Genomic DNA, 57,671 nt, shown 5'->3' with positions numbered 1-57,671 from the left:
GATACTTTTAAGTAATCCATTAATTGGTGATCGTCTTCAAATAAACCTTTTGTACTTACTGCAACAACATCTCCAACTTTTTTACCGATGAATTTATCTCCAGCAGCTTTATTGAAAGTAGATAATGAAATTGTAGTTGTATTGTTGATACCTTTTTCTTCGTTTGAGAAAGTTCCAGTTAAATCAGAATCTGCAGACACCACTTCTTGCGGGATTGCTTTTCCGAATTGTTTTTGGATACGCTCTACTTGACCGTCGATTAATTTATCATCAGCCGTTACGATATATTTTACGATATTATTTTTTGCTTCTAAATCAATTTCGAAGTTCGGAACTAATCCAATTTCATATTCGAAAGTTAGTTCTTCAGCATCCCAATCAAAGTTCTCGTTTTCTTTAGCAAGAGGAGTTCCTAAAAGATTTAATCTTTCAGATTGAACAAAACGCTCTAAAGCTAAATCAACTACTTTTTTAACTTCTTCTTGCTTGATTGCTTTTCCGTATTGTTTTTCAACAAGGTCTTTAGGAACTTGTCCTTTTCTAAAACCTTTCACGGTAGCCAATGGCATTTTTTCGTTTATTCTTTTTGCTACTTGACCTTTATAATCCATGTGAACAACGTTTAATACAATCGTTTCATTCACAGCGTCTATTGCTACTCTTTTAATATCCATCTTCTTCTTTAATTTACATAATAAAATTGGGTTGCAAAATTATAAAATTTTTGCAACCCAACCAAGTTTTTAATATATTGTATTTGAAGCGGTTTTTAAGTCACTTTAATACCTTTTATTTATCGTCTCCTACTATTTTATATGTAATAGATTGCAGAATAGATAATATAACACTAAACAATAAAGCTGTCCATAACGAATCAACTGCAAATCCTCCTACAATATTAGTGCACAACAAAATGATGACGGCATTAATAACCAATAAAAACAATCCCAATGTAACCACTGTTACCGGCAATGTCAAAATAACCAATATTGGTTTTATAAAAAGATTCAATAATCCTAAAACCACTGCAACGATAATTGCTGTAGTAAAACTGGCCACATGCACTCCTGTAAGAAAGTTAGCAATTAACAAAACCAAAGCAGCCGTAATAAGAAGTCTAAGTAATAATTTCATATCTTTTTCTTTTTAAATTTTAATAAAAGTAATAATTTTTTTATCAAAAAATTTACTCTTTTAAAAACGCTGTTGTCAATTCAAAAAACATTTTTGGATTTTCAGCATGAAGCCAATGCCCCGCATTTGGAATGGTTTCTAATTTTAAATTTGGAAAATGTTTTTGAATATCTTCAAGATCTGAATCTAAAATATAACCCGATGCTCCGCCGCGAATAAATAATGTCGGCTTATCAAAAACCAAATTATCTGCCAGCGGTTTTCCAATTGCATCCAAATTATTATTAAAAACAGCGAGATTAAATCTAAACGCTAATTGTCCAGGTGCTGCCCAATATAAATTTTTCAACAAGAACTGACGAGTTCCAAAGTCAGGCACATATTGCGCTACTATTTCCTCAACATCATTTCGGCTTGGTTTTACAGAAAAATCAACCGCATTTAACCCCGCCAAAATATCTTGATGGTGCTGTTTATAGAATTTAGGACCAATATCTGCAACAATTAATTTATCTACAATTTCAGGATGTGTTGCCGCAAAAAGCATAGCTGCTTTTCCTCCCATTGAATGCCCGAGAATATCAATTCTAGTCAAATTATTGGCCTGACAATATTCAAACACATCTTGAACCATTGCTTCATAACTCCATTCATCTGAATGAAAACTGCGCCCATGATTTCGTAAATCTAAAATATGAACCTGAAATCCTGCTTCTACATATTGTCCTGCAAGTGTTTTCCAATTGTCAGACATACCAAGAAATCCATGCATGATGATAAAGGGTTTTCCTTCGCCTTCTATTTTTGAGTATAACATTTATTTTTACATTAAATATTTATTTATCCTTTCTAAGAATGTTTTAGGAAACTTATTTCAATTTATTCAAATACATATTTACAACATTATCTAAACCAAGATAAAGTGCTTCTGAAATCAAAGCGTGGCCTATAGAAACCTCTAGTAACCCCGGAATGTTTTGTTTGAAAAACTGAACATTATCTAAACTCAAATCATGTCCGGCATTTATTCCTAAACCTAATTCATTTGCCAATTTTGCAGCTTCAACATAAGGATCTATTCCGTTTTTATTTCCCAAATCATATTGATGTGCAAAAGCCTCAGTGTACAATTCAATTCGATCTGTTCCTGTTTTTTTTGCTCCTTCAATAACCTCCAAAACCGGATCTACAAAAATAGAAGTCCTGATTCCGTTTCGTTGAAACTCTTGAATAACTTCTGTTAAATAAGATTGATTTGCTATTGTATCCCAACCTGCCGAAGAGGTTATCGCACCAATTGCATCTGGAACTAATGTAACTTGATCAGGCTTGCATTCAAGAACTAAATCAATAAAATTATGCTGCGGATTTCCTTCAATATTATATTCTGTAGTAACAATTGCTTTTAAATCACGCGCATCTTGATACCGAATATGTCGTTCGTCTGGACGTGGATGAATCGTGATCCCCTGTCCTCCAAAACGTTGTATATCGACAGCAACTTTTAATAAATCAGGAACATTTCCGCCGCGTGCATTTCTAAGCGTTGCGATTTTATTGATATTTACACTTAACTTTGTCATATAAATAGATAATTAATTCTAGTAACACTATATTTGTTACGACAAAAATACAAAGTAAAACGCAGCAGTTTTTGGTATTTTTTGATTATTTTGCATTAAATATCTCCAATTGATTTATGACAGAAATTACAAACTATATCACCAATGATTTCGGACCAATTGATGGTCAGGAAACTATAGCATCGGTTCAAGACTTTTTTGCCGAGGTAAATTTTTCTCATTTCCCTGTTTTGGAGGAAGGAATTTTCATTGGAAGTATTTCTTCTGATGATGTTGAAACTTTTGATTCAGATAAAAAAATAATTGATTACAAATATACTTTAGAACGTTTTTTTGCTAGAAAATCAATGATTTGGCTGGATGTTCTAGAAGTTTTTGCAAAAAACCACACCAATACAATTCCTGTTCTTGACGAGAACAACTCCTATGTAGGCTATTATGAAATAGAAGACATAATGAAGTTTTTTCAAGAAACTCCTTTTATAAAAGAGCAAGGCGGAATTATTATTGTTCAAAAAGGTCTTTTAGATTATTCGATGAGTGAGGTTACACAAATCGTTGAAAGCAATAACGGAAAAATACTAGGATGCTTTGTCTCTGAAGCTGATTTAGAAAATGTTCAAATTACCATAAAAATAGGATTAGGTGCAATGAATGAAATAATTCAAACTTACAGAAGATATGGTTACAAAATAATCTCAGAACATCAAGAAGACACTTATATCAACAGCTTAAAAGAACGCTCTGATTATTTAGACAAATATCTTAATATTTAAATTAGAAAATTGGTCAATGAGAAAATTAGAAAATGTTCTCATCTAAATAAATTATCAAATTAACACATTTCCTCATTATCTAATTAAGACGAATGAAAATAGCCATTTACGGACAATACTATCAAAACAGCACTGAACCAATTATAAAAGACATTTTCTTGTTTCTTACTTCAAACAATGTCGAAATTGTAATTGAAGAAAACTTCTTGGAAATGCTTTACGAAAAGCAGCTTGTCAAAAAAGAATATTCCACTTTTACATCAAGTACAATTTTAGATGATAGCTTTGAGATGTTGATTAGTATTGGAGGCGACGGAACAATGTTAAGAGCAGCGGCTTTAGTTCGCAATTCAGGTGTTCCGCTTTTAGGTATAAATGCAGGCAGATTAGGTTTTTTGGCGAAAGTTCAAAAAGAAAATATCGACAGCTTACTGCAGTATGTTATCGACCAAAACTACACCACATCTGAACGAACTTTACTTGGTTTAACGTGCGAACCTAAAAACGATGCCTTTGCAGAACTTAATTTCGCAATGAATGAAGTTACCGTAAGCCGAAAAGATACTACTTCGATGATTACTGTAGAAACTCACCTAAACAACGAATACTTAAGTTCGTATTGGGCAGACGGCTTAATCATTTCTACCCCTACCGGTTCTACAGGATATTCATTAAGCTGCGGCGGACCAATTTTAACGCCAGATGTAAAAAGTCTAGTCATTACTCCTATTGCACCGCATAACTTAACCGCAAGACCACTTGTTATACCAGACGACACAGAAATTACATTGCGCGTTTCAGGCAGAGAAGATCAATATTTGGTTTCATTAGACTCTAGAACTTCTTCTGTAAAAAACGAATCAATTTTAAAGATCAAAAAAACTGATTACAAAATAAAAATGGTCGAAATACCAGGCGAAACTTTCTTAAAAACATTAAGAAACAAACTGCTTTGGGGCGAAGACAAGAGAAACTAACCCTATTTCTTACTTAACACTATACGATAATAGAACATTTTCTCGTTCTGCCTGTAGTGAATCATCATTAAATGTCTCAAATTCATATTGTAAATTGAAAAAAAAGCACATTTATGTAAAGGAACGTTGATTCGTATCGATAATTATTATATTTGCACGCAATTCTGAATTAAATGAAGAAAATTTTTAATTTATTGTTATGTTTTTTTCCCTTTATTACACTAAATGCTCAAATCAATGAGATTGGTGTTTTTCTTGGTGGAAGCAACTTTGTAGGCGATGTAGGAAGCACAACTTACATAAATCCAGATAAGCTGGCTTTTGGCGTTTTGTATAAATGGAACAAAAGCCCTCGTCACTCTTATCGAATTTCTTACACGCAATCTACCATTACAGGAAATGATTTAGACTCCGATGAAACAGGAAGAAGCGGAAGAGGATATCGCTTTGAAAATAATGTAAAAGAAATCTCTGCAGGTTTGGAGTTTAATTTTTTTGATTTTAATTTGCATGATTATCACAGAAAAATTACACCTTATATATACTCTGGATTAAGTTTTTTTATTTATGATGGATTGTATCGCTATAAGACAACCCCAAATATTACACAAAGTACAAACTCAAATTCATTTGCAATACCAATGACACTGGGTATAAAATCAAACATAACATCTCGCTTTGTCTTAGCGGCCGAAGTTGGAGCACGATATACATTTACAGATAACATTGATGGCAGCAATCCAAACACCAGCAATGTAAACATTTTAAAATTTGGAAATTTAAACAACAATGATTGGTATGTTTTCTCAGGCTTAACACTAACGTATACCTTTGGACAAAAACCTTGCTATTGCGCACAATAATACAATGAATTTAATAGACTCTATAGATCAATCAAACTTACCAAAACATCTGGCCATTATTATGGACGGAAACGGACGCTGGGCCAAACAACAAGGCTTCCTAAGAGCATTTGGACATGAAAATGGCACAAAATCTGTAAAAAAAACAATTACAACTTGCGCTAAGCTTGGTATCGAGTACTTAACCTTATATGCTTTTTCTACAGAAAACTGGAACCGCCCTAAACTAGAAGTTGAAGCATTAATGAAAATTTTAATCAATTCATTAAAAAAAGAACTAGTTACACTTCAGGAAAACAACATTAGACTTAATGCAATTGGGAATCTTGAAAAATTACCAAAATCTGCACAAAGAGAACTGCTTGATGTAATTGATAAAACCAAAAACAACACTCGTCTTACTCTTACTCTTGCTTTAAGTTACGGATCGAGAGAAGAATTGGTAAATGCCGTTAGAATCATCAGTGATAAAGTTAAAAATAATATAATTTCAATAGACGCTATTGACGATTCAATTATAAATGAGCATCTTTACACGCAAAATTTACCTGATGTAGATTTGTTAATACGAACAAGTGGAGAACATAGAATAAGTAATTTTTTGCTATGGCAGATCGCTTATGCAGAATTGTATTTTACTAATGTCTTGTGGCCAGACTTTAAAGATCAAGATTTATATGAGGCTATTATTAGTTATCAAAAAAGAGAACGTAGATTTGGAAAAACCAGTGAACAAATTAAATAATTTTTTAGTGTTACAAAAAAGAATACAAATAGTCTTTACCCTTTTACTTTTGGGTAGTTTTTCACAAATTAAAGCACAAGAAAGAGTTCCTTTTGATCAAGGAAAAAAGTATATACTGGCCAAAGTTTCTGTAGTTGGTAAGATTAGCTTTAACGAACAAACTGTAGTAACGTTTTCTGGACTTCAAACAGGTCAAGAAATAACTGTACCGGGAGAAGAAATCACGGGCGCAATTAAAAAATTGGGTAAGCTTGGTCTTTTTGACGAAATCGCTTTTTACATTAATAGAGTTCAAAATGACAGTATTTATTTAGATTTAAATATTGTTGAGCTCCCAAAGCTTAATGAAGTTAAAATCACTGGTGTAAAGAAAAGCAAAATCGAAGCTTTAATTAAGGATAACAATTTAACCAAAAACAAAATTGTAAACGAAAACTTAATTACTACCACAAAAAACTACATCGAAAACAAATACAAAAAAGACGGTTTTTACAATACTAAAGTTACCATTACAACAACACCAGATACAATTGCCGGTAATCAGGTTAATATGTTAGTGCGTATAGATAAAGGTGACAAAGTAAAAATCAGCAATATTGATTTCACTGGAAATAAACAACTTACAGAAAGTCAGTTGAGAGCCGCGATGAAAGACACAAAACAGAAAAATGTTTTCCGTGTTTTAAAAGCTTCTAAATTTATTCCCGAAAAATATAAAACCGACTTAGAAAAAGTTATCTCGGCATACAAAGAAAAAGGATATCGTGATGCACGTATTATTTATGACTCTGTTAAATATAACAAAGAGAAAAATATGCTTGGCATTAAAATTAATGTTGAAGAAGGAAACAAATATTACTTTGGAAACATAAAATTCTTAGGAAATACCGTTTACTCAGATCAGCAGTTAAATCGTTATTTAGGAATCAAAAAAGGAGAAGTTTATAACGGTGTAATGCTTGAAAAAAGAATTGCCGATAATACAAAACCTGATGGTGAAGATATTACAAACTTGTACCAAAACAATGGTTATTTATTCTCAAAAATCAATGCTGTAGAGGTAAAAACTGTTAATGACACTATTGATTTTGAAATTAGAATTACCGAAGGTCCAATTGCATATTTCAACAAAATATACGTTACTGGTAACGACAAAACAAATGACCATGTAATTTATCGTGAGTTAAGAACAAAACCAGGAAACAAATACAGCAAAGAAGAACTAGTTAGAACAATTCGTGAAATTGGACAATTAGGATTCTTTGATCCGGAATCTATCAAACCTGAATTTAGAAATGTTGATCCCGGAGCAGGAACAGTTGATATCGAATACCAATTAGTAGAAAAAGGATCTAGCCAGGTTGAACTTCAAGGAGGTTACGGCGGCGGCGGTTTCATTGGAACCTTAGGTTTATCATTCAACAACTTTTCGGCACGTAAATTATTTGACAAAGATGCTTACAAACCGCTACCGATGGGAGACGGACAAAAAGTAGCATTACGTTTACAAGGAAGTACTTATTTCCAGACTTACAGTTTATCATTCTCTGAACCTTGGTTTGGAGGAAAAAAACCTGTACAATTTAGCTCATCTATCTCGTACAGTAAACAGTTTAATAATAATTATGTTACAAGAACTGTTGATAGAAGCCAAAGTTTTAATATTTTTACAGTACAAATTGGTTTAGCAAAACGTCTTACTGTGCCGGATGATTATTTCGTATTATCACAATCTGTAAGTTACCAGCATTATGATTTGAACAATTACTTTACTGGTTTGTTTACCTTTGGTAATGGAGCATCACGAAACTTAGCTTACACTATTGGAATTTCAAGAAGTAATAAAGGGGTTAACCCAATATTCCCAACTTATGGTTCTGAGTTCAGTATCTCGGCTAAAGTAACACCTCCATATTCTTTATTTAACGGAGTAGATTATGGAAATTTAGCTAATGAAAAAGAATACAAAACAAGATATACTGGTACAACAACTATGACAGGAGCTGACGGACAACCGATAAATCCTGGAGATTACACAAAAAGTGAATCTATAAATGGTAGTAATCAAACAGTAAGTGTGGGCTCTGATTATGCAAATGCAGATACAGATCAAGCAAAAGTGGATCAGAAAAAATACAATTGGTTAGAATATTATAAGGTTAAATTTAAAGCAGACTGGTATACTAAGGTATATGGAAAATTAGTTTTAAGAACATTAACAGAATTTGGTTTCTTAGGTGCTTATGATCAATCTAGAGGTGTTGTACCATTTGAACGTTTTTATTTAGGAGGAGACGGAATGGCACAGTATTCTATGGATGGTAGAGAGACTATACAGTTAAGAGGGTATCCAAACAACTCATTGACGCCAATTATTGAAGACAAAACAAGTTCTAGATACGGGCAGCAAATTGGAGCAACTATTTACAACAAATTCTCAATGGAGTTACGTTATCCAATAACACTAAAACCATCTGCATCGATCTATGCCTTGACGTTTCTAGAAGCAGGTTCTTCATATCCAACATTCAGGGATTACAACCCGTTCGATTTATATCGTTCTGCTGGAGCTGGTTTACGTGTATTCATGCCTGCATTTGGATTATTAGGTATCGATTTTGGTTATGGTTTCGATGCTCTGCCAGGATCTGTTACAAACAAAGCAAATGGCTGGGAAACTCACTTTATAATTGGACAACAATTTTAGAAATAATACGTTTGGTTAAAAATCATCGAATAAAGTAATGTTATGAGAAAACAATTTTTATTTATATTTTTAGCCTTGATTGTAGCTAATACAAGTCAGGCTCAAGGCAAGACAACTAGAATTGGTTACATTGATATGGAATATATCTTGGAAAATGTTTCTGATTATAAAGAAGCAAAATCACAATTAGAGTTGAAAGCTCAAAAGTGGAAACAAGAAATAGAAACAAAAAAAACAAACATCAATACGCTTAAGGAAAACCTTAAAGCAGAAAAAGCTTTGTTAACCAAAGAATTAATTGATGAAAAGGAAACTGAAATTAAGTTCTTAGAAAACGAAATGCTGGATTATCAGCAAAAACAATTTGGAGCTGACGGAAATTTAATTCGACAAAAAGCTGCTTTGGCAAAGCCAATTCAAGATCAAGTATTTACTGCCGTTCAAGATATTGCAGAAGCTAAAAATTACGATTTTGTTTTTGATAAATCATCAGATTTGACAATGCTTTTCAGCAACAAAAGATTTGATATCAGCGATCAGGTTATACGTATCTTGAACAGAACTGACAAAAGAGAACAATTGACGAAAAAACAATTGAAAGATCAGGAAGTACAAGAAAGTAAAGAAAATGCCATCGATGAAAATCCTGCAATGGCTGATCGACAAAAAGTTCTAGACGAAAGAAAAGCAGCTAGAGAAAAGCTTATTGAAGACAGAAGACTGGAACAAGAAGCTAAGAAAAAAGAGTATGATGACAGACGAAAAGCGATACTAGAAGAAAGAGAAGCTAAAAAAAATGGCACGGTTTCTGAACCAGCAAAATCAACTCAGGCAGCAAAAACAACCGAAGCAGTTAAAACTGATGGTACGACAGCAAAACCTGCAGCAGCAACTGAAACAACAACAGCTGCACCTGCAGTAGATAAAGCTGCCGAAAGACAAAAACTTTACGAACAGCGTAAAAAAGAATTAGAAGAAAGAAGAAAAAAAATATTAGAAGAAAGAGAAGCGGCGAAAAAAGCAAGAGAGGCCGAAACACAAAAAACTAATACGACCAATAATTAATTAATATTTTAAAAATGATGAAACAAATCAAAACTTTACTAATTGCTGCAATACTAATTTTAGGAGCAAGTAACACAATGAACGCACAGGCGAAGGTTGCCCATGTTGATGTAAGCGACATTATGTCGAAAATGCCTGCTATGCTTGATGCTCAAAATCAACTGCAAAAATTAAGTGGTACGTATGATGCTGAATACAAAAAAATGGTTGATGAATATCAAACTAAAATCAAAAAGTACGAAGCTGAAGCTGCAACTGTAACAGAAGCTGTTAATGGAGATCGTTCTAAAGAAGTTCAAGACATGCAAAAAAGAATTGTTGACTATAGAGACAATGCTCAAAAAGAATTGCAACAAAAAGAAACTGACATCGTAAAACCATTAATGGAAAAAGTAAGAGCTTCTATCCAAAAAATTGGAAAAGCTAAAGGTTTCCAATATGTTTTAGATGGTTCTACTCTTTTATTAGCTGATGGTCCAAACATTACTGCTGATGTAAAAAAAGATTTAGGATTCTAATAAAAATGAATTCTTTAATTAAAAACTGTTCAAATTTTTTAAAAATTTGAACAGTTTTTTTTTACATTTATTTAAAATAAAAAAGACGTATCATTCGCAAATTACAATTAATTTCAACTATCATTTTGTTTCAAAAAATACTAAATTTGCACTATGACAAACGATAATCCTATAGGTGTTTTTGACTCTGGAATTGGGGGAACTTCAATTTGGAGCGCTATTCATGACTTACTTCCAAATGAAAAAACAATTTATCTAGCCGATAGTAAAAATGCTCCGTATGGTCAAAAAACCAAAGAGCAGATTGTTGCCTTAAGTAAAAAAAATGTTGATTTTTTACTGGAAATGAAATGCAAATTAATTGTTGTAGCGTGCAATACGGCGACAACAAATGCTATTCGTGAACTCCGTAATGATTATGACATTCCATTTATTGGAATTGAACCTGCAATAAAACCTGCAGCCAATAACTCTAAAACACAAGTTATTGGTATCCTGGCTACAAAAGGAACATTAAACAGCGAGTTGTTTAATAAGACTGCAGAAATGTTTCAAAATACAACAATTATTGAACAGGTTGGTTATGGACTAGTTCAGTTAATTGAAGATGGAAATTTGTATTCTACTGAAATGACACAGCTTTTAGAATCATACTTACAGCCTATGATAGATGCAAACATTGACTATCTTGTTTTAGGATGCAGTCACTACCCCTATTTAATTCCGCAGATTAAAAAAATACTTCCAGAACATATTCAGATTATAGATTCTGGAGAAGCAGTAGCAAGACAAACTCAAAATATTTTACGCGAAAAAGTTGGTTTTACAACAGCTCAAAAAAGTGAACCTATATTTTACGTTAATTCAAATCCAGTTGTTTTAGACTCCATTTTAGAGCATAAATACAACGTAGTCCAAAAAGATTTTTAATTTTATTCTATTTTTCTCTTAACAAACCAAATACCATCTAAAGATAAGTTTACAGACAATTTATGATAATTTTCTTTAATTAAATTGTTTGAAATACTTCCTTTTTGTCCGTACGAATATGAAATATTTAAAGCGGAAAAAGTATTTTCGATAGGCAGATTAACCCCAACTGAAATTGAAGCATTGTTAATCCTTTTCCCGTCTATTTCGAGATATCCCGTATCAAAATTGACACCCGCAGAATATTTGACCTTGTCCCAATATTTTCTGTAATTTCGTTTTTCGTTGAAATAAGTAAAACCTAACGCAAATCTGTCTTGATTTACATAATCTCCATAGAAATCAGATTGTTTTGTATCATTCCATAGACTTTTTTCATAATCAAAAGTCATATTCAAGACTTTTTTGAATCGTTTACTAATACCAATTCCAATTTCTAAAGGCATATAATAATCGTCTACATCAGAAACTGTTTCAGGTTGAATATCACTCACCACATCATCATTTATCGACTCAACCGACTGTACTTTTGAACCTTTAATTTGTGCTGGTAATTTAACTGTTGCACCAATAGTAAACGTAGAATCAATTTTATACTGAGTACCCAACGTTGCACGAAGTCCATTATAATCTGTTTTTTTATGTATAGTAGTGATTGAATTGAGAATTGTAAAAACCCTGTTATCAACAGTGTTTCCAAACAACAAAGCTGCAGATGCTCCTACTGTAAGTTTTTTACCAAATCGATAGCCATAAGAAAAATCAAAATTATTTAATCCTCCTGAACCTGTTGCTGATAAACTATATGATTCCTGACTATCTGAGATTGGTAAGATAAGATTAGAAATTTTAAATGCCGAGCTAGAATACGGACGTAATGCAACACTAAAACCAGAATTTTTAGTAACTGGAAAAGCAAAAGCAATATGAGAAAATTGAAAATTGTTACGATTCTCCTTTTTTGAATTGTTTTGATAGGTTGTCGCAATAGCTTTTCCGCCAACATCAAACATAAAATGATTTAATGGAAGTGAACCTAATGAAGCTGGATTAAGATTATTAATAAAACTATCTGATGGCAGGGCAATTCCTGCTGATCCAATTGAAGGAAGCAATCCAAAATCAGCATCATACAAACTGCCTACTCCATACAATGAATATGGTGAGCTTGAAATACTTTGAGAAAATGATGCAAACGATATTAAAAGGGTGCAGTAAATAAAAACTATTCTATTTTTCATTTAATAAGAGATGTAATATATTTTTAGTTGAATTTTATTGTTTAAATGCTTTTGATCTCCTAAAACAATTCTATTTACGGTTTTAGAAATACCCGGAAGCGTAAGGATTAAAGAAGATTTAGAATCGGAAGCTCGAAGCATTTCCTTTTGTAAAAAATTACCCAACGGAATAGTATATCCGATGTTTTCATTAAACTCATCGCTTTTCTTATTTAAAATACCATAAACTTGCGCACCTGCAGAATTTAGTAACGAACTGCTTATTCTATTTAAATTGTCGCCTACATATATTTTTAAGGAATCAGCCAGCGGATATTTTTCAGAATAAGAATTATTGACCGGTTTCAAAATCAATTGTGCGTCGACAATCGCGCCATTATCTGAAATATATTTCAACTGTCTTAAGTTTGGAAAATCGATACGACAAGCCACTCCTGTTCCAGACTGAATAAATCCCTGTCCGTTAGTCGCTGTGCTCGAAAGTTTACTGCTCGATATAGGCAGATTTTGAATTAAAGTTCCTGTTTTATCTAATGAAATAGAATTAAACTGCTTCGTGGCATCTAAAATGGAAAAATCGATCACAAAAGGAACCTCATCAACGCCCGCTTGATATTTGGAGTAATACATACGCACTAAACTCTTAGAAGTATTAAATCCAATAACACTTGACGAATTAGATGATGATGGTACAATTACAAGCCCTTTTAGATACTCTGTAAAAGTGTCAAAATCTGTAATATCTCTTTTCTTTATTTTTTGAAAAAGAGCTTCTCCAAATGCATTACTCATTTTTATATTAATCGAATCTTTTCCAACTGGGCGCGGCTTGTATGAAAATGTTCCCAAACTTTCCTCATCATAACTCAAACTCGAATTATTATAAAAACTCCCAGAATCAGTATTTGGTTTTACTTTTTGCGTTAAGCGATGAATATTAAATGTTTGAATTTTCGTTGTATCACCATAAAAATAGTTATCATACTTTAACACCATAGAAATGGAATCAAAAACGTAATTAACATTCTCGGTATCGGAACCTTCATTATTTAAAGCATAATTACTTGATGACAACTGAAAATAACTACTCGATTTTACCTTCCCAAAAATAGGATCATCGTAATTTCCAACCAAGATTCGGCTTTGGTTTGAAGTCACCAGCGAATCAAAATTTATGGTAGACATTTCAACCGTTACCGTATCAATCATAACAACCTTATTGTTCAAAGCCAAATAATCTGATCCAACTACAAACTCTCCCGCATCAGTATCTGTTCCGCATGAAAACAATGTAAAAGCAATAAACAACACAAACAATAACTTACGCATAATCAATTTTTTGCACAAATATATAATGGTGGGGTTTAGACGGCATCATAACATATACAGTCGTACATTTTTATTCTATAAAAGGCAAAAAAGCATCTATAATAGATAAAGTACTGTCAATAACTCATTCGCCTTTAAAAAGCCTGATTTAGTCTATCAAAATGGGCAATACATATATCTTCTTTTTTTTAAATCCTTCTCCAACCTACTTTTGAGCCAATAAATAAATTTTAATACACTATGAATAATTTTAAAAAAGGAATATTATTCGCTTCATTACTTTCTAGTCTCTTCTTTATAAGCTGCAGCAATGACAACGAGGATGATGAATTAATGGGAAACTGGGTAAAGAAATCGGCTTTTGATGGGCCGGCAAGGTCTAGCGCCACAAGTTTTGTAATTGGTGATTATGCTTATGTTGCCGCTGGTTATACCGGTGATGTATACTTGAAAGATTTATGGGCTTACAACTCAAATGGAGACTATTGGGAGCAAAAAGCAGACTTTATTGGTGTAGGAAGAAGCTCTGCGTCTAGCTTTGCATTAAACAATAAAGGCTATATTGGACTTGGTTATGACGGAACTAATAAACTGAAGGATTTTTATCAATACGATCCTTCCAACAACAGCTGGAATCAAAAAACAGATTTTGCTGGAACAGCTCGTTATGCTGCTGTAGGTTTTCAGGCTGGAGGAAAAGCTTATTTTGGAACGGGTTATGATGGAAATTATCTAAAAGATTTCTATCAATATGATGATCAAGCAAACAGCTGGACACTTGTAAACGGTTTTAGCGGTAATAAAAGACGCAATGCAACTGTATTTGTAATTGCTGATAAAGCGTATCTGGCAACAGGGATTAATAATAGTGTTTATCAGGGAGATTTTTGGGAATTTGACCCTGCAACTGATACTTGGACAAGAAAAAGAGATATTGATAAAAATACCACTGATGATTATTCGTATAATGACGAATATGCAATTGTACGTGCCAATGCATCAAGTTTTAGCATGAATGGACTAGGATATGTAGTTGGAGGTGAAAACATAAAAACAATTTGGGAGTACAACCCAACTACTGATCTTTGGGTTGAAAGAACTCCGCTTGAAGGCGCAACAAGAACTGATGCTGTAGGTTTTGCTATAAATAATCGCGGTTTTTATATGCTAGGAAGAATTGGCTCTTCATACTTTGATGATGCTTGGGAATTTAAACCTTTGGAGGAACAAAATGACAATGATAATTAATACTAAACGATTCTTCTGGAGGAACATCCAGAAGAATTTATTGCTTTTGTGTCTTGTTTTACAAATAGTTTCTTGCGGGAAAAAAGAGATTTATAGAACAGAGACATTTCAAACAAAATCTGGCTGGGGATACTCGATTTTGTATAAAGATAAAATCATTATCAAACAATCGATTATACCAGTAATAAGTGACAACAAAAGTTTTTCGACTCAAGAAGATGCATTAAAAACTGCTTATTTAGTAGTTGAAAAACTCAGCCAAAACTTATCACCAACAGTAACTAAAAATGAATTAATTTTATTAAAAATAAAATTATAAATGAAAATCGGAGCCATCAAAAATACTAACTCAAACAAAATTCTATTTCATTGTATTATATGGGTTTTCTTCATTCTGACTTCTTTAATTCAGTTTTACGAAAGTCCGTTTAGGATCAATAATGATTTTTATGTTCAGTGGGCATCAGGAATAATGTTGTTTTACCTCAACTATTATTACATGGTTCCGTCTCTTCTTTTACAAAAAAAGTATTGGCAGTATTTTCTGTTTGCATTTATAATTATTGCAGTTTTTATGATCATCAGAATTAATTATTTTATTCCTGAATTCAGACATTTACCTCCCTCAAATATTGCTCGTCCTCATTTCATGCCAAATGAAACTATTCTTTATCGAAAAACTGACAACTTAAAAATCGAAATGAAACGTCCGCTTTTCTTTAAAATCGGCCCTTCGTTTTTCTATATTTTGATCCTCACTATAAGCGCTATTATTAGAACTTTGACAGAATTTTACAGTAACGAACAGAATAAACTAATTGCCGAAACCCATAGAACAAATACGGAACTGACTTACTTGCGCAAACAAACCAATCCGCATTTTTTGTTTAATTCTCTAAACAGTATTTATTCTCTAGCACATAAAAAATCTGATTTGGTCCCTGATGCCATCGTGACATTATCTGAGTTAATGCGTTACATGCTGTACGAAACAGATAATAAAACGGTGGCTTTAGAAAAGGAAATAAATTATATTCAGAATTACATTGAACTGCAAAAACTAAGACTTAATAACATTGAAGATATTGTAATTAATGTTCATGGCGACACTAAAAACAAGTTTATCGAACCTTTACTGCTGATATCGTTTGTTGAGAATGCCTTTAAGTACGGAACAGATTATAAAGGTGCAGCACATATCAAAATTAAAATTTTCATCTCAGAAAACAATCTTGATTTTTGGATTGAAAATACAATTGAAAATTATATAAAAGACCCTGAAAATTCAGGGATTGGACTAGTAAATATTCAAAACAGACTGGATTTACTTTACCCAAATGCTCATGAACTAACTATAAACCAAGACAGCCAATTTTACCGCGTGCATTTAAATCTAAAATTAGATGAAATTAAAACTACTGTAAATTAAACATTGAAATTATGGACAGAAAAAAATTCATCCGAAATGGTCTTTTGGGCATCACAGCTTTGGCTGGTGCTTCAAAAATATTAGAATCGTGCTCTAAAAGTGATAATGATGATTCTGGCACAGACTTATCTGGTGACGGAAGCTGCACAGTTTCACCATCTGAAACTAAAGGTCCTTTTCCTATCAAAACACCAAGTCAGTTAGTTTTAGAAAATATAAAATCGGACCGAGTTGGAGTTGCTTTATTAATCAATTTAATTATTGAAAATAAAAACAATAACTGCCTGCCTCTGTCGAATGTTTTAGTTGATGTATGGCATTGCGACAAAGATGGCAATTATTCTGAATACGGCGGAACTCAAATGCAGCAGACAGATTATACTTCTGTTCATTTTTTAAGAGGAAGACAAACAACAAATGCCAAAGGAGAAGTTTCTTTTATTTCTATTTATCCTGGCTGGTACCAAGGCAGAGCTCCGCATGTACATGTTGAAGTTTTGTCAAGCAGCGGATCTTCATTATTAGTTACTCAAATTGCTTTTCCTGAAAGCACTTCGAGTACTGTTTACTCAAGTACTAATTATGCCGCTCACGGACAAGCTGATACTTCTAATACTAGAGATAATGTTTTTGCAGATAGTCTTGCCAGCGAACTGGCAGTTTTAACAGGTAATTTGACTGATGGTTATACTTTGACCAAAACAATTACTGTAAACGGATAATTGACATCAAAATCAGTATTTTATGATAATTTTAAAACTTAATTTACTGGTTTAAAACTACTTTTGAACTCCAAACTGAATAAATTTAAACTCCCGCAGATGAAATGTGTAATTATAGATGACGAGCCATTAGCTGTTGAATTATTGGAAGATTTTGTACAAAAAGTCGATTCGCTTGAATTGATTAGTACTTTTAACAATGCTATTGATGCCGTTTCATTTATCAATCAAAATAATGTTGATTTAATTTTTTTAGACATTCAAATGCCGCATTTTTCTGGGATAGACTTTTTAAATACGATCGAGAAAAAACCACTTGTAATTTTTACAACTGCTTATTCTGATTATGCTGTCGAAGGATTTAATCTTGGTGCTGTCGATTATTTAGTAAAACCAATTCCTTTTCATCGTTTTCTAAAATCGGTAGTTCGCGCACAGCAAATTGTTAATCCTGCGGCAGCTGTTTCTTCAATTTCAGAAAACACTCTTACTCCAGAACTAGAACAGGATTTTATGTTTGTAAGAGCTGAATACGAAAATGTTAAAATGAATTTTGCCGATATCTTATTCATCGAAGGTTTAAAGGATTATGTAAAAATATATACGACCGATAATAAATATACACTAACATTAATCAGCTTAATAAAACTTGAAAACTTACTTTCAAGCAAAGGGTTCTCCAGAATTCACAGATCCTATATCATCAATATAAAACATGTGAAATCGATACAAAAAAATAAGGTTTTGATTAGCGATAAACGAATTCCTATAAGTGAAAGCTACAAAAATGCTTTCTTTGAGAAAATTAATTTATAAACTATTTAAATCCCAAAAAAAGAAAATTCCAAATTCCAAGGCTGGGCTCTTTTGGAATTTGGAATTTTCTTTTTTTAAACTTTATATACTACTCTTCGTTTTTAAACCATCCAGAATACATTACATAATTGTTTGAAATACGTTCGATTTCACCTGCAAAATCAGACTGATCAATATCTTTTACTTTCTTCGCAGGAACACCCGCAAAAATAGTTCCCGAAGGAACAACGGTATTTTGTGTTAAAACTGCTCCAGCGGCAACAATCGAGTTACTTTCTACAATGCAGTTATCCATTACAATTGCTCCCATGCCAATTAATACATTATCCTGTATGGTGCAGCCGTGAACAATAGCATTATGCCCTATAGAAACATTATTCCCAATAATTGTTGGATGTTTTTGATAGGTGCAGTGAATTATTGCACCATCTTGAATGTTTACTTTATTTCCAATTTTTATAAAATGAACATCTCCTCTAATAACGGCGTTGAACCAAACACTGCAAGAGTCACCAAATGTAACATCTCCAACAATTGTAGCATTTTCGGCAACATAGCAATCTTCTGGAATCAAAGGCGATTTCCCATTTACAGATTTAATAAGCATGATATTTTTTTAATTAATTGCAGGACAGTTACAATCGTAACGCTCCTTTTTACAAAATAAATTAATTCCTAAAGTTATTTGATGATATCCTCCAGTATCAAATTTTACATCACCCATAACTTGAGAATAGGTATAAGCAAACATAAAATTTTTATAGTTTACTCCAATAATAGGAGTGAAATATTGTAGTTTTTGAGATGAAACACCACCTCCAGAAGTAAATTGCGCACCATCAAAACTTCTTCTATAAGACAAAGCCGCCCATAGACTTCCAAAATCCATATTTTTGTAAGCTTTCATGTTTAAATCGATTGACTTTTCTTTCGTTTGATCAAACAATTGAAATAAAATTGAAGGCTCCCAAGTAATCTTTTCTCTTTTACCAAATACATATCCAGCACTTAAAAGAAACTTTCGCAAATTATTACTTTCGTAATCTGTATATAACTCTCGTCGTGTTTCAAGCAGCCCCTGAATTGTAGCGTGCGCATAAAAATCAAGAAAATTATACGAAGCACCTATGTCTACATTAAAATAAGAGTCTTTTTGAATTGAACCAAAAACAATAGGATCAAAAGTTCCTCCAAACTTAGTTTCATCTAACTGGCTTTGAATCAATCCACCGCTGATACCAAATGAAAGCTGATTTAAGTCGATTTCATCTCTCGAAAACATAAGGTGATGTGCATATGTAACTTTTACACCTTTTTGAGAATGATACCCGTTTTTATCATTAAAAACAATAATACCTGCTCCTGATCGCTCACCTACTCTGCCATTAAAACTTAAAGTTTGAAGCGAAGGCGCATCTTCTTGACCAAACCATTGTTTCCTAGCTGTCAATCTAATTTTTGCGCAATTTGCAGCTCCTGCCATTGATGGATGAATCAAGTAATAATTATCTGATAAATAATCTGAATAAACCGGAATTCCTTCTTGCGAATAAGAAAAAAAAGTGGTGATTAAAAAAACAAATAAAAACCTGATTCTTAACATCATAATAACCGATGAGTTTACAAATATTTTATACTCTTAATAATTAAGTACGAATTTCTTGAAAAGAGTCATAATTATTTTATTAAAAAATCAAATATAGGTATTAGTAGAAAATAACTTTAGTAAATTTGCAAAAAATTACTACCATGACAAAAATCACTATAAAAGAAACACAAAATCCTACTATATTAAAGTTCGAATTTGAAGACTTCATTACTCAAAATCAAAACTTTGAGTTCAAAAACATCGATGAAGCACAAGCTTCTCCTTTAGCACAGCAATTGTTTTATTTACCATTTGTAAAAACGGTTTATATCTCAGGAAATTTTATTGCTATCGAAAGATACAGTATTGTTGAATGGGATGACGTAAAAGATGCTGTTGCAGAACAAATCGCAGCATTTGTAGACAAAGGCGGTGTTATTATAACAATCGATGAAACTAAGACAAAAAAACAGCCTATTACGGTTTACGGAGAAACAACTCCAAATCCAGCAGCTTTAAAATTTGTGGTAAGCAGAATGCTGACTAGAAATGCAATTGAGTATAAAAACATCGATCAAACGGCTTCGTCTCCGTTAGCACAGGAACTATTTAAGTTTCCTTACGTAAAAGAAGTTTTTATTGATGAGAACTATATTTCTGTTACTAAATATGAAATCAACGACTGGGCAGAAATCACTTTGGAATTAAGAACTTTTATTAAACAATTTATTGAGAATGGCGGAACCGTTTTAGATGAAAGTTTGATCCAGACAGCTACCAAAAACGACGTTACTAAAGATGAGGCGTTTGACAAACTAGATGTTACTTCACAGCAGATTATTAATATTCTTGAAGAATACGTAAAACCTGCAGTTGCTGCAGATGGTGGAAATATCGCTTTTGATTCTTATAATGAAGATGATAAAACGGTAAAAGTGATTTTACAAGGAGCTTGCAGCGGATGCCCGTCATCTACTTTTACTTTAAAAAGTGGTATAGAAAATATGCTGAAAAGTATGCTTAATGATGAAGCCATTAAAGTTGAAGCAGTAAACGCATAACAATAGTTTTGCTTTAAATAAAGAAAAGCGTTCGATAATCTCGGACGCTTTTTTTATATCTCATTGTTTTTCAACAAATTATTAAGCAATCAGATTACTATTTCACGAAAAATTCGTTAATATTGTATTATAAACCAATCAATTAGAAAATTATGGGATTAAATTCATTCTTTAAAAATTTATTTGGCACGGCCAAAGAAACTGTGGTTGATCTGGCTGACCAAGCCGAAAATACTTTTGAACAAGCTAAAGAAGCCGCTGCTCCTTATATTGATAAGGCAGAAACCTTTGCCGATGAAACTATTTCTAAAGTCAAAGAAGCTTCTGAACCTATAATCGCAAATGCCTCTGATTATGCACATCAGGCAAAAGACATTGTAAGTGAGTATGCCGATAAAGCATCTGATGCTTTAGACAATGTGGTTGAGTCTGTAAAAGAAAAAACGAACGAGTTTACCAACAATACTAAAACAATTGCATCAGAAACCGTTGCCGATGCAAGCGAAGCCAGCGCTGCAGAAATAGACAAAATTTCTGATAAAACGGACAAAGATTAAGAATGCATCGCTTTTCTATAAAAAGAAATATTTTTATATTTGCACCACTAATACACCTTCTCTGAGAGAAGGTTTTTTTATTCAAAAAAAGATGAACATGAGTCCAGAACAACTGAGTAATTACGCAGCAAAATTTATTGACATTCTAATCGATTATTCTCCAAAGCTAATCTCAGCCTTTTTAATTTTATTTGTAGGTTTATATGCAATACGATTAATAAATAGAGTTATTCGAAAAATAATGGTTAAGAGAAATCTTGATCCTACTTTAACTAAATTTCTTGCCGACATTTTGTTGTGGGCACTTAGAATTTTATTATTTGTTACTTTTATTTCAAAACTAGGAATTGAAACTTCTTCATTTGTAGCTATTTTAGGAGCTATGGGTCTTGCTGTTGGTTTATCATTGCAAGGATCTCTTTCTAATTTTGCAGGCGGTATGCTGATTATTGTTTTCAAACCTTTTAAAGTAAGCGATACTATCGAAGCTCAAGGAGTTATTGCAACTGTTTTAGAAATTCAGATTTTTGTTACCAAAATGCTTACAGGAAATAACCAAACGGTTTTTGTTCCAAATGGGGCGCTATCAAACGGAACAATTATCAACTACTCAATGCAGGGAGAAAGAAGAGCCGATTTGACATTTTCAGTTTCGTATGATTCTGACATTAAAAAAACAAAAGATATCCTTTTAGATGTTTTAAACAAAAATCCAAATGTACTTAAAACGCCGGCTCCAGAAGTTTTTGTAAAAAATCTGTCAGCCAGCTCTGTTGATTTTGCAGTACGTCCATGGGCAAAAAATGCTAATTATGGTACTGTTTTTTCTGAAACATTAGAGAATTGCAAAACAGCTCTAGATGAAGCAGGAATTTCTATCCAGCCATATACAATTCAAAAATAAAATAAGTGTTATTTTTTTGATGGCAGTGTCATCATAAAATCTTTTAGATAATACGGTTCAAAATAAGCGACATCAACAATGTCGCTTTTTTGATATTTATCATAACTGATTTTACTCATTTCTCTAGCTGACGGATATTTAATTTCTTCTAAAAAGATAAAATTTTCTTTTGTTAAAACAGCTTTGCATTTATCAGCACAATCTCCAACAAAATAAATAGTATCTGTATATTCTGCAAAAGAATCCTCGTTTATAATCTCTGCTTGAATTGGTCTTTCTATTTCAATTTTGGCATTAAAAACAGCGCTGTAGACTTCCATTCTTCTGGCATCAAGCATTGGGATAATTTTTCCCTCAGAAATAGAAACCTGCGAAGCTAAAGTTTGCAAAGTATCAACAGCAATTAGCGGAATATTTAATGCAAAACACAATCCTTTTGCTGCCGAAACTCCAATTCTTAAGCCCGTATAAGATCCTGGCCCTTGACTTACTGCAACTGCATTTAAATCTTGAACTGAAACTCCAGATTCAGCAATAACCTCTTCAATGAAAACGTGCAGTTTTTCAGCGTGTGAGTATCCTTCTTCAGCGATCTCTTTACATAAAATAGTCTCCCCATTTTTTGCAATGGATACTGAACAATTTTTGGTTGCTGTTTCGATATTGAGAATAAAAGACAATGTGTATAATTTTATAATGTTATTAAAATTTTCTAATAAAATAGCTTGAAATTCCGCCAATTAAAAGCATAAAGACAAAAAACAAAAAGTATGCTACAATAAGATTAATAGTGATAAACCCCAAATAAAGAGCAATTTTTTTTAAAGATGAAAAATACACATATTCTTCATTATAGTATGCACTCTGATAGATTCTAAAGTGTATAATTATAAGAAACAAAACTGCAACAATAAATCCCCCTCCTAATCCATAAAGCATTTCTTCAGAAAAACCACCGTGCAGTGCAATCATCATCTCATAAATGCTTTACTTCTTTGGAGCATCCGCTTTTTTAAGCTTCACTTTATCTCCAGAATTTAAATCTTTAGAGACTGTTGTATAAGGACCTGTAATTACAACATCCCCTGTTTTTAAACCAGACATTACTTCGATATTGGTATCATCTTGAATTCCAGTTTTAATGATTCTGATTTTTGCTTTATCTCCTACTTTTACAAAAACACACTCAAACTTTTTATCGCTTTTTGGAGTTGCTTTTTTGTCTTCATTTGGATCTTCAACTTTAAAGTCTTTTACGGCAGTAGTATCTGATTTTACAACTACAGAACTAATTGGCACTGCTAAAACATTAGTTTTAGTTGTAGTAATAATATCAACTGTAGCAGTCATTCCAGGTCTAAAAGGAGAATATGTACTAGGTTTTCCTTCTAATAAATCTTGGTAAGATTCTTTTAAAATACGAACTTTAACTTTAAAATTCGTTACTTGATCTGATGTTAAAGTTGTACTCGCTGAGTTTGAAATACTGGTTACAGTACCTTTAAATTTCTTTTTTAAGTAAGCATCTACTTCAACATTAGCTTCGTCTCCAATTTTTACTTTTACAATATCATTTTCGTTTACATCAACTTCAACTTCCATATTGTTTAGGTTTGCCACCCTCAAAAGCTCTGTACCAGCCATTTGTTGTGTTCCTAAAACACGTTCTCCTAACTCAACATTTAAAACTGAAATTGTTCCGTCTGCGGGAGCGTAAATTGTTGTACGTCCCAAGTTATCACGTGCTTCTGTTACCGATGCTGATGCACTTTGAACATTATAATAAGCATTTTGCTTTGTCGCTTTTGCTACTTCATAGGTTGAAATGGCTTTGTCCCAATCTGATTTTGAAATTACACCTTTATCGTACAACGTTTTATTACGTTCGTAACTTGCTTTGGCTTCTTTAAAACTTGCTTCAGATTGCGTTAAACCTGCTTTTGTTCCAGATAAATTGGCAACTGAACGCTCTAAACCAGAAGTATACAAATCAGGATTTATCTTAACTAGTAAATCTCCTTTTTTTACAACTTGACCTTCTTTTACATTTAAAGCAATAATTTCACCTGAAACCATTGATGATAATTTTACTTCTATTTCAGGCTGAATTTTACCAGTTGCTGAAACTGTTTCAACAATTGTTGATGATGCTACTTTAGAAATTTCAACTTCTTTTCCTTCATCTTTACTTCCTATTACTCCTGCTTTGGAAAGACCAACTAATGCGAAGATAAGTACTACAGCTCCGCCGAGTAAGAAGTAAATTGTTTTTTTTGACATAATAAATTATTTTGAAATAATTGGAACAATTGGAATTCCGAAATAGAATTCGATTATTTTAATCTTAAACATATAATCATATTTCGATCTAATAACATTTGACTGTGCATTTGTCAACAAAGTTTGTGCTTGTGTAAAATCGAATGAATTCATTAAACCAACATCATACTTTTCTTTAGCATAATTATATGCCTGCTGTCTCGCTTCTAACGTTACTACTGTTGACTCATAAGTATTTAAAGCTCCTTTTGCATCTGTAAAAGCAGTATAAACGTTACGTTGCAAATCTAAACTTTTTTGCTCTAAATCTATTTTAGATTTCTCTAAAGTTACTTTGTTTCTTTCAACATTATTTCTAGTAGCGAAACCATTAAATATAGGAACATTCAATTGAAAACCAAAGTTATGTCCTTTATTCTTACTAAACTGATCAAAAATAGGATCAGGTCCAACTGTATAAGGTTTATCATTTGCATCTAGTTTAATCTGATCGCTGTAACTTGCTCTCGTATTAAACCCATAAAAGCCGGTAAGTGTAGGCTGATAAGCTCCTTTTGCAATTGCAACATTTTTCTCAGCAATTTCAAGATTAGTTTGAGCCAATTTTAACTCTGTTCTAGTCTCTTTTGCTTTATTGTAAATATCAATAGGATTTTGCGCCATGATGTTATTTTCATCTTTTGCATTCGTGTCATCAACAACATCAAAATCTGTAAATTCTTTAAGCTGCAAAAGCTGCGCTAAACTTAGTTTTGAGATCAGTAAATTATTCTCTGAAACGGTTATATTTTGCTGATCGGTAGCAACTGTAGCTTTTAAATCGTATAAATCGCCACGCGGAATTGTTCCTGCATTTACCATTTCTTCAGAACGTTTTAAACGCTTTTCATCAATAATAAGCTGCTCTTTTTTTATTTTCAAATCTTCTTTATTCGATAAAATTTGAAGAAAAGCATTTGCCACATTAAGTGAAATATCTTCCTGCATTTTTAACAATTGATATTTTGAAGCTACAATCGATAATTTAGCTTTTCGATATGCGTTTTGATTTTGCAGACCTTTGTAAATATCAACCCCAGCATTAAGTCCTACAGAAGAATATTGCGTAGTTTGATTACGCAAAAGTCCCGTTGTAACATCCTGATTCAAACCAATATTCCAAGAATGCGAAGCATTTCCGCTTACTGATGGTAAGTAGTTGCCAAATGCTCCTTTTTTGTCAATATCAGCTGTTTTAACATCTAGTTCTGTTTGCTTTATAGTTATATTATTATCTAATGCATATCGTACACATTCCTCTAGTGTCCATTGTTTTGTTTGAGCATGCCCTGATAATCCTAAACCGAACAACATGGCGAAAACAAGACTATTATATTTATTTATTTTCATATATTTTGAGTGAAAGTACAGCAGCCAAGCTGCACAAATTTAACATTTTTTAAAACCAAAAAACTTCTTACAATTTCAATCTATTTTTTCTCGCCTTCGTTGATTAAACCTTGGTTCCAGATTTTAATATTATCAGTGTTTTTAATACCACTTTTAACCTGAACATAAATTCCATCGCTTACTCCCAAAACTAAATCTCTTCTTTCGAATTTCTTAGGAGCTGTTTCGACTTCAACATATGGTTTTTGTGTTTTTTTGTCAAACTGAACCAATGACTCTTTTATAGCCATTACTTTATCTGCTTTTTCAAGAATAATAGAGGCATTTGCACTTAAACCAGCTCTAATGAAAGTACCATCATTATTTTCTAATTTGGCTTTAATTTCAAACTGAATTGCTCCATTTTCTGTTACACCTTTTGGCGCTATATCAGTAAGTACGGCTTCAAATTTTTTGTTTTCGATTGCTCCAACTGTAATTTCGATAGGCATTTTCTCTTTAATTTTACCTACTTCAGATTCATCAATTTTTCCAATAAAAATCATTCTTCCAACATCGGCAACGCTGGCAATAGTAGTACCTTCGTTAAAGTTATTACTTTCAATAACCTGATTTCCTACTTTTACCGGAACTGCTAAAACCATTCCGTTTACAGTTGAACGAATTAAGGTATTTGCATAGTTTCCTAATGATGTTGTTGTTCCTGTTTTAACAATATCTAAGCTTTGTTTTGCAGCTAAATAATTTTGCTTCGCTTGTTTGTAAGCTAATTGTGCTGCATCAAAATCATTAGCAGAAATTACATCTTTATCAAAAAGTGTTTTTTGTCTTTGATAAATTTTCTCTTGATTATCTAATGCAATTTTTGCTGTTTGCACTTGATTTTGAGTACTGCTTACATTAGATACATTGGCAACGACTCTAATTTTTGCAATCATGTCGCCTGCCTTGATTTTTTCTCCTGCTTTGATATAAACTTCTTCAATAATCCCTGAAATGTTTGGTTTGATTAAGACTTCTTCATCAGGTTGAATATTCCCAGTCGCAATTGTATTTTTTACAATTGTTTTAATTTCTGCTTTCTCAGTTTTAAATACTATAGGCGGCTCTTGATTCTTTGCGTACAAATAGTAAAGTGCGCCAAAAAAAACTACGGCAATTAAAATTAAAATGGTTACAGTAAATCCTTTTTTCATTTTGTTTTTGGTTTAATCGATTATTTTTGATTGATAATTTTATTCTGTTCGTAAAGCATCTACCGGCTTAACATTAATGGCAGTTTGTGCAGGAATAAAACCTGCCAGCAAACCAGATCCTACTAGTATAAGTAAGGCAACAAATACAACTCCTAAATCCACACTTGGATTTGCAAACATAGTATTACTGCCGGGAGGCATCGAGTCTAAAACCATATTTAAAATCGCAATAATTCCTGTTGCGACGGCTATTCCTAACATACCTGAAATAATAGTTAAAAATATAGATTCAGCTAAAATTTGTCCGCGAATAGCGGCAGGTGTTGCACCCAGCGCTCTTCTAATTCCAATTTCTTTGGTTCGTTCTTTAACCACGATAAGCATAATATTTGAAATTCCGATAACACCAGAAATCAAAACCAGAGTTCCAACAAAATAGGCAATGATTTTCAAAATGTTAAACAAACTTTGTACTTTATTAAATTGCTCATACAAATCAAAATTCCCCACTGCTCTGTCATCAGTTGGATTTACAGAATGAAGCGCTTTAATTAATTCTAGAATTTTTGGTTTTAATGACGTAATCGAAGTTTCATCTTTTGCAGTAATAGCCATCCAGCCCACTTTATCTCCAAAATTAAAAGCCTGCTGAAAAGTAGTAAAAGGAATAAAGATATTCTTTTGCTCCTGCTCTGCATTTCCTCCTTGCTGTTTAGAATTGTAAACGCCAACAACCATAAAGTTTATGCCGTTAATTTTTACATAGGTTCCAATGCATTCCTCTTCTTTGCCATAAAGTTCGCTGATAACTCCTTTACCAATTACCGCAACTTTTCTTCTTTCCTGAATATCCTGCTGATTTACAAATCTACCTTTTATAATATCCATCGGCTGCTGTTTAATCAGCTCTGGATAATCACCATATACAGTAAATGCCGACGTCTTAGTACCACGAACCACATTATTTGTTCCGTTAAAGTCTCCTAACTGATTTCTTGGCGAAACATATAATAAATCTGGCAATGCCGCTTTTAAGGCTGCAACATCACTATTTCTAAAGTCATAACGACGTATTTTCGGAAGTCCTTTATAGGCTTTTGAAGTCGTCTGACTCCACATAAACATGGTATTAGTGGCAATTCCGTCAAATCCTTTTTTAATTCCGTTTTCCAAGCCATTACCTGCAGCAAGTAGAATTACTAGAATAAAAATTCCCCAAAAAACACCAAAAGCCGTCAGAATCGTTCTGAAAGGATTCGCCGTTAAGGCCTGTAAAATCTCGTCCCAATTATCTTTCTTAAACATAATTATTCGTCTCTAAGTGCTACAATAGGTTTAATTTTAGCTGCTCTGTATGCTGGAAAAAATCCAGCAAGCGCTCCCGCAAATACAAGCAGAGCAAGTGTTGTTAATGCCACACTGAAATCTACCTCAGGATTCTGAAAATATTCACTCTGAACCATCGGTCCAACAAATTCTAACAATAACAAACTCGCAAGCAAACCTACAAAACCAGCAATTGTGGTAATAAATATTGACTCGTGAAGAATCATCGTAATAATAGAAAACGGAGATGCTCCTAAGGCTTTTCTAATTCCAATTTCTTTTGTTCTTTCTTTTACAATAATCAGCATAATATTACTAACACCAACAACTCCAGCAATAATAGTACAGATACCAACCCACCAAAAAAACAATCTAATGTATAAATTTAAATCATAAAACTGCTTTGCATCTTTAACCGAATTGTAAACTCCTACTCCACCATCATCATCTGGAGCAACTATATTTTTACTCTTCAATAAATCTTTAAGATCCTGAGTAAATTTTTCAGATTGCGCCAAAGCTTCATCATAATCATTTGTCTTTTTTAAAGTAAAAAACAAATTGCTGATTTTATCTCCGGCCCCAAAGGTTCTTTGTACAGTACTCAATGGCAGATATGCTCTCGTTTCTTCTCTTTCTCCTCCCGGATCACTAAAAATTCCAACTACTTTAAAATTAATTTTATTAATTGAAATTTCTTTCCCAAGAGCTTCTTTGTCTTTAAACAAATCCGTTTTTAATTTCATTCCGATGACAGCAACTTTTTCATTATTCTGTAAATCTTTAGCATTTACATATCGTCCCTGAACTATCGTAAGGTTTTCAACATCGCCATAATCTGGATCAACCCCTCTGTACTGATAATTCCCTGATTCCTTTCCGTATGCAAAAGGCGCTCCCCAATAATTCTGTGTTGAAGCTCTCAAATCTAGTTTATCTTCAAACTTTTGAACCGCTTGATTAAAATCACTGTTTCGATACTGAATTCGTCTTCCCGGATTAAGCCCTTTATACTCCTTTGTTGTTGTACCAGACCAAACCTCAATAAGACCAGCGGCATCACGTTCAAATTGTTTTTCAATACCATTTTGAAGACCTTTACCAGCTCCTAGTAAAATCACCAAAATAAAAATTCCCGAAGCAACTGAAACTCCAGTTAAGAAGGTTCGCAGTCGATTCTTAGAAATTGCCTCAAATATTTCTTGCCAACGCTCAATATTAAACATAAGATGAAGCTCTAACTTGTTCTACTAATTTATCATCGATAATTAATCCATCTTTCAGGACAACATTTCTTTTGCACATTGCGGCAATATCTGGTTCATGCGTAACGATCAAAATAGTCTTTCCTTCGTCGTTAATTCCCTGAATAAGTTCCATAACTTCGTATGAAGTCTTAGTATCCAATGCACCTGTTGGTTCGTCAGCCAATAAAACTTTAGGATTTGATGCCAATGCTCTCGCAATTGCAACACGTTGTTTTTGACCTCCTGAAAGCTCATTAGGCAAATGATGTGAATGTGAACCCAAACCTACTTTTTCAAGATACTTTAAAGCAATATCATAACGCTCTTTTCTTTTTATTCCTTGGTAGTATAAAGGCATTGCAACATTATCAAGAGCTGATTTGTAGTTTATCAAATTAAAGGATTGAAATACAAAACCCAAAAACTTATTTCGATATTTTGAAGCTAAAGTTTCATTTAACTTCTTAATTGGGGTTTTGTCTAAAATATAACTTCCCGAATCTGCCTCATCTAAAATTCCCAAAATATTAAGAAGCGTAGATTTACCAGATCCAGACGATCCCATAATCGCAACTAATTCTCCTTCGGCTATATTAAAATTTATTCCTTTTAACACATGTAACTCCGAACTCCCCATTTTATAGGATTTGTGTAAATCTTTGATCTCGATCATGGTATTGTTAAATTTTTAAACAATAATAATATTTTTTATAAGTAATTTATGATAACAAAACGTTAATAATTTCGTTTCCATATCTAAATAAGACGGCGATCTTAACCAATTGTTACACTTTTTTAAGATAATTTAATTGTTTTCTTAATTTTGTTGCACTTTAAAAATTTAATACAAATGAAATTTCTTTTAAGGTTATCACTATTTACAGTATTTACAGTAATTTCCAGCTGTTCAACAACTCAAAAACTTGAAACACTAAAGCCTGAGCCAGATGACGCAAGCCCGTTGGTTTATGATGCAAACCCGTCTTTTATAAATTTACCAATAACAGTGAAACTCACCGATATTGAAAGCCAGACAAACGCTTTATTAACGGGATTAATTTATGAGGATAATGATATCGAAGATGACGACATTCAAATGAAAATTTGGAAACAGGCTCCTATAAAAATTCAAAATGACCCTGCTAATCCAGATAAAAAAATCAAAACAATTCTGCCGTTAAAAGCCAATATAAAATACAGAATTGGAACCAAGAAACTAGGAGTTGATCTATATGATATCCGCGAATTTAATTTAAACGGCATAATTACTTTATCCAGCGAAGCTGCTTTGACAAATTGGAAATTAAACACCAAAACGGAATTCAAATCACTTGACTGGAACGAAAGTCCTACAATGAGTGTTTTTGGAAAAAACATGCCTATTACTTATTTAATAAATCCTGCTATCTCCATTTTCAAATCTAAATTGGAGCGCAAAATAGATGACGCAATTGAAAAGTCAATGGATTTTAAACCTAATGTTTTATCTGCTTTAGAAAAAATCTGTACACCATTTCAAATGAGTGACACTTATGAAAGCTGGCTGAGAATTGTTCCTGTCGAAATTTACTCGACTAATGCAAAACTTAAAAATGATTCCTTTTTAATGGATATGGGTATGAAATGCAATATGGAAACTATTGTAGGTAAACAGCCCGAATCTAAATTCAATGTTAATAAAATTGTTTTAAAGCCCGTTACAAAAATTCCGAATCAGATTTCAGCAAATATTGCTGCAATCTCGAGCTATGTAGATGCTTCAAAAATTATGACTAGGAATTTTGCCGGACAAGAGTTTGGTTCTGGAAGCAAAAAAATAACAGTTAAAAACGTTACTATTTGGCATAAAGATGGGAAAATGGTAATCGCTCTAGATGTTTTAGGCTCCATAAATGGAACGCTTTATTTGAATGGATTTCCGCAATACAATCCTCAGACTAAAGAAATCTATTTCGACAAACTTGATTACGTTCTAGACACCAAAAGCAAGTTAATGAGAACTGCAAGCTGGCTCGCACAAGGATATGTAATTCGAAAAATGGAACAAAGCTGTCGTTATTCTATACAGCCAAATTTAGAAGAAGGTAAAAAAAACATGGCAGCTTATCTTAAAAACTACTCGCCAATGCCTGGAGTTTTTGTAAATGGAAAAATGGAAGATATTCAGTTTGACAAAATACAGCTGACGAATCAAGCTATAATTGCTTTTATAAAAATCAATGGAACGGTTAATGTATCGGTTAACGGATTGAAATAAAAAAAGGCAGAATAATTATTCTGCCTTTTTCTTTTTAGATTGATACATCTTATAAATAAGATAACCAATTATACCAACAAGTAAATATGGAATAACCATTAAATAAACGATTCCATCATTTACTGCTTCCGCTTTTTTTACATTTGAATCACCGCCAAGTGCTGCTCGACACATTGCACATTGGGCATTTGTAACAACTCCAACAAAGAATAACAAGATTACAAAAGATATTCTCTGCATCCTGAAACTTGAAACTTGAAACTTATTTTTGTTTTTAATTAGCATAATAAGGAGAAATCATTAAATAAACTACAACACCTGTAACCGCAACATACAACCAAAGCGGAAAAGTAATTTTAGCTATCTTTTTATGTTTATCAAATCGCTTTGCAAGTGCTCTTACATATGTGATTAACACTAATGGAATTATTGCAATTGACAACAAAATATGGGTTAATAAAATAAAGAAGTATACATAACGCACTAAACCTTCGCCTCCAAACTTAGTAGAATCTGCCGTCATATGATAGGCCACATACATCACTAAAAAAGCTACGGATAAACCAATTGCTAATGTCATTAATCTTTCATGCAGCTTTCGTTTTCCATTTTTAACGGCAATTACTGCCCAAACTAAAACAACAGCTGTAATACCATTTGTTGTAGCATATATAGGAGGTAAAAAAGAAAGCGGCTCTACATTAATTCCGAAATCTTTTAATTTAATTCCGAATAAAATTGCAACAACCACAGGTATCACAATCGAAACGGCAATAATAAATTTGCTGAACTTTTTTTCTAAAGACTGATCTTCCATTTTTATTCTTCTAATAATATTTTAATATCTTGTTGAATTTCTCTAACTCCTTTTTTATCTAAACCGTCGTAATAAATACTTGGATTACCATATTCGTCTTTTCTACAGCGAATGTTTCCGTCTTTATCTATTAAAGCAAATAAACCTGAGTGCTCAAAACCACCGCTTACTTTTTCATTTTCTCCTGCATAAAGATTAAACCCTTTATTAGATAAATCCATAATTGTAGTTTTATCTCCAGTTAGAAAATTCCAAGTTGATGATTTCACTCCCAATAGCTTTGCATGATCTTTTAATACTTGTGGTGTATCGTGAGCTGGATCAATAGTAATGGAAACTATTCCGAAGTTTGGATTACCAAAAAATGTTTTCTCAATCTCCAACATACTTAAATTCATTTTTGGACAGATTGACGGGCAAGTAGTAAAGAAAAATTCTAATACATAAACTTTCCCTTTGTAATCAGCGTTAGATATTTTAACGTTATCTTGATTTGTCAATTCGAATTTTGGAGCTGGCCCTATGGTTATTAATTTTCCATCTGCTTTAGAATTTTTCAATCCTACATTATCCAAACGGTTTCCTTTTACAACTTCACCATTCTTTATTCTATCTACTATTTTAGGTACTGCATAAATTCCAAAAATTAGAATAATAAATGAAATCCCTATGTATGATTTGTTTTTGAACATTATATATGCGTTTAAAGTTGTTTAGTAGCGTTATGATTCTTTTTTAATGCTGCACGGTATTCGTACAAAATAATTTTAAAATCATCCAGCATTTCATTACTCAATTCTGACGGATGAAAAGTATTATAACCTTCTTTATACTCATCCTTTTTATCTTTGTCTCCGCCTTTACGACCTCTTAAGTTTCTTTCTTTATCTATGATATAAACATTTGGAGTCCCAAGGTTTTTATCTAGTTTTCCTTTTAAATGCAATTGATTGTAAAAAATTTCAATTTCAGCAGGTGGAGCAAAAATAAAATTCCATCCTTTAACATCTGTAAAAGGCTTAAGAGCGTCAAGTACTTTTTGAGCTTCTTCTTCTGTACCTTCTGGACAGACTACTACGAATTGAAGATCTTCAAAACCATAATAACGTTTGTATATTTTTTCGTTGAGATTAAAATAATTTCCTCTGTTACTTAAAATATCAGAACCCGAAAATCCTAAAACCGTAATTTTTTTATCGAGAGAAACTTTTTTGCCATCTAAAGATTTCCAATCTCCAAAATCAGCAATCTTTGGTGTAATTACCGGAAGTGTTGTAAAACTATTTACGCCTGAAGCAAAAAACAAATAGGCTACAATTGGCAAAACAAAAAGTACAAAAAGAACTATATTTTTTTTCATTGTATTAACAGAAGTTATTGAGGTACAAAAATAAAAAAAGCTCCGCAAAACGGAGCTTCTTTTCGAATTAATATCATGTTAAAAATTCCATTTAATAGTAGAATCTTTAAAAACCCCATAAATATAATGCCCTTCTGTTAATAGAATAAACAATAAATATAAAACTAGGAATATAACAGGCGATACAACAGACCATCTAAGGTTGCTTTTTTCACCTTCCATGTGCATAAATGCCCATACTATATAATATGCTTTGAAAATAGTTAAGATATAAAATATCCAGTTTAATAAATTCAAACCAACAAAATGAGTAAGTTCTAATGATTCTGGTTTTAGAATACCTAAAATAACTTCTACTGTAGTTACTACTGATAGTAAAGCGAAAACAAACCAGATTCTTTTTGTATTTGATACGTGCTCGTGTGACATAATAATTAAAATCTAAAATTAAACTAAGTAGAAAACTGTAAATACAAATACCCAAACTAAATCTACAAAGTGCCAGTATAAACCAACTTTCTCTACCATTTCGTAGCTTTTTCTTTTCTCGTAAGTTCCTAATAATACATTAAAGAAAATAATGATATTAATAATTACTCCAGAAAATACGTGGAATCCGTGGAAACCTGTAATAAAGAAGAAGAAATCAGCAAACAACTTGTTACCGTACTCATTTCTAATCAAGTTTGCACCTTCTACTACATATTTTGCACTTGCTAAATGAGTTTCAGATTCTGCTCTATTTAGAATAGTTTTCTTCTTTTTCTCAGTAAGCTTTTCTGTTCTGATCAATAATTCAGGATGCGCTTTAAATCCTGCTTGAACTTCGGCAACTGTGTATGATGGCAATGCATGAGCATCTTCCATGAACCAAGTTGTTTTATTTCTTGTCAAAGCTTCTCTTTGTTCTGGTAATTTTACAGCAAAATCTGCAAGAGCAACTCTTTTACCGTCTTTGTCAACAAACTGTAATAAACTTCCTCCCACTGTTTCAACTGCACCGTACTCACCTTTAATGAAGTTTTTCCACTCCCAAGCTTGTGAGCCCACGAAGATTAAACCTCCAATAATTGTTAAGAACATGTAAATTGCAACTTTTGTTTTCTTTAATTGATGCCCTGCATCAACAGCCAAAACCATTGTTACAGATGAAAAAATCAAAATAAAAGTCATTAAGGCTACATAATACATAGGAGCCGAAACACCATGCATAAAAGGAAAGTGTGTAAACACATCATCAGCCAATGGCCAAGTTTCAATAAATTTAAATCTAGAAAAACCATAGGCTCCTAAAAATCCAGAAAAAGTCAAGGCATCTGATACGATAAAAAACCACATCATCATTTTACCATAACTTGCTCCTAGTGGCTGAATCTCATGACCGCCTCCCCAAGTTTTTTCGTCGTTGTTTGCAGTAGTAACTGTCGCTCCCATAAAAGATATTCGTTAAAAAGTTCCCAAATTTACGTTTTTTTCTTATTTAAAGAAATATAAAAATAAAAATAAATATAACCATAATAAATCCAAAAAGTGCCAATACATCGCACCTAGTTCTATTCCAAGAGTTTGAGTCGAATTGTATTTTTGTTTAAAATGATTATAAATTATAATTAAAAGTGAAATTAACCCTCCAGCCAAGTGCAATAAGTGCGTAACGGTTACTACATACAAGAAAGTTGTAGTAATTGAGCTACCTTCTCCTGTAAAATAATACCCGCTTTGAACAATTTGTCCAAAACCAGCAAATTGCAGCACAACAAACAAGATTCCTAAGGCTAATGTTCCTAATAAAAAAGCAGTTGTAGCGCTTCTATTTCCTTTTTGAATGGCTTTTTTAGCCAAATAAAAAGTAACACTGCACCCAATGATAACTGCTGTACTATAATAAAACGCTGTTGGCAATTCAAAATTCTTCAACCAGTCAGCTCTTGACTTACTCACCACAAATGCACTTGTAAGTCCAGCAAACATCATGGTCATACTAACCATTGCGAACAACAAAATCAACTTAGCTGATTTTGATTTCCTTACTTGCTCTTCACTTTTTGTCATTGTCATTTCCATAAATAACTATCTTAAAAATTTATCTACTATATATACTATCTGCAACAGCGAAATATAAGATACACTAACTAACATTAATGTTCTTGCTGCTTTTGCAGTTCGAAGCTGATACAAACGAACAGCAAAAAATAACATCCATAAACCTAATAAAAACACTAGAACTGCAGCAATTGGCGAAATAAACAATTGCCCTGTATATCCTAAAACCGGCAGTAATGAAGCAATAATAAGCCAAACTGTATATAGAATAACCTGCAGAGCTGTCCCTTTATCCTTTTTTCCGGTTGGAAGCATAAAGATTCCTGCTTTTTCGTAATCTTCATATAAAAACCAGCCAATTGCCCAAAAATGAGGGAACTGCCAGAAAAATTGAATTAAAAATAATGTGCCTGCTTCTATGCCAAATTCTCCTGTTGCAGCAACCCAGCCTAACATAAAAGGAATTGCTCCGGGAAATGCACCTACAAATACAGACAATGAAGTTACTGTTTTTAATGGTGTATAAATACTTGTGTATAGAAATATTGAAATTGCAGCAAACATTGCTGACTTAGCATTTATTGTATAAAGCAATGAAATACCAATAATGGTAAGTAAACTAGCAACAATTAACGCTGTTGTTGGCGACATACGTCCTGAAGAAACTGGACGATTTTTTGTACGATCCATTAAAGAATCTATATCTTTTTCGATTACTTGGTTAAAAGCATTTGATGCTCCAACCATACAATAACCTCCAACTGCCAAAACCGCCAAAACACTCCATTTAAAAGGATGCTCATCATTTACACCTAGTAAATATCCCGCAATTGAAGAAAACAAAACACTAATAGCCAAACCTGCTTTAGTAATCTCTTTGAAATCCTGAAATATTGCTTTTATTGAAAATGTTTTTTTTGAAGCGTTCAATACCGTAGTGTTTGTATTTTTTTTGAGTGGTGCAAATGTACAAATTTGATTGTAGAATTTAGAACTATAAATTTAGATTTTTTTCAATAAAACTGTCCCAAATCAAGAAGTTTCAATTCTTTAACACAATTACTTCGAAAAATCTTATTAAAAATTCTAATAATCGAAGTACCAATTAAAAATATCAGAGCGTAATCCTACCGTAAACCAAGTCGTATTTTGTTTAAAAGTTGACGCAGTTTCTTTTGTTGGATCAAAATTTCTATAAATAAAATTCCCAAATAACTTTAAATTAGTAATTGGATTTATTAAATAACCACCTTGAATATCGCTAATAAAAACATTTGTTTTATTTCCCTGCCCTACTTTTACACCAGTATTATAAGGTCTTTTTTCATCATAACCTTTATAAATATTTCCACCATAATTGTAATTGTCTTCTGCGGAGTCAAAATCTAATCCTCTTGTACCAGTTGTAATTTTGGCATCTGCAAAAATACGTCCTTTATGATAACGCGCGATTGCGGCTAGTTCTTCAAAATTACCTCCCCATTGATGCCCAATACTTTGATTATTGTGTCCGTAGTTTGTAATTACAGCACTGTGCGAGTATACATAAGGTCGAACATGATTATATTCTAATTGCAAAAACAGGTCTTTTACTTGAAATGCATTATAATATTTAGCACCAATTTGACTTCCAAATTTATTCTTCCAACTTTTATTTGCGGCTTTTACATCTGATACGGAAAATTCATCTATTAAAAACTGTCCGTATAAATTGATCTGATTATTCCATTTGTACTTTGACGTTATCCCTAAAAGTGCATTTCCGCTTTTTGAGGAAGATGTAAATTCAACTGTGCGATAAAAAATAATTGGGTTTACAAAATTAACATCAAATCCTCTATTATTAGAATCTGTCCAAACCACAGATTCAAAAAAGCCAAAATTTAATTTGTTTGAAACATTCCAGCTTAAGTAATGATTTGCCATAAACTTTGATGCATATGTTTTCTCGATTGTTGCTTCTGGACGAACATCCTTAAGCCACATATATGTATTGGTATATTTTATCTTCCAAAAAGTAGTATTAATTTTAAAATAAGGATATGGACTGGCTCCATCACTTTCAAGTAAAGAGCGATAGCCGTCTCCAATAAAATTTCTTCCGTAACCCAACTGAAAATCGAAAACTTTACTTGGTGTAAAAGTTATATCAGCTTCTGCCAAAGGAAAATCGTAAGCATCGGTTTTAAATCGCTTGGCAATTCCAACTCCTGGAATAATTGCAGAATTTCCTCCAGACGGTTTTATCGATTCGGCATAATCATTAAAATAACCTGCAAAACGACCTTGACTTTCAAAAACTGTTGTAGTGAAATTAATTTGCTTTCCTAATCCTCCTCTAAAATTCAACGCACGAGTATTTACATAAGTATATGAAGCATCAATATCTGATGCTTTTCCCATTTGCAAATCAACAATTGGATTTAATGCCAACCAATAATCTTCTCCTTGAATTTGAACCATATTTTCATTCCAAAATTTTCTCCCTAACCAAGTCGAAATGTTTTTTTGAAGTGATTGATTTACTGCTTTCAGATTATAATATCTAGACACTTCTGTGTAAGTATAGGGTTTTGAAGCTGTATGATTATTAATTCCAACTTGATTCAAAGCTCCATCAAACTGCGCATAATAACTGTGTGAAAAAGGCACATTTAAATGACTTTCAAACTCAGGCATTTTGTACTTTTTATAGACTATACTGTCTAATTCTGTCATAGGTTTTTCGACCGGTCTTAAAATCTCGTCGACAGCCAAAGCTTCTTGAGCTATTTGATCTGCGTTTTTTAAAGGTATGTCAATGGAGATGGTATATTGAGAGTAAGTTGGTTTTCCACTATAAGTAGAAGGTTTTATTTTAGGAAATTTACTAAAAACGCGTTTGGCTTCATCAGACAATAAATCATTTGCTGCATTTACATAAATTACTTTAAAACTGCCATTGGCATCAACTTCAAAAAGCACTTTAACTTCTCCTTCATAATTGTTGTGTTGAAGATTTTCGGGAACTTTAAAATTATTAAATACAAAATCCTGAACTTCTTTATAAAAGCAGTTTTCAAGACTTTTAGATTGAAGATTTTCGCAATTTGAAAAGACCGGAAATTGCTCTGCAGAAAAACTAGTTTTTACTTTTGTTTCTTGCGAAAAGAGAAAATTAGAACATAAAAGAGCAACAACAAGCAAAAAAATCTTGTTCACGTAAATTTAGACTTAAATAATTAATACTGATTTGTAGTATTGCCACCGTCTGAAATTACTTTTGCTGCTGAAGTTCCAATACGTTTAACTCCTAAACGAATCATTTCGACTGCATCTTCATAAGAACGAACGCCGCCTGCAGCTTTTACAGACAATGGAGATGCATTTTCTAACATTATAATTACGGCAGGAATTGTTGCACCATTTGGCAGATCATTTTCGGTTTTATAAAATCCTGTCGAAGATTTCACAAAAACTGACGCATAATCTTCTTCATTAAAATTGGATACAACTACATTTTTTATAAGTGACGAAATTTGAATAATTTCTTTTTCATTCAAAGCTGCAACTTCTATAATCCATTTTACGGTTTTATTGTTTGCCAGCCCAATCTGAGTTCCTATTAGAACTTCTTGTTTCACTAATTCAGTATTACCATTTTTGAAAGCTTCATAATTGCAAACAAAGTCCAAATCGTCGGCTCCATTTTCAATTGCTTCATTGGCTTCTTTTATCTTAATTTCTAAACTTGATTTTCCTTCTGGAAAATCTATTACGGTACCAACAAGTAAAGCTGAGTTTGCTTTTACGATCATTTCTTTGGCCATAGCCACAAAATTTGGCCTGATCATAATTAATTTAAACTTCTCCTGAATTGCTTCTTCAATTGCTTTTTTTACGACAATAGTATTCTCTTCTTCCGTAAGTCCGGCTTGGGAAGCTGTTTTTAAATAAGTTGAGTCTAAATATTGCTTAACATTCATAATTTTTAAATTAGATCGAATTCTACAAAAATACATTAAAATTCTGACAAAATATTTTTTTTTACAAATCTTTATTTTTAAGCCATAAAAAAAACCCACCGAAGTGGGTTACTATATTCTTACATTTTGTCAATCTGTTTTTTGAAAGCTATAGCAGAAAAAACTGCTACAATTGCGCCTAATGCATTTGCTAAAATATCTGTTACATCTGAAGCTCTTGTAACGGTTATAATACTTTGCAAAATTTCGATTGTAATTCCGAAAAAAACGGAGAATATAAACGAAATCAAATAGGCTTTATAATCATCTGCTTCTTTTCCTTTGAGTTCTTTTTTGAAAAAACAGATCCACGAAATTGTAAATCCAAAATGAAAACAAAAGTGCACGATTTTATCTATACTCGGAAAATTGACTACTGGTATTTTGCTCGAATCTATCAAACAAAAGTATGCAATAATTCCCGAGCAAATAATCGCCCAGATTAAAAGGATTTGTTTAGGCACCTATTAATTGTTTGTATGCTTCATCAGACAATAATGATTCTATTTCTGAAGCATCTGCAATTTTTATCTTAATCATCCATCCTGCTCCGTAAGGATCAGAGTTTACTGTTTCTGGAGCGCTTTCTAAACTATCATTAAAAGCAATAATTTCTCCTGTTAAAGGCAAAAACAAATCTGAAACTGTTTTTACAGCTTCAACTGTTCCAAAAACCTCGTCTTTATCAAGTGTTTGATCTAAAGTTTCTACTTCAACATACACAATATCTCCTAACTCTTTCTGTGCGAAATGAGTAATTCCTACTGTTGCAACATCTCCTTCGATGCTAACCCATTCGTGATCTTTTGTGTACTTTAAATTTGCTGGTATGCTCATAATTGTGTGTTTGAAAATTGATAATTTAATAATTCTGCAACAAATGTAATAATCTTCTAAGAAATTCCTGTTTAGAAACTCAAATTTAATTTCCGAAATTATATCGAAGTGTGAACCCGGATCTAATATTCGTTAAAGGAAATGATGTTGAAATAACAGCCTTTGAAAATGAATGATCGTAATAAAATATTGCTGTCAAGTTTTTACTAAAAGAATAATCAGCTGTTAATTTCAACGACCAGATGTTTTGTCCTGCTGCAAGTTGATTATTATCGTAATCTAAATATCGCACTAATGTTTCATTATTTCTAAATGAGAAATCGGCCTTAATATTTATATCACTCTTAATAATTCCTGTTGGGGAATCTGCTAATCTTGACGAGAAAATAACATCTTTAAAACGATATCCTAATCCAATTATATATTCTACTCCTCTAACTTCTGTCAATAAGTTATTATCAAAACTCATTGATAATGCTCTGTCTTTTTTAATCTCAGAAAGCACTCGTAAAGAACTCTTCAATTCAAAATCCATTCGAATTAATGGACTAAACTGCTCAACTAAGTTAACGTTAGACATAATAATTTGATTATAGAAATTAGTATTAACGTCTTGCGTCTTAGCAGGATCATTAAAATCAAAGTTAGATCTAAACTGATTCACAGTATAAGATGCTCTATAATTATGCTGTAATGAGAAACGCTTAAATTTATCTTTAAAATACTTATAGCGCATTAATCCATTATATTTAATACTCCAGTTTGGAATTGGAAAGCTTCTAAAAATATCTGTAGATGAACCAGAAGCATCAGCGCCTGTATACGCCGCCAAGAATGATGGCAATAAAACAGCTTGATTACTTTTTGTATAACCTATAGGATATCCTTGATTAGCCACATATATTTTATAATTAGGATCTGTTTCTGCCGGAATTGGATTATTTGCATCTCCATATCTCGGAATTTCGACTCCTGCACCATAATGTTCTCCTGCCAAACGGTTTGCAATTATTAAACGATTATTTCTAAAATCATCAAATGCTGCAGACTGTGTTTCATCACTCGTTGAAAAAGCAGTTTTTATTAAAACTGTCGAAATAGAAAACATTCCGTAAGTATAAGGTGACAACGGCATATACTCTCTTGTTGCTGGGTCAACACTAAATTGCTCTGATGTATTTTCAGAATAAGCACGATCCATCGACAAATCAATTTTTAAGTCCGGAAGCAAATCAATGTTTGCTGTAACTTTTAAAAGTTTATTTGAAACTTGTGTAAAACTTTGATTGAAATCTTGGTAAGTTGTCAGCCATCCGTTTTTTGCAGCTTCGTAACGAACGTCATCTTGGCTTCCAAATACAAATCCTAAACTTGGTTTTGATGTTCCTAAGAAACCAATACTTGGCGTATATCCAGGTAAAACTGTACCGCTGTTTTTTGTATAGTTAATTTGAACATTTTTTACACTTGTCAACACCCCAATTAAACCATCATAAAAAGGACTGCTGCTTACAACTGGTTTGGCTGTATTAACAATTTTCTCACCTGGCTTTGGAGGTGCTGCTGTTTTAGGTTTTGCAGGAGATTTTGCCCCCGGCGTTAATCCTAAGTACTTATACAACATATTCATGTTTAAGGTTGTAGTAAGTGTATTAGAATTTGCGTTTTGGATTGTATTTCCTAAATCGTATATATTACCATTGGTGTCTTCGTATTGAGTAAATGCTGTTGAAGCACGATTCCAACTGTAATCAGCCGTATAAGAATAACTCGCTTTTACAAAACTAAAGATTGGAATTTTATTGATTGGAATATCATAGTTCAATATTAACTGCTGAACGTGCTGGTTTGGCGTACCAATATCCCAATAATCATCCCAAATATTAAAATCTTCTTTTGGAGAATTATCATCGTTTAAGAAATTTCGAACGATATTATTTGATGCTGCTGAGTAATTTAGCTTTAATGATTTAGTTAAGTTAAAACCAAAACCATATTGATAATTAAACGCAAAATTTCTTCTATAAAGAGGATCAAGTCCAATACCTTCGACTTCAACTATTCTATACTGCTGACGATTGCTTTGTCTTAAAATATTAGTATTAAAAGATATGTTTGACGGCAGATAATTAAAGTTGATATCGCTTAACATTTTCCAATAATCACTTTTCTTCATAAACTTTGTAGTCTTGAATGGAACTACTTCTTTGGGCTGAAATGTATAGGCATAATTTACTGCTGTACTAGACTGTTCGTCTTCATAACTTTCAACTTCATAATCATGTCTTTCGACCTGATTGTATGATTGTGAAAATGTAAAATTCTCTACATCATAAACATGAGGTTTCTGCTCTGGAGCTCTGTCTTTTCTAACACCAATAAAGTTGATACTTTTACGTTTCGTATAATCTACAGCACGAGTTCTGATATTGTCTTTTTCAGCCTCATTTGTTGTTTCTCTTATTAACTGATCCAGTTTAATATCTTGATTAAACGGATCATATTCTGGCGTAATTACTTCTTCGCCGATTGCATAATTAAACGGCAGGTTGATTCCCCATTTTGGAGGCAGTAATTTTCCTAAATTTAAATTGGTAACAATGTTGTATTGTTGCACGTCTTCACGACTGCGTTCGTTTGCTCCTTGTTCTAAAGATCCAAAACCTATTGTGCTTTTTCTACCAGTTGCAGAAACAGTTGCAAAATCGGCCATATTAGTATCAACATTCAAAATGGCTGCCATTCCGCCCTTGTTCTCTAAATCAGCTAATCGAAGTTCGTTAAACCAAACTTCTCCTTTTATATCTTTATGATCGGCCCTGCTTTTTACTCCTACCATTAAGTTTCGCACTAAACCAAAATTAGGATTTCCTTTTATACCTAATTTTAATCTGCCGTCACCATCTCCTCCGCTTGATAAATCATCATCAGGATAATAAATTCCATTAATATCGCGCTTATCCGAATTGATATCGATAGACATGGCTTTAATTTTCATTCTGGTCAACAAATCAAGAGCTAAATCTATATTATTCTCGTCCATCCAAACTAAGTCTGGACTTATCGTACAAGAACCTCCGGTTCTGGTAACTTTTAATGGAATTTCTACTTGATAGAAGTTTTGTGTAAAGTCATTTCCGAAACGAATGAAACCAACCATTTCATCATCTTCAAGTGTATTTTCATTTGGCAGAGATTCGGCATGTAAAAACATTTTAAGTTTTTTGTATTGACGCATATCAACACTTACGTTTTTAAAAACCGCTCTTGAATCTTGATATTGCAAGCCTACACCGCCAATTCGCACCGCCAAAGATTGCTCGTTTTGATTGATAACAGTATTGTTATTATACAACTGCTCTCTTCGAACTCCCGGTGGAATTACATAATTTACTGGACACTTTGTTCCATTTTCTTGAATATTTACTGCCGCCACATCAAACTCTACTCCATCATCGTCTGGATTTGGATCATTTGCGTCAAGGGTTCCTGTATATCTTCTCCATTCTCCTCTTACTAAATCTAAGGCTCCAAATCTCACGGTAGTCTGATTATTAAATCCTGTCATAAACATACGCATGAAACGAATAGATCTAAAATCTGTAATGTTACCAATTGTGTTTTGTGGCTGAGAAACTGGAATTTTAAACTGAATCCATCTTGCTGTAGTTGTTCCTCCGTTTGGCAGTTCAACATTGCTTACTTCTCTAATATCAGTAACATAATTTTGTCCTACCTGCATTCCCGGCTTAACATCAATACTATATTCATAATAAGCATTAATGGTACTCATCGTATTATCTCGATTAATATCTTCAACATCTGGAAGAGTCGTTGAACCACGATTTGGATCATTAATACTTACTGCTGAGTTTCCTTCAACTCCGTTGTAATTTTTGTAACGTTCAAGAACACCACCGTCAGTATTTAAGTAATAGGTATAATCGTCTGCAGCAGGGTCAACTTCTCCTGCATAATTTGTATAAATTGCACCCTCTTTTGAACTTGGCAGACCGTCTAAACCAACATCTTGATTTTTTCGGTTCTCTGGATTGGTGTCAAAAGCATAAATTAAAGATTGTGATGCAGGGACATCTCCCCAAAGCGGCTGCGGGTTAACCATAATTTGATCTGGCCCCAATCCATTTTCATATTGTTTTCTTCCGTCTTTTAAAACGTCTTCGGAGATTTCTCCTAAGTTGAAATATATTTTACCTGTATTAGTTCCCGGCGTTTCTCCATTTCCAACATAAGGATCCAGCACCCAAAACTGAATATACTCTACATTTCCTTGTTCAAAATTTGTTGAGTTTAAAGCTCGCATGATTCCACCAAAATTTGACGATGGATTGCTTGAACTAAAATTTGGGTTATTATTATAAGGACCTCTATCTGATGGATAGTATGTTAAATCAAGTGTATTAACTACCTGAATCTGTCCTTGAGCGATATCAGTATTTGGATATAATTCTCGACTGTAAATTCTTCTTGTTGTATTTAAAGACAAATCATCATTTGAAATTCCAGATGGTTTTGAGGAATAAAAAATTGGATCAATGGTATACCAAGATAGTTTCGCTCTTTTATAACCGTATTCTAAAGTGTTTGAATTGGCATTAAATGTATTATCGTTTATAGAATTCACAAATGGTGTTGATGCTAAACTCCATGCATAAGCAGATCGCATATCGATTGTAGTCTGTGAACCTTCAAAATCATCAACATAAATGGTTGCTTCTCCTTCAAAATCACTTGCTTTTGGAGCATCTGGTCTTAAAAATGCAACTTCTCCTCGAATAGATAAGTTTGAAGGTACATCAGTATCAATATTAGGCAATTTGTTTGCTAATCTTGTCAAAAACGGAACTTCTGTTGAGTAATTTCCATTAAAACCGAAAATGGTATTATTTACTGACTCTTGACCATAACTTGATTTTTGAGTAAATGGTCTTTCGGTCATTTTTAAATAAGTTCCTCCAACAACAAATTTATCCGAAATTTTATGCTCGACATTGAACCCCATAAATCTTCTAGTCTGCTGCCCGAAGATTGAATTATTCTCTAACGAAACTTCTATTGGGGTATTTGATGCCTGAAGAGAAGGGTCTAAAATTTGCACTCTTCCTAGTTGATAATCAACACTATAATCGATGCCTTCAACTAGTCTTCGTCCGGCTGCAGTAACCACAACAGATCCTTGAGGAACATTAAATGCTCCAATAGGTATTCCGTTGCTTCCTGATGATTTATATTTTCCTCTTAATAAGAATTTATTTTTATCGCTGTCTTGTAATGCTCCTGCCTGAGTGTTTTTATACATATTTCTAAAAACATACTTTTGCTGATTAGCATTATAAGTTGTTGGATCGTTATATGTTTCTCCTGCGCTGTTTTGTAATTTTTTAAAGATAAGCTCTCCAAAAGGTTCTTTTGTTGTAAAAATTACACGCCCGTTCTGAACATCGACTGTTATTCCAGGAATGTAATCAAAAAATCCATCTCCACCTGTTTGCGGATCATTATTGTAGTTTAAGCGATCTAAGTTGAAAACATTTAATAATGGTGTTTGTTCCACTTTACTATCTGGCGCTGGATTTGGAGGAAAAGTAGTTCCTTGAACTGGTGTAATGTAGTTTATAGGCGATGGGTCTGTATAAAGGATATTTAACCTAAAATCGTCTTGTTTAATTTGATAGGCCTGTGGAATTTGATAAACGTTTTTCATCATCAAATTCCAAACTGGATTTTTAACGTTTGTCAAATTACTTTTCAGCATTTTTAAAACTAAGCTCTGTGTTATAATTGCCTGATTGCCATTATTGTTTCCAGTAACTACTGTTCCGTCAATACCATCACTTCCAAATTCTCCTACTTGGTACACTTTTCCACCAACTGTATATTCAAAAGCTACTGCTAAAATTTCGTCGTTTGCTAAACGCTGCTGTAACGATAAATATCCTAATTGAGGGTTAAATGTATACTCTGCGGCTGTTAATTTTCGAGCATTTTCTAATACAGAATAATCAGTAGCTTCGCTTACATTGGTATTGTTAAATCCCGATTTTGCAGTTACAATTTCTCTAATATTAGAATTTAAATATGCTCCTGCTTGACCAATGGTCGCTGGATCATATTTATTATTGGTATTATTTGTTGGTGTATCTACAGGATTATTAAAAAATCCAGTGCTAGAACTTATTACAACAACTTCGTTATCTGGAATACCACTAATCTGGCCTTCACCTAAATCCTGAAGTGCTATAATGTTTCTTAAGTTATTATTGTTTGTGCTTATACGATTTTGTTTGTTGGTTACCCAAACTTCTAATCTCGTTATCTGCACACGACTATCAATAATTGGATAATTCCTTAGAGATGCGTCATACTTATTTCTAAAATATTGAGATAAGAAAAAGTGTCGATCGTTATCATAATCTAAAGCATACAAATCAAAGTTTTGAACTGTTCCTCCGTTTTCGGCAACGACGCTTTTTGTTTGTGATTTTTGTTCTGAAAAAACGCCTGTAATGGTTGTTTTTCCAAATTGCAACTGTGTTTTAACTCCAAACAAACTCTGGGCTCCACGAATTAAGGTACTATTAAGCGGCATGCTTACATTTCCAACTTCTACTTTTTGGATGATATCATCTTCTGATGGTGTGTACGCCAGTTTAAACAAGTTCTGAAAAGCAAATGTTGATTGTGTATCGTAATTTGCATTTACCTCTAATCTTGTTCCTACTTTACCCATTAAACTCATACTGATTCGCTGATCGAAATCAAACGTAAGACTTGATCTATTACGAGGTGAGAACGAAGGGTTGTCTTGTTTTGTATAACGCATACCTAAATCCATCTCAACAGATCCGGTAGGTTTTACGTCGATAGTGTTACTTCCAAATACACTTTCAAAAAGGCTTGAATTAATATAGTACCGTGGCAGTAAATCTTTTTTGGCAGCTTCGCTGTTTGCTTTCTTGCCATCGATTGCGTCGGATTTTTTTCTAAAATAATCTCTTCTGGATTCTTTTAAAACTAAATCTTCATATTCTTTGGGTGTTAAAATAAGAGGATAATCAATGGAAAAACCATCGACTGATTTTGTATAAATGTAACGATCTGTAATTGGATCATATCGATAAGCCGAGAGTATACTAGGCGGATTTTCTAACTCTAATTTTCCAACAGAAAACTGAGTTTTGGTTGTATCTTGAGCCACCGGATTTACTTGTGATCGCAAAACGTTACCACATAATAAAACCAGCAAAAAAATACAAATTTTACGCATACAATTCGTTTATCAAGATTGGGTTTACAAGCTTTTTAATGCTTTTTTAATAATCGTTTCTACGGTAGCTTCTGGATCTTCTTTTACAATCTTTTCGACTACTTTTTCTGAAGTTTTTCTAACAAAACCTAAAACTTCCAAAGCAGATAACGCTTCATCTCTATTTGTATTGTTTTGAACCACGGAAACTTCATCTAAATCGTACAACTTTAACACTTTTTCTTTTAAATCAAGTATTACTCGCTGTGCTGTTTTGTTTCCAATTCCTTTTATCGATTGAATAACACCGACATCTCCCGATGCTATGGCATTGATAATTTGTCTAGGCTCAATAGAAGACAGCATTGTTCTTGCAATATTGGCTCCAATTCCTGAAACAGATAAAAGCATTCTAAATATTTCTCGCTCTGATTTTTCGACAAAACCAAATAAAGTATGCGCATCTTCTTTGATTTGAAGATGCGTATACAATTTTATAAAATCAGCATTAGGAATTAATGAAAAGGTATGCAATGATATGTTTACATGGTATCCCACTCCGCCACAATCAATTACAACTTCTGTGGGATTTTTTTCAACTAATTTCCCTTGTAAATGTGCTATCATAGTATTATTTATAAGTATCAAATATAACAAAAATGCAATAAAATTAAGACAATATTATTTGATCCTTACTTTATTGTACTACTCTGCTAATTTGTTTTTTTTACTTTCTTTTTGCTGCGCGTCAATTACCGCAATTGCTGCCATGTTAACCATCTCTTCAACGCTTGCCCCTAATTGAAAAATGTGAACTGGTTTACCCATTCCCATCATAATTGGTCCAATAGAATTAACTTTATATAACTCTTTCAACAATTTGTATGTAATATTTGCTGACTCTAAATTAGGGAAAATTAGTGTATTAACTTTTTTACCTGCTAATTTAGAGAAAGGAAATTTCTCTTTAAGCATATCTGGGTTTAAAGCAAAATCTGCTTGAATTTCACCATCAACAATCATGTCTGGATGATTTTTATGCAAGTAAGCAACTGCTTCTCTTACTTTTGAAGCACTTTGACTTGTTGATGATCCAAAGTTTGAATAAGAAACCATCGCTATAACAGGCTCAACACCAAACATTTTTGCTGTTTTTGCCGTCATAATAGCAATGTTTACTAAATCTTCTGAACTTGGATTGATATTAATTGCTGTATCTGACAGGAACATTGGTCCGCGAGATGTAAGCATCATGTTTGCAGTTGCAACAAGAGATGCTCCTTGCGCTTTTTCGATTAGCTGAAGCATTGGTTTTACAACACTTGGATAACTTCTTGAGTAACCTGTAACTACAGCATCAGCTTCTCCTTCATTAACCATCATTGCCGCAAAATAATTTCTTTCGCGCATAAACTTCTGAGCATCAAGCAATGAAACTCCTCTACGCTCTCTGGTTTCCCAATAAGAATTTGCAAATCGATTTCGTCTTGCTTCTTCTTCATTAGTTTTAGGATCAATAATTTCAAGATCAGCATCAAAACCTAATTCAGCTTTTAATTCTAAAATTAATTCTCTATTTCCTAATAATACTGGCGAACCAATACCATCTTCATAAACAATTTGAGCCGCTTTTAAAACATTTAAATGATCTGCTTCTGCAAAAACAACTCGTTTAGGATTTAATTTAGCACGATTGGTAATTAAACGCACCATTTTGTTATCGTTACCCATACGCTCACGAAGCACATCTTCATAAGCTGCCCAATCTGTAATAGGTTTTTTTGCTACTCCAGATTCCATTGCTGCCTTAGCAACTGCAGGCGCTACAATAGTAATTAATCGAGGATCAAAAGGCTTAGGAATGATATATTCTTGACCAAAACCTAGTTTTGTCGCACCATAAGCTACGTTAACTTGTTCTGGAACTGGTTCTTTTGCTAAAATAGCTAAAGCTTTTACAGCCGCCATTTTCATTTCTTCATTAATTTTAGTTGCACGTACATCTAACGCTCCTCTAAAAATATATGGAAAACCTAAAACATTATTTACTTGGTTAGGAAAGTCTGAACGTCCTGTAGCCATAATAACGTCTTTTCGCGTTTGAACAGCTAAATTATAATCGATTTCCGGATTTGGATTTGCCATTGCAAACACAATCGGATTTTCTTTCATTGTCAATAACATTTCAGGTGACAGAATATCCCCTGATGATAATCCGATGAAAACATCTGCTCCGTTTACTGCATCTGCTAAATCAATTTTAGGACCGTTAACCGCGTACTTTAATTGTAATTCTGAAAGCGAAGGATTGTCTTTTGTTAAAAGTCCCTTGCTATTGTACATTAAAATATTTTCGACTTTTACTCCTAATAAAACATATAAATCTGTACAAGCAATTGCAGCAGATCCTGCTCCTGAAACAACGACTTTTACTTCTTCAGCTTTTTTGCCTGCTAATTCAAGTGCATTGATTAAGGCTGCAGAAGAAATAATCGCAGTTCCGTGCTGATCATCATGCATTACCGGAATGTCTAATTCTTCTATTAATCTTCTTTCAATTTCGAAAGATTCTGGTGCTTTAATATCTTCAAGATTGATACCTCCAAAAGTTGGGGCAATATTTTTTACCGTTTGAATAAATTCTTCAACATTTTCGGTATCGATTTCTATATCAAAAACATCAATGTCTGAGAAGATTTTAAACAGTAAACCTTTTCCTTCCATTACTGGTTTTCCAGCCTCAGGGCCTATATTTCCAAGACCTAAAACAGCTGTACCATTTGAAATTACAGCTACTAAATTTCCTTTTGCTGTGTATTTATAAACGTCTTCTTTGTTTGCTGCGATTTCTAAACATGGTTCAGCAACTCCTGGCGAATAAGCCAGTGATAAGTCTCTTTGTGTTGCATATTTTTTTGTTGGAACTACTTGAATTTTTCCTGGAGTTGGCTCTGCGTGGTACAGTAATGCCTCTCTTTTTTTACTCTCTTTGTTCATTATTTTTAGCTTTTATTCTAGCTTACAAAGATATAAGTCTTAGCTTAAAAAGGTATGTTTTTACTACTTTCTTTTGTTAAAATGTTAAATTAATAACGTCAAAAAAATAGTCCACGGCATAATGGACTATTTAAAAAGTTATGTTTCATAAAATTTATTTACTGCGAGATATAGGAATTTAAGTGGTTAATGGTGTCTTTTTGAATTTCGATAACCGCTTTTACCACATCGCTGATCGAAATTATTCCTACTACAATTTCGTTTTCTAAAACTGGGAGGTGTCTGATTCTCTTTGAGCTCATCAACTCCATACAATCCTCGATATTATTAGATAATTTAACCGAAAAAACATTGCTTTCCATGATTTCATGTACAAGAGTTTCTTTGGAAGATTTATCTTTTAAAACAATTTTTCGAGCATAATCCCTTTCAGATAAAATTCCTTTTAAGTCATTTCCGTCAATAACAAGGATTGCTCCTATGTTTTTTTCGCCCATTACTTTCAAAGCTTCATAAACTGTTGTTGTTGAATGTACCGAATAAACATTTTTACCTTTTGCGTTTAGTATTTGATCTACAGTCATATCTGAAAAATTTTAGATTTATAAAGTTAAAAAAAAATTGCACACTATTTACTTCTAACACTATCTTTTAAAAACACAACACATTCATTTTAAACATTATACATTGTTTTTCAACTTTTTAAAACTATACACTAAAGAACAAAAACATTTACGGCTCTTTTTTGCCAAAAATCAGCTTTTTTAACTTTTAAAGAGTTCTTTAAAAAAAGCCCTTTTCTAGATTTAGAAAAGGGCTTATTAGATTTTAAAGAAATTTATTTTTTACATTGCAACTACAATAAATTCGCTGCGTCTGTTTAACTGGTGCTGTTGTTCGGTACATTTTACACCGTCTGCACATTTATTAACTAACTGTGTTTCACCATATCCTTTTGCCGTTAATCTACTGGCATCAACTCCTTTACTTATTAGCCAGTCTCTTGTTGACTGGGCTCTTTTATCAGATAAAATTTGATTACTTTCAGATGAAGATCGGCTGTCTGTGTGTGATCGAATATCTAATTTTAAATTCGGATACTGATTTAAGGCCTGTACAACTTTACTTAGTGCAGCTTCGGATGATTTTTTAATTGTAGCTTTTCCTAAATCAAAAAAGTTCATCGGAATGTGAAGTAATTTTACCAAATCTGAACCAACGTTAATAGTCCCTATTTTCAAAGGTTTAATTGCTAGTTTATTTACCGCTATTTGTTTAATTTCGGCAGGCTGCACATTTTTATGCAATCCAATTGGTAATTCAGTTTTACCATTTTCTTTCTTTAAAGCAATTGAAACATCTTTTCTGTTAAAACCGTCTTTAACAACTCTGATAGAATATTTCTTTCCGCATTTTACGTTTTCAAAAGTATAATTCCCTTTTTCATCAGATTCAACATTTTGCAGCGTATTGAAATTTTCATCAAACAAAATAAGAGAAGCATTTGCTAAAATTTCATTTGATTCAGCATCTGTAATTACTCCTGACAGTCCTTGCTCGCATACCAATTTTTTTATTTCTGTAAATCGATAGATATTATCTGAATCATGCATGTTTTCGCGGTTTGACGAAAAGAATCCATTTCTCTTTCTACTGTCTATTATAAAAGCAAAATCATCTTGTTTACTATTTACTGGCTGTCCAACATTTTGAACTTCATCCAGCGTTCCGTCTTCATTCATTTTTACAACAAACACATCAAGGCCTCCTAGACCTGGACGTCCGTCTGAAGAAAAATACAATTCATTATCACCTGAGACAAATGGGAATGTTTCTCTGCCTTCTGTATTTATATGTGCTCCTAAATTTTCAGGAGCTCCAAAAGTTCCATCTGTATTTATGGTTACTTTGTACAAATCAGATTCTCCAAGAGTTCCAGGCATGTCTGAAGCAAAATACAACGTTTTTTCGTCTATGCTTAGAGCAGGATGTGCAGTACTGTATTGATTACTTGTAAAAGGCAACTCCTTTACATTATCCCATTTATCATCAACCAATTCTGCCTTATAAAGTTTAAGAAGCGTTACATTCTTATTATTTTCTCCTCTTTTACCATCGATGAAATTATTTCGGGTAAAATACATTGTGCGTCCATCTTTTGTAAACACTGGAGAAGATTCATTAAAGTTTCCATGGTCTTTTTTATAGAAAAGTTTCACTTTTCCAACACTTCCATCTGGTAATAAATCTGCCGTAAAAAAAGTAGAAAAAGACTTATTTGTCCATTTAAAGTTTTTTCTGGCTATTCCGCCAGTATCTCTTGCAGAAGTAAAAACAATCTTGTTATCATAAATTACTCCTCCGTAATCTGAAAATTCAGAATTAACTCCAGCATCGGCGATTACAAATCGTCCCGAATTGGATTTAATTTCGTCTAAATAATTTTTCTCGTTTCTAACTAAAGTAGCTCTGTTTTCTGACGCAGCTCTGGTGTTAAATATTTCTAAGATTTGATCTGCTCTTTGATAATGTCCTACTGATTTTAAGGATTGTGCATACCTGTATAAATATTCTGGTAATTGATTTTTATTGATTCTGTAAAGCTCTCCGTACCATTTTTCTGCATTTCTTAAATCGGCTGTAAAATAATAAGAGTTTGCAAGTCTTTGAAGCAGTTTTTCATCAAAATCTCCTTTTTCCATTACCTTTCTGTAGGCTTTTATAGCGTCTACATATTCATAATTGTCATATTTTTTATCCGCTTTACTTACTCGTTTTGCATATGCTTTTTTTGCTTTCTCTTCTTTTTTTGCAAGTTTAACCTCCTTGCTGCTTTTAGTTTTATTTTCTTTACTTATAAGTTTTGTCTGCGCATTTATTTGGAAAAAGAAGCATAGTAATAGAACTGAATAACTTATTTTTTTAATTTTCATTATGGCATATATTAGAAGAATCTTGGAGATATCATTTTATTGTAATTATTAAAAAACTCGAAACGAAGGAATATTTCGTGAGAACCTGAATTATAGTTATTTAACTTAGTCGTCTCACGATCATAAGCGTAACCTATATACATTCCTTCTGAGACTTGAAAACCTGCCATTGCGCTTAATGAAGCACTCCATCTGTAAGCCAATCCCACGACAAACTTTTCATTAAACATAAAATTTCCTGATAAATCAACTTGTAAAGGGGCACCTTGAACCATTTTTGTTAGAACAGCTGGTTTAAATTTGAGATAATAATTAAGATCAAACACATAACCTGCCATTAAGTAATAGTTGATTTTATCTTTAAAAATTGCGACATCATTGTCATCATATCTATTTGTTTCTATGAAATTTGGAATGGAAAACCCAACATAGGCTTTATCTGAGTGCCAATAAACTCCTGCTCCAATATTTGGTGAGAACTTATTATTTAAGTCCTGAAACTGTGGATCTCCTTGATCTTCGGGATTAAGTTTGTTTATGTCTAAATTGAATAAATTGGCTGTTGCCTTAATTCCAAACGAAAGTTTGAAGGTTTCGGATGTTGGTATTGAATACGATATATCTGTTGATAAGGTATTTTCATTTGTAGGTCCAATTTTGTCATTTACAAGCGAAACACCTATTCCGATATCGCTGTTATTTATTGGTGTGTTTAATGAAAAACTGCTGGTTTTTGGTGCGCCGTCAAGCCCTATCCATTGAGTACGATACAATCCAAAAACACTCATTACTCCTCGTGAACCGGCATATGCGGGATTTACATTTATAGTATTGTACATGTATTGTGTATACTGAGCATCTTGCTGCGCAAAGCCTACAACGGAAAAGAATATAAAAATTAAGCTTAATTTTTTCATTTAAAAGATTTTAAAAAAACGGCTTAGCTTAATACTAAGCCGTTTGTAATTTTTATTTATTTAGATATAAATAACCTGAAAGTTCGTGAGGGTTAGAATCGCTATCAGTATACTTAATAATATAAAAATAAGTTCCAACAGGTAATCCAGCAGTTTCACTAATAGTTGTACGTCCTTGTGAAAATCCTGTAAACACTCGATCTTCATTATTGTAACGGTCAATATCAAAAACTAATACTCCCCAACGATTGTAGATCTCTACTGTATTGTTTGGATAACATTCTAATCCTTGAATGTAGAATCTTGAATTCTTAGCATCTCCATTTGGAGAGAAAGCATTAAAGACTTTTATTACACATCCGGTTAGACCTAAAACAGTTGGTTTATCATCTGTAAGACTTGAATCATCAGAAATATCTTCAACTACAACTCCTCTTGCACTGCTTCCTTTTACACTTGCTTGGTTACTTACGCTTCCGTGATTAATGTCGCTTTGTGTTATCTTATATTCTGCAGTAAAATTGGTATCATTAGATTCGTTTACATCTAGGTCAATTGCTTGTCCAAAGACTTTAACACCAACTAAAGGATCTGTAATCATAACTCCTTTCAATGGAACATTTCCTGTATTTGTTACTACAAATTTGTATGTAATTGTTTCTCCTGCATTTGCAACTCCATTACCATTTTCATCATTGAATACAGCTGTTTTAACAAGTGCAATTTCTGGAACTTCAACAAAAACATTTAACATTCCGGTACTGCAATTAGATGAATCTGCTTTTTCGCAAACTTGATATGCAATTGTATAATTTCCTCCCGGCGTATTTGGTTTCACATTTACAGTTCCATCTGAATTAAATTCAAAATATGGACTTTTTGATATGTTAGTAATTATAATATCTAGAGAGTTAATTGGCTTCTCATCTAAGAAATCATTATCTAAAACATTTATAAATTCTAGAGAACCATTTATTCCATCGGCAGCAGCAGTATCATTGCCTAAAACAATTTCTGAAACTGGCGGTTCAGGATCAACACTGTTTTCTACTGAAACTTTCACTTTTGCCTGACTGCAATTATCTGTACTTAAGACTTCACAAATTTGGTATGTCAATTCATAATCCCCAACTGGAGTACCATCTTTTACTTCTATTGATCCATCCGCCTTTAAAATTAAATTAGGATTTGAAACTACTGTTGTTAAAATAACAGTTGAAGGATCTAATGGTAAACCATTATAAGTATCATTTTTGAAAACATTTACGTTTGGTTTTTCACCTTTATTAGTATCTATAGTTCCTCCATTGTCATCATTTGCTTTTAATACCCCTACACTAGGAGCTGAACCTGTAACAAGAACATAACTTTTGACAGTTGCACAATTTGTTGTTGGATTTAAAAATTCGCAAATTGTATATTCAACCTCATAAAGTCCTATTGGCGTTCCCGCATCTACTTTTACAGTTCCGTCTGCATTTAAAGTTAATCCTGATGGTACACTTACACTTGTCAAGATTACTCCTCCATTACTATTTCTAATAACAACTGCAACTCCGTTTAAAAGATCATTATTAACTAATGAATATGTCGTTCCACCAAGTCTTCCATTGATTGGATCTGTAGTCTCAGTCAATGCAGTTATAATTGATTTACCTACTACTATAGTTGAAGTTACTTCATCACAATTTGTTGGATTGGTTACTTCGCAGATTTTGTACGTTACATCATAATTTCCTGCAGCTGTGTTTGCTGCAACAGTTACTGTTCCGTCTGCATTCAGAGTTAATCCTGTTGGCACAGTTACTGGAGTTACTTTTACCTCTCCTGGGTTAGTACCCACCACTACAGCTGCTCCGTTTAATTTATCATTTAACGTTAAGGCTGGTGTTGTTCCTCCTGTGTAACCATTGATCGAAGCTGTCGTTTCTGTTACTGCATCGATTGTCGGCTGGCTAACTACTATAACTGAAGTTACTTCATCACAATTTGTTGGATTGGTTACTTCGCAGATTTTGTACGTTACATCATAATTTCCTGCAGCTGTGTTTGCTGCAACAGTTACTGTTCCGTCTGCATTCAGAGTTAATCCTGTTGGCACAGTTACTGGAGTTACTTTTACTTCACCAGGATTTGTTCCTATTACAACATCAGCTCCGTTTAATTTATCGTTTGATGTTAAGGCTGGAGTTGTTCCTCCTGTAAATCCATTGATTGAAGCTGTTGTTTCTGTATTTCCACAGATAACATTCCTTACAATAATATCTGCTGAAGGTAGTGAAGCACATCCTGTTTCAGTCGTTACTGTAAAACTATAAATATTCCCAGGTACTAATCCTGTTATTGTAGTGCTAGTTCCGCTTCCTGTAATATTTCCAGGATTAATAGTCCAGTTTCCTGATGGTAGTCCTGTCAATAATACACTTCCTGTAGATATCGTGCAGGTTGGTTGACTTAGTATTGGATTTGGAACTGTCACGACCTGCTCTGTTACTGAAACTGTCGAAACAGCATCAACAGTACATGGAGCTGTAGCCGCCACAGTATAAGTATAAGTTCCTGCTCCTGCGAAAGCTGGAGACCAAGTTCCTCCTGCATCTGGGCTTCC

At 32.9% G+C, this 57,671-nt stretch carries 52 protein-coding genes (1 of these 52 running past the window's edge); 17 read left to right on the top strand and 35 right to left on the bottom strand.

What is annotated here, in order from left to right; translation table 11 throughout:
• From ACHRVL_RS20490 to ACHRVL_RS20475, 4 genes are all read right to left on the bottom strand, one after another.
• A protein-coding gene (locus ACHRVL_RS20490) for a trigger factor (protein WP_089054472.1) crosses the window boundary here: on the bottom strand, window positions 1-674 show its 5' portion. 649 nt of this gene lie to the left of the window's left edge; the window shows 674 of its 1,323 coding nt (coding positions 1-674); it begins with the start codon at window positions 672-674; its stop codon lies beyond the left edge, outside the window.
• Window positions 675-789: 115 nt separating this feature from the next.
• Window positions 790-1,134: a phage holin family protein gene (locus ACHRVL_RS20485; protein ID WP_129055136.1), complete on the bottom strand. Its 345-nt coding sequence runs from the start codon at window positions 1,132-1,134 to the stop codon at window positions 790-792.
• Between the two features lie 52 nt (window positions 1,135-1,186).
• A complete protein-coding gene (locus tag ACHRVL_RS20480) occupies window positions 1,187-1,951 on the bottom strand; it encodes an alpha/beta fold hydrolase (RefSeq protein WP_395415182.1) in 765 nt (254 codons plus the stop codon).
• 52 nt (window positions 1,952-2,003) lie between these two features.
• On the bottom strand, window positions 2,004-2,717 hold the full coding sequence (locus ACHRVL_RS20475; RefSeq protein ID WP_395415181.1) for a pyridoxine 5'-phosphate synthase: 714 nt from the start codon (window positions 2,715-2,717) through the stop codon (window positions 2,004-2,006).
• A 116-nt stretch (window positions 2,718-2,833) separates the two neighbouring features.
• Here ACHRVL_RS20475 and ACHRVL_RS20470 point away from each other — a divergent pair, with 116 nt between their 5' ends.
• From ACHRVL_RS20470 to murI, 8 genes are all read left to right on the top strand, one after another.
• The gene (locus ACHRVL_RS20470) at window positions 2,834-3,493 is read left to right on the top strand and encodes a CBS domain-containing protein (RefSeq protein ID WP_395415180.1); all 660 of its coding nucleotides are present in this window, start codon (window positions 2,834-2,836) and stop codon (window positions 3,491-3,493) included.
• A 92-nt stretch (window positions 3,494-3,585) separates the two neighbouring features.
• A complete protein-coding gene (locus ACHRVL_RS20465) occupies window positions 3,586-4,470 on the top strand; it encodes an NAD kinase (protein ID WP_395415178.1) in 885 nt (294 codons plus the stop codon).
• Window positions 4,471-4,643: 173 nt separating this feature from the next.
• Window positions 4,644-5,333: a DUF6089 family protein gene (locus tag ACHRVL_RS20460; protein ID WP_395415177.1), complete on the top strand. Its 690-nt coding sequence runs from the start codon at window positions 4,644-4,646 to the stop codon at window positions 5,331-5,333.
• Window positions 5,334-5,337: 4 nt separating this feature from the next.
• Window positions 5,338-6,078, top strand: coding sequence for an isoprenyl transferase (locus ACHRVL_RS20455; RefSeq protein ID WP_089054504.1), 741 nt, complete (start codon window positions 5,338-5,340; stop codon window positions 6,076-6,078).
• Window positions 6,011-8,785, top strand: coding sequence for an outer membrane protein assembly factor (locus tag ACHRVL_RS20450; protein WP_395415175.1), 2,775 nt, complete (start codon window positions 6,011-6,013; stop codon window positions 8,783-8,785). The genes ACHRVL_RS20455 and ACHRVL_RS20450 overlap by 68 nt, the downstream gene beginning before the upstream one ends.
• A gap of 42 nt (window positions 8,786-8,827) precedes the next feature.
• Window positions 8,828-9,850: an OmpH family outer membrane protein gene (locus ACHRVL_RS20445; RefSeq protein ID WP_395415173.1), complete on the top strand. Its 1,023-nt coding sequence runs from the start codon at window positions 8,828-8,830 to the stop codon at window positions 9,848-9,850.
• 14 nt (window positions 9,851-9,864) lie between these two features.
• Entirely contained in the window at window positions 9,865-10,368 is a 504-nt protein-coding gene (locus tag ACHRVL_RS20440) for an OmpH family outer membrane protein (RefSeq protein WP_199170255.1), read from the top strand.
• Between the two features lie 153 nt (window positions 10,369-10,521).
• A complete protein-coding gene (murI, locus tag ACHRVL_RS20435; protein ID WP_089054464.1) occupies window positions 10,522-11,298 on the top strand; it encodes a glutamate racemase in 777 nt (258 codons plus the stop codon).
• Between the two features lie 2 nt (window positions 11,299-11,300).
• Here the strand turns inward: murI and ACHRVL_RS20430 are convergent, their stop codons facing one another.
• Complete coding sequence (locus ACHRVL_RS20430) at window positions 11,301-12,539, bottom strand: aromatic hydrocarbon degradation protein (protein ID WP_395415172.1); 1,239 nt, start codon at window positions 12,537-12,539, stop codon at window positions 11,301-11,303.
• Window positions 12,540-13,868, bottom strand: a complete 1,329-nt coding sequence (locus ACHRVL_RS20425) for a DUF4270 family protein (protein ID WP_395415170.1) — start codon at window positions 13,866-13,868, stop codon at window positions 12,540-12,542.
• Between the two features lie 240 nt (window positions 13,869-14,108).
• On the opposite strand from ACHRVL_RS20425, the gene ACHRVL_RS20420 reads away from it, so the two are divergent.
• From ACHRVL_RS20420 to ACHRVL_RS20400, 5 genes are all read left to right on the top strand, one after another.
• Window positions 14,109-15,116, top strand: coding sequence for a Kelch repeat-containing protein (locus tag ACHRVL_RS20420; RefSeq protein WP_395415169.1), 1,008 nt, complete (start codon window positions 14,109-14,111; stop codon window positions 15,114-15,116).
• Entirely contained in the window at window positions 15,106-15,435 is a 330-nt protein-coding gene (locus tag ACHRVL_RS20415) for a DUF4907 domain-containing protein (RefSeq protein ID WP_395415167.1), read from the top strand. The genes ACHRVL_RS20420 and ACHRVL_RS20415 overlap by 11 nt, the downstream gene beginning before the upstream one ends.
• The gene (locus ACHRVL_RS20410; protein ID WP_395415166.1) at window positions 15,436-16,545 is read left to right on the top strand and encodes a sensor histidine kinase; all 1,110 of its coding nucleotides are present in this window, start codon (window positions 15,436-15,438) and stop codon (window positions 16,543-16,545) included.
• Window positions 16,546-16,556: 11 nt separating this feature from the next.
• Window positions 16,557-17,267 (top strand): intradiol ring-cleavage dioxygenase, encoded by a 711-nt coding sequence (locus ACHRVL_RS20405; protein WP_395415165.1) that lies wholly within the window; start codon window positions 16,557-16,559, stop codon window positions 17,265-17,267.
• A 99-nt stretch (window positions 17,268-17,366) separates the two neighbouring features.
• Complete coding sequence (locus tag ACHRVL_RS20400; protein WP_099720281.1) at window positions 17,367-18,083, top strand: LytTR family DNA-binding domain-containing protein; 717 nt, start codon at window positions 17,367-17,369, stop codon at window positions 18,081-18,083.
• An 88-nt stretch (window positions 18,084-18,171) separates the two neighbouring features.
• On the opposite strand, the gene ACHRVL_RS20395 is transcribed toward ACHRVL_RS20400, so the two are convergent.
• Both ACHRVL_RS20395 and ACHRVL_RS20390 read right to left on the bottom strand, forming a co-directional pair.
• Window positions 18,172-18,690, bottom strand: coding sequence for a gamma carbonic anhydrase family protein (locus tag ACHRVL_RS20395; protein WP_099720282.1), 519 nt, complete (start codon window positions 18,688-18,690; stop codon window positions 18,172-18,174).
• 9 nt (window positions 18,691-18,699) lie between these two features.
• Window positions 18,700-19,689 carry a type IX secretion system membrane protein PorP/SprF gene (locus ACHRVL_RS20390; protein ID WP_395415163.1) on the bottom strand — a complete coding sequence of 330 codons (990 nt, stop codon included), beginning with the start codon at window positions 19,687-19,689 and terminating at the stop codon, window positions 18,700-18,702.
• A gap of 143 nt (window positions 19,690-19,832) precedes the next feature.
• Here ACHRVL_RS20390 and ACHRVL_RS20385 point away from each other — a divergent pair, with 143 nt between their 5' ends.
• The 3 genes from ACHRVL_RS20385 (at window position 19,833) to ACHRVL_RS20375 (ending at window position 22,193) form a co-directional block, all read left to right on the top strand.
• Window positions 19,833-20,732, top strand: coding sequence for a NifU family protein (locus tag ACHRVL_RS20385; RefSeq protein ID WP_395415161.1), 900 nt, complete (start codon window positions 19,833-19,835; stop codon window positions 20,730-20,732).
• A gap of 152 nt (window positions 20,733-20,884) precedes the next feature.
• The gene (locus ACHRVL_RS20380) at window positions 20,885-21,289 is read left to right on the top strand and encodes a YtxH domain-containing protein (protein ID WP_395415159.1); all 405 of its coding nucleotides are present in this window, start codon (window positions 20,885-20,887) and stop codon (window positions 21,287-21,289) included.
• A 91-nt stretch (window positions 21,290-21,380) separates the two neighbouring features.
• Window positions 21,381-22,193, top strand: coding sequence for a mechanosensitive ion channel family protein (locus ACHRVL_RS20375; RefSeq protein ID WP_395415157.1), 813 nt, complete (start codon window positions 21,381-21,383; stop codon window positions 22,191-22,193).
• Between the two features lie 8 nt (window positions 22,194-22,201).
• On the opposite strand, the gene tsaB is transcribed toward ACHRVL_RS20375, so the two are convergent.
• The 8 genes from tsaB to ACHRVL_RS20335 form a co-directional block, all read right to left on the bottom strand.
• Complete coding sequence (gene tsaB / locus ACHRVL_RS20370; protein WP_395415156.1) at window positions 22,202-22,873, bottom strand: tRNA (adenosine(37)-N6)-threonylcarbamoyltransferase complex dimerization subunit type 1 TsaB; 672 nt, start codon at window positions 22,871-22,873, stop codon at window positions 22,202-22,204.
• A gap of 22 nt (window positions 22,874-22,895) precedes the next feature.
• Window positions 22,896-23,168 carry a hypothetical protein gene (locus tag ACHRVL_RS20365; RefSeq protein ID WP_395415154.1) on the bottom strand — a complete coding sequence of 91 codons (273 nt, stop codon included), beginning with the start codon at window positions 23,166-23,168 and terminating at the stop codon, window positions 22,896-22,898.
• Window positions 23,169-23,180: 12 nt separating this feature from the next.
• Window positions 23,181-24,473, bottom strand: a complete 1,293-nt coding sequence (locus tag ACHRVL_RS20360; RefSeq protein WP_395415153.1) for an efflux RND transporter periplasmic adaptor subunit — start codon at window positions 24,471-24,473, stop codon at window positions 23,181-23,183.
• A gap of 6 nt (window positions 24,474-24,479) precedes the next feature.
• On the bottom strand, window positions 24,480-25,862 hold the full coding sequence (locus tag ACHRVL_RS20355; RefSeq protein WP_395415151.1) for a TolC family protein: 1,383 nt from the start codon (window positions 25,860-25,862) through the stop codon (window positions 24,480-24,482).
• A gap of 80 nt (window positions 25,863-25,942) precedes the next feature.
• On the bottom strand, window positions 25,943-27,058 hold the full coding sequence (locus ACHRVL_RS20350; RefSeq protein ID WP_089054449.1) for an efflux RND transporter periplasmic adaptor subunit: 1,116 nt from the start codon (window positions 27,056-27,058) through the stop codon (window positions 25,943-25,945).
• A gap of 39 nt (window positions 27,059-27,097) precedes the next feature.
• Window positions 27,098-28,363 carry an ABC transporter permease gene (locus tag ACHRVL_RS20345; RefSeq protein ID WP_089054448.1) on the bottom strand — a complete coding sequence of 422 codons (1,266 nt, stop codon included), beginning with the start codon at window positions 28,361-28,363 and terminating at the stop codon, window positions 27,098-27,100.
• Between the two features lie 2 nt (window positions 28,364-28,365).
• A complete protein-coding gene (locus ACHRVL_RS20340) occupies window positions 28,366-29,610 on the bottom strand; it encodes an ABC transporter permease (protein ID WP_395415148.1) in 1,245 nt (414 codons plus the stop codon).
• On the bottom strand, window positions 29,603-30,304 hold the full coding sequence (locus ACHRVL_RS20335; protein WP_089054446.1) for an ABC transporter ATP-binding protein: 702 nt from the start codon (window positions 30,302-30,304) through the stop codon (window positions 29,603-29,605). The genes ACHRVL_RS20340 and ACHRVL_RS20335 overlap by 8 nt, the downstream gene beginning before the upstream one ends.
• A gap of 177 nt (window positions 30,305-30,481) precedes the next feature.
• Between ACHRVL_RS20335 and ACHRVL_RS20330 the strand changes: the two genes are divergently transcribed.
• On the top strand, window positions 30,482-31,888 hold the full coding sequence (locus ACHRVL_RS20330; RefSeq protein ID WP_395415146.1) for a DUF4403 family protein: 1,407 nt from the start codon (window positions 30,482-30,484) through the stop codon (window positions 31,886-31,888).
• A 15-nt stretch (window positions 31,889-31,903) separates the two neighbouring features.
• On the opposite strand, the gene ACHRVL_RS20325 is transcribed toward ACHRVL_RS20330, so the two are convergent.
• From ACHRVL_RS20325 to ACHRVL_RS20235, 19 genes are all read right to left on the bottom strand, one after another.
• The gene (locus tag ACHRVL_RS20325; RefSeq protein ID WP_395415144.1) at window positions 31,904-32,128 is read right to left on the bottom strand and encodes a hypothetical protein; all 225 of its coding nucleotides are present in this window, start codon (window positions 32,126-32,128) and stop codon (window positions 31,904-31,906) included.
• A 34-nt stretch (window positions 32,129-32,162) separates the two neighbouring features.
• Window positions 32,163-32,705 (bottom strand): DUF420 domain-containing protein, encoded by a 543-nt coding sequence (locus tag ACHRVL_RS20320; RefSeq protein ID WP_395415142.1) that lies wholly within the window; start codon window positions 32,703-32,705, stop codon window positions 32,163-32,165.
• Window positions 32,706-32,707: 2 nt separating this feature from the next.
• A complete protein-coding gene (locus ACHRVL_RS20315; protein ID WP_395415140.1) occupies window positions 32,708-33,397 on the bottom strand; it encodes an SCO family protein in 690 nt (229 codons plus the stop codon).
• A gap of 11 nt (window positions 33,398-33,408) precedes the next feature.
• Window positions 33,409-34,065 (bottom strand): hypothetical protein, encoded by a 657-nt coding sequence (locus tag ACHRVL_RS20310; RefSeq protein ID WP_395415138.1) that lies wholly within the window; start codon window positions 34,063-34,065, stop codon window positions 33,409-33,411.
• Between the two features lie 78 nt (window positions 34,066-34,143).
• On the bottom strand, window positions 34,144-34,494 hold the full coding sequence (locus tag ACHRVL_RS20305; RefSeq protein WP_089054440.1) for a cytochrome C oxidase subunit IV family protein: 351 nt from the start codon (window positions 34,492-34,494) through the stop codon (window positions 34,144-34,146).
• 18 nt (window positions 34,495-34,512) lie between these two features.
• The gene (locus tag ACHRVL_RS20300; RefSeq protein ID WP_395415137.1) at window positions 34,513-35,499 is read right to left on the bottom strand and encodes a cytochrome c oxidase subunit 3; all 987 of its coding nucleotides are present in this window, start codon (window positions 35,497-35,499) and stop codon (window positions 34,513-34,515) included.
• Between the two features lie 42 nt (window positions 35,500-35,541).
• Window positions 35,542-36,129, bottom strand: a complete 588-nt coding sequence (locus ACHRVL_RS20295; protein ID WP_089054438.1) for a cytochrome c oxidase subunit 3 — start codon at window positions 36,127-36,129, stop codon at window positions 35,542-35,544.
• Between the two features lie 6 nt (window positions 36,130-36,135).
• Window positions 36,136-37,038 (bottom strand): heme o synthase, encoded by a 903-nt coding sequence (gene cyoE, locus ACHRVL_RS20290; RefSeq protein ID WP_089054437.1) that lies wholly within the window; start codon window positions 37,036-37,038, stop codon window positions 36,136-36,138.
• Window positions 37,039-37,194: 156 nt separating this feature from the next.
• Window positions 37,195-39,309: an energy transducer TonB gene (locus ACHRVL_RS20285; protein WP_395415136.1), complete on the bottom strand. Its 2,115-nt coding sequence runs from the start codon at window positions 39,307-39,309 to the stop codon at window positions 37,195-37,197.
• 20 nt (window positions 39,310-39,329) lie between these two features.
• Window positions 39,330-40,073 carry a deoxyribose-phosphate aldolase gene (gene deoC / locus ACHRVL_RS20280; RefSeq protein ID WP_395415135.1) on the bottom strand — a complete coding sequence of 248 codons (744 nt, stop codon included), beginning with the start codon at window positions 40,071-40,073 and terminating at the stop codon, window positions 39,330-39,332.
• 119 nt (window positions 40,074-40,192) lie between these two features.
• Window positions 40,193-40,576, bottom strand: a complete 384-nt coding sequence (locus ACHRVL_RS20275; RefSeq protein ID WP_395415134.1) for a VanZ family protein — start codon at window positions 40,574-40,576, stop codon at window positions 40,193-40,195.
• Entirely contained in the window at window positions 40,569-40,949 is a 381-nt protein-coding gene (gene gcvH, locus ACHRVL_RS20270; RefSeq protein ID WP_089054433.1) for a glycine cleavage system protein GcvH, read from the bottom strand. The genes ACHRVL_RS20275 and gcvH overlap by 8 nt, the downstream gene beginning before the upstream one ends.
• Before the next feature lie 85 nt (window positions 40,950-41,034).
• Window positions 41,035-48,237 (bottom strand): cell surface protein SprA, encoded by a 7,203-nt coding sequence (gene sprA / locus ACHRVL_RS20265; RefSeq protein ID WP_395415133.1) that lies wholly within the window; start codon window positions 48,235-48,237, stop codon window positions 41,035-41,037.
• A gap of 24 nt (window positions 48,238-48,261) precedes the next feature.
• Window positions 48,262-48,843, bottom strand: a complete 582-nt coding sequence (ruvA, locus tag ACHRVL_RS20260) for a Holliday junction branch migration protein RuvA (protein WP_089054431.1) — start codon at window positions 48,841-48,843, stop codon at window positions 48,262-48,264.
• A 78-nt stretch (window positions 48,844-48,921) separates the two neighbouring features.
• The gene (locus ACHRVL_RS20255; protein ID WP_089054430.1) at window positions 48,922-51,213 is read right to left on the bottom strand and encodes an NADP-dependent malic enzyme; all 2,292 of its coding nucleotides are present in this window, start codon (window positions 51,211-51,213) and stop codon (window positions 48,922-48,924) included.
• A gap of 158 nt (window positions 51,214-51,371) precedes the next feature.
• Complete coding sequence (locus ACHRVL_RS20250; protein ID WP_089054429.1) at window positions 51,372-51,797, bottom strand: CBS domain-containing protein; 426 nt, start codon at window positions 51,795-51,797, stop codon at window positions 51,372-51,374.
• 261 nt (window positions 51,798-52,058) lie between these two features.
• On the bottom strand, window positions 52,059-54,146 hold the full coding sequence (locus ACHRVL_RS20245; RefSeq protein ID WP_395415132.1) for an OmpA family protein: 2,088 nt from the start codon (window positions 54,144-54,146) through the stop codon (window positions 52,059-52,061).
• Between the two features lie 11 nt (window positions 54,147-54,157).
• Window positions 54,158-55,063 carry a type IX secretion system membrane protein PorP/SprF gene (locus ACHRVL_RS20240; RefSeq protein ID WP_395415131.1) on the bottom strand — a complete coding sequence of 302 codons (906 nt, stop codon included), beginning with the start codon at window positions 55,061-55,063 and terminating at the stop codon, window positions 54,158-54,160.
• Window positions 55,064-55,115: 52 nt separating this feature from the next.
• Window positions 55,116-57,671 (bottom strand): gliding motility-associated C-terminal domain-containing protein (locus ACHRVL_RS20235; RefSeq protein ID WP_395415130.1); only part of this gene is annotated, 2,556 nt, incomplete at its 5' end.

Source organism: Flavobacterium sp. FlaQc-28 (assembly GCF_044007415.1).
Lineage (GTDB): Bacteria > Bacteroidota > Bacteroidia > Flavobacteriales > Flavobacteriaceae > Flavobacterium.
This window is presented reverse-complemented; position numbering and strand designations above follow the sequence as displayed.

Bases quoted from the DNA above. Each gene is read 5' to 3' on its own strand.
- ACHRVL_RS20485 (WP_129055136.1), bottom strand. From the start codon at position 1,134: ATGAAATTATTACTTAGACTTCTTATTACGGCTGCTTTGGTTTTGTTA.
- ACHRVL_RS20480 (WP_395415182.1), bottom strand. From the start codon at position 1,951: ATGTTATACTCAAAAATAGAAGGCGAAGGAAAACCCTTTATCATCATG.
- ACHRVL_RS20475 (WP_395415181.1), bottom strand. From the start codon at position 2,717: ATGACAAAGTTAAGTGTAAATATCAATAAAATCGCAACGCTTAGAAAT.
- ACHRVL_RS20470 (WP_395415180.1), top strand. From the start codon at position 2,834: ATGACAGAAATTACAAACTATATCACCAATGATTTCGGACCAATTGAT.
- ACHRVL_RS20465 (WP_395415178.1), top strand. From the start codon at position 3,586: ATGAAAATAGCCATTTACGGACAATACTATCAAAACAGCACTGAACCA.
- ACHRVL_RS20460 (WP_395415177.1), top strand. From the start codon at position 4,644: ATGAAGAAAATTTTTAATTTATTGTTATGTTTTTTTCCCTTTATTACA.
- ACHRVL_RS20455 (WP_089054504.1), top strand. From the start codon at position 5,338: ATGAATTTAATAGACTCTATAGATCAATCAAACTTACCAAAACATCTG.
- ACHRVL_RS20450 (WP_395415175.1), top strand. From the start codon at position 6,011: ATGAGGCTATTATTAGTTATCAAAAAAGAGAACGTAGATTTGGAAAAA.
- ACHRVL_RS20445 (WP_395415173.1), top strand. From the start codon at position 8,828: ATGAGAAAACAATTTTTATTTATATTTTTAGCCTTGATTGTAGCTAAT.
- ACHRVL_RS20440 (WP_199170255.1), top strand. From the start codon at position 9,865: ATGATGAAACAAATCAAAACTTTACTAATTGCTGCAATACTAATTTTA.
- murI (WP_089054464.1), top strand. From the start codon at position 10,522: ATGACAAACGATAATCCTATAGGTGTTTTTGACTCTGGAATTGGGGGA.
- ACHRVL_RS20430 (WP_395415172.1), bottom strand. From the start codon at position 12,539: ATGAAAAATAGAATAGTTTTTATTTACTGCACCCTTTTAATATCGTTT.
- ACHRVL_RS20425 (WP_395415170.1), bottom strand. From the start codon at position 13,868: ATGCGTAAGTTATTGTTTGTGTTGTTTATTGCTTTTACATTGTTTTCA.
- ACHRVL_RS20420 (WP_395415169.1), top strand. From the start codon at position 14,109: ATGAATAATTTTAAAAAAGGAATATTATTCGCTTCATTACTTTCTAGT.
- ACHRVL_RS20415 (WP_395415167.1), top strand. From the start codon at position 15,106: ATGATAATTAATACTAAACGATTCTTCTGGAGGAACATCCAGAAGAAT.
- ACHRVL_RS20410 (WP_395415166.1), top strand. From the start codon at position 15,436: ATGAAAATCGGAGCCATCAAAAATACTAACTCAAACAAAATTCTATTT.
- ACHRVL_RS20405 (WP_395415165.1), top strand. From the start codon at position 16,557: ATGGACAGAAAAAAATTCATCCGAAATGGTCTTTTGGGCATCACAGCT.
- ACHRVL_RS20400 (WP_099720281.1), top strand. From the start codon at position 17,367: ATGAAATGTGTAATTATAGATGACGAGCCATTAGCTGTTGAATTATTG.
- ACHRVL_RS20395 (WP_099720282.1), bottom strand. From the start codon at position 18,690: ATGCTTATTAAATCTGTAAATGGGAAATCGCCTTTGATTCCAGAAGAT.
- ACHRVL_RS20390 (WP_395415163.1), bottom strand. From the start codon at position 19,689: ATGATGTTAAGAATCAGGTTTTTATTTGTTTTTTTAATCACCACTTTT.
- ACHRVL_RS20385 (WP_395415161.1), top strand. From the start codon at position 19,833: ATGACAAAAATCACTATAAAAGAAACACAAAATCCTACTATATTAAAG.
- ACHRVL_RS20380 (WP_395415159.1), top strand. From the start codon at position 20,885: ATGGGATTAAATTCATTCTTTAAAAATTTATTTGGCACGGCCAAAGAA.
- ACHRVL_RS20375 (WP_395415157.1), top strand. From the start codon at position 21,381: ATGAACATGAGTCCAGAACAACTGAGTAATTACGCAGCAAAATTTATT.
- ACHRVL_RS20365 (WP_395415154.1), bottom strand. From the start codon at position 23,168: ATGATGATTGCACTGCACGGTGGTTTTTCTGAAGAAATGCTTTATGGA.
- ACHRVL_RS20360 (WP_395415153.1), bottom strand. From the start codon at position 24,473: ATGTCAAAAAAAACAATTTACTTCTTACTCGGCGGAGCTGTAGTACTT.
- ACHRVL_RS20355 (WP_395415151.1), bottom strand. From the start codon at position 25,862: ATGAAAATAAATAAATATAATAGTCTTGTTTTCGCCATGTTGTTCGGT.
- ACHRVL_RS20350 (WP_089054449.1), bottom strand. From the start codon at position 27,058: ATGAAAAAAGGATTTACTGTAACCATTTTAATTTTAATTGCCGTAGTT.
- ACHRVL_RS20345 (WP_089054448.1), bottom strand. From the start codon at position 28,363: ATGTTTAAGAAAGATAATTGGGACGAGATTTTACAGGCCTTAACGGCG.
- ACHRVL_RS20340 (WP_395415148.1), bottom strand. From the start codon at position 29,610: ATGTTTAATATTGAGCGTTGGCAAGAAATATTTGAGGCAATTTCTAAG.
- ACHRVL_RS20335 (WP_089054446.1), bottom strand. From the start codon at position 30,304: ATGATCGAGATCAAAGATTTACACAAATCCTATAAAATGGGGAGTTCG.
- ACHRVL_RS20330 (WP_395415146.1), top strand. From the start codon at position 30,482: ATGAAATTTCTTTTAAGGTTATCACTATTTACAGTATTTACAGTAATT.
- ACHRVL_RS20325 (WP_395415144.1), bottom strand. From the start codon at position 32,128: ATGCAGAGAATATCTTTTGTAATCTTGTTATTCTTTGTTGGAGTTGTT.
- ACHRVL_RS20320 (WP_395415142.1), bottom strand. From the start codon at position 32,705: ATGGAAGATCAGTCTTTAGAAAAAAAGTTCAGCAAATTTATTATTGCC.
- ACHRVL_RS20315 (WP_395415140.1), bottom strand. From the start codon at position 33,397: ATGTTCAAAAACAAATCATACATAGGGATTTCATTTATTATTCTAATT.
- ACHRVL_RS20310 (WP_395415138.1), bottom strand. From the start codon at position 34,065: ATGAAAAAAAATATAGTTCTTTTTGTACTTTTTGTTTTGCCAATTGTA.
- ACHRVL_RS20305 (WP_089054440.1), bottom strand. From the start codon at position 34,494: ATGTCACACGAGCACGTATCAAATACAAAAAGAATCTGGTTTGTTTTC.
- ACHRVL_RS20300 (WP_395415137.1), bottom strand. From the start codon at position 35,499: ATGGGAGCGACAGTTACTACTGCAAACAACGACGAAAAAACTTGGGGA.
- ACHRVL_RS20295 (WP_089054438.1), bottom strand. From the start codon at position 36,129: ATGGAAATGACAATGACAAAAAGTGAAGAGCAAGTAAGGAAATCAAAA.
- deoC (WP_395415135.1), bottom strand. From the start codon at position 40,073: ATGAATGTTAAGCAATATTTAGACTCAACTTATTTAAAAACAGCTTCC.
- gcvH (WP_089054433.1), bottom strand. From the start codon at position 40,949: ATGAGCATACCAGCAAATTTAAAGTACACAAAAGATCACGAATGGGTT.
- sprA (WP_395415133.1), bottom strand. From the start codon at position 48,237: ATGCGTAAAATTTGTATTTTTTTGCTGGTTTTATTATGTGGTAACGTT.
- ruvA (WP_089054431.1), bottom strand. From the start codon at position 48,843: ATGATAGCACATTTACAAGGGAAATTAGTTGAAAAAAATCCCACAGAA.
- ACHRVL_RS20255 (WP_089054430.1), bottom strand. From the start codon at position 51,213: ATGAACAAAGAGAGTAAAAAAAGAGAGGCATTACTGTACCACGCAGAG.
- ACHRVL_RS20250 (WP_089054429.1), bottom strand. From the start codon at position 51,797: ATGACTGTAGATCAAATACTAAACGCAAAAGGTAAAAATGTTTATTCG.
- ACHRVL_RS20245 (WP_395415132.1), bottom strand. From the start codon at position 54,146: ATGAAAATTAAAAAAATAAGTTATTCAGTTCTATTACTATGCTTCTTT.
- ACHRVL_RS20240 (WP_395415131.1), bottom strand. From the start codon at position 55,063: ATGAAAAAATTAAGCTTAATTTTTATATTCTTTTCCGTTGTAGGCTTT.